The sequence below is a fragment of the Bacteroides sp. HMSC067B03 genome (assembly GCF_001811315.1).
Lineage (GTDB): Bacteria > Bacteroidota > Bacteroidia > Bacteroidales > Bacteroidaceae > Bacteroides > Bacteroides faecis.
The window spans coordinates 113,210-170,880 of sequence record NZ_KV804368.1 but is presented as its reverse complement, the minus strand read 5'-3'; the positions used below and the strand labels follow the sequence as shown (position 1 = coordinate 170,880).

34 protein-coding genes (2 of these 34 running past the window's edge) are annotated in these 57,671 nt (G+C 44.1%); 22 read left to right on the top strand and 12 right to left on the bottom strand.

Annotation, left to right across the window (positions count from 1 at the left end; genetic code table 11):
* The 3 genes from HMPREF2794_RS14595 to HMPREF2794_RS14585 all read left to right on the top strand — a co-directional run.
* Positions 1 to 282: the final stretch of a GH92 family glycosyl hydrolase gene (locus tag HMPREF2794_RS14595; protein ID WP_070751774.1), read on the top strand. Its footprint begins 1,974 nt before the window's first position; 282 of the gene's 2,256 nt are visible here — the last part of the coding sequence; its start codon lies off the left edge, out of view; it ends in the stop codon at positions 280 to 282.
* A gap of 46 nt (positions 283 to 328) precedes the next feature.
* On the top strand, positions 329 to 3,769 hold the full coding sequence (locus HMPREF2794_RS14590) for a PA14 domain-containing protein (protein WP_083312088.1): 3,441 nt from the start codon (positions 329 to 331) through the stop codon (positions 3,767 to 3,769).
* A gap of 186 nt (positions 3,770 to 3,955) precedes the next feature.
* Entirely contained in the window at positions 3,956 to 5,836 is a 1,881-nt protein-coding gene (locus tag HMPREF2794_RS14585; protein WP_070751773.1) for a glycoside hydrolase family 32 protein, read from the top strand.
* Positions 5,837 to 6,010: 174 nt separating this feature from the next.
* Here HMPREF2794_RS14585 and HMPREF2794_RS14580 read toward each other — a convergent pair whose 3' ends face one another.
* Positions 6,011 to 6,883: an aldose 1-epimerase family protein gene (locus HMPREF2794_RS14580; RefSeq protein WP_070751772.1), complete on the bottom strand. Its 873-nt coding sequence runs from the start codon at positions 6,881 to 6,883 to the stop codon at positions 6,011 to 6,013.
* A gap of 359 nt (positions 6,884 to 7,242) precedes the next feature.
* On the opposite strand from HMPREF2794_RS14580, the gene HMPREF2794_RS14575 reads away from it, so the two are divergent.
* From HMPREF2794_RS14575 to HMPREF2794_RS14545, 7 genes are all read left to right on the top strand, one after another.
* Positions 7,243 to 10,317: a SusC/RagA family TonB-linked outer membrane protein gene (locus HMPREF2794_RS14575; protein ID WP_229099404.1), complete on the top strand. Its 3,075-nt coding sequence runs from the start codon at positions 7,243 to 7,245 to the stop codon at positions 10,315 to 10,317.
* A 19-nt stretch (positions 10,318 to 10,336) separates the two neighbouring features.
* Complete coding sequence (locus tag HMPREF2794_RS14570; RefSeq protein WP_010538982.1) at positions 10,337 to 12,073, top strand: RagB/SusD family nutrient uptake outer membrane protein; 1,737 nt, start codon at positions 10,337 to 10,339, stop codon at positions 12,071 to 12,073.
* 173 nt (positions 12,074 to 12,246) lie between these two features.
* A complete protein-coding gene (locus HMPREF2794_RS14565) occupies positions 12,247 to 14,079 on the top strand; it encodes a glycoside hydrolase family 32 protein (RefSeq protein ID WP_055270223.1) in 1,833 nt (610 codons plus the stop codon).
* 280 nt (positions 14,080 to 14,359) lie between these two features.
* Complete coding sequence (locus HMPREF2794_RS14560) at positions 14,360 to 15,529, top strand: MFS transporter (RefSeq protein ID WP_010538980.1); 1,170 nt, start codon at positions 14,360 to 14,362, stop codon at positions 15,527 to 15,529.
* 34 nt (positions 15,530 to 15,563) lie between these two features.
* A complete protein-coding gene (locus HMPREF2794_RS14555) occupies positions 15,564 to 16,451 on the top strand; it encodes a carbohydrate kinase family protein (RefSeq protein WP_010538979.1) in 888 nt (295 codons plus the stop codon).
* Between the two features lie 856 nt (positions 16,452 to 17,307).
* On the top strand, positions 17,308 to 20,052 hold the full coding sequence (locus HMPREF2794_RS14550) for a substrate-binding domain-containing protein (protein ID WP_055270233.1): 2,745 nt from the start codon (positions 17,308 to 17,310) through the stop codon (positions 20,050 to 20,052).
* 25 nt (positions 20,053 to 20,077) lie between these two features.
* A complete protein-coding gene (locus HMPREF2794_RS14545) occupies positions 20,078 to 20,410 on the top strand; it encodes an MGMT family protein (RefSeq protein ID WP_010538977.1) in 333 nt (110 codons plus the stop codon).
* Here HMPREF2794_RS14545 and HMPREF2794_RS14540 read toward each other — a convergent pair.
* Entirely contained in the window at positions 20,373 to 21,527 is a 1,155-nt protein-coding gene (locus HMPREF2794_RS14540; protein ID WP_070751770.1) for a glycosyltransferase family 87 protein, read from the bottom strand. The two genes, HMPREF2794_RS14545 and HMPREF2794_RS14540, sit on opposite strands and share 38 nt — an antisense overlap.
* 608 nt (positions 21,528 to 22,135) lie before the next feature.
* Here HMPREF2794_RS14540 and HMPREF2794_RS14535 point away from each other — a divergent pair.
* Genes HMPREF2794_RS14535 through HMPREF2794_RS14525 form a run of 3 tightly spaced genes read left to right on the top strand, consistent with a single transcriptional unit; the run spans position 22,136 to position 25,089 of the window.
* Positions 22,136 to 23,362 (top strand): quaternary amine ABC transporter ATP-binding protein, encoded by a 1,227-nt coding sequence (locus HMPREF2794_RS14535; protein WP_070751769.1) that lies wholly within the window; start codon positions 22,136 to 22,138, stop codon positions 23,360 to 23,362.
* The gene (locus HMPREF2794_RS14530; RefSeq protein ID WP_070751768.1) at positions 23,359 to 24,189 is read left to right on the top strand and encodes an ABC transporter permease; all 831 of its coding nucleotides are present in this window, start codon (positions 23,359 to 23,361) and stop codon (positions 24,187 to 24,189) included. The genes HMPREF2794_RS14535 and HMPREF2794_RS14530 overlap by 4 nt, the downstream gene beginning before the upstream one ends.
* A gap of 54 nt (positions 24,190 to 24,243) precedes the next feature.
* Positions 24,244 to 25,089, top strand: coding sequence for a glycine betaine ABC transporter substrate-binding protein (locus tag HMPREF2794_RS14525; RefSeq protein WP_074759489.1), 846 nt, complete (start codon positions 24,244 to 24,246; stop codon positions 25,087 to 25,089).
* Positions 25,090 to 25,101: 12 nt separating this feature from the next.
* On the opposite strand, the gene HMPREF2794_RS14520 is transcribed toward HMPREF2794_RS14525, so the two are convergent.
* The 3 genes from HMPREF2794_RS14520 to HMPREF2794_RS14510 all read right to left on the bottom strand — a co-directional run bounded on the left by HMPREF2794_RS14520 (position 25,102) and on the right by HMPREF2794_RS14510 (position 30,175).
* On the bottom strand, positions 25,102 to 25,290 hold the full coding sequence (locus HMPREF2794_RS14520) for a hypothetical protein (protein ID WP_055270219.1): 189 nt from the start codon (positions 25,288 to 25,290) through the stop codon (positions 25,102 to 25,104).
* A gap of 124 nt (positions 25,291 to 25,414) precedes the next feature.
* Positions 25,415 to 28,963: a pyruvate:ferredoxin (flavodoxin) oxidoreductase gene (gene nifJ / locus HMPREF2794_RS14515; protein ID WP_070751767.1), complete on the bottom strand. Its 3,549-nt coding sequence runs from the start codon at positions 28,961 to 28,963 to the stop codon at positions 25,415 to 25,417.
* A 33-nt stretch (positions 28,964 to 28,996) separates the two neighbouring features.
* Positions 28,997 to 30,175, bottom strand: a complete 1,179-nt coding sequence (locus HMPREF2794_RS14510; RefSeq protein ID WP_010538969.1) for an ATP-binding protein — start codon at positions 30,173 to 30,175, stop codon at positions 28,997 to 28,999.
* 164 nt (positions 30,176 to 30,339) lie between these two features.
* Here HMPREF2794_RS14510 and HMPREF2794_RS14505 point away from each other — a divergent pair, with 164 nt between their 5' ends.
* Entirely contained in the window at positions 30,340 to 31,527 is a 1,188-nt protein-coding gene (locus HMPREF2794_RS14505) for a hypothetical protein (RefSeq protein WP_070751766.1), read from the top strand.
* On the opposite strand, the gene HMPREF2794_RS14500 is transcribed toward HMPREF2794_RS14505, so the two are convergent.
* Both HMPREF2794_RS14500 and HMPREF2794_RS14495 read right to left on the bottom strand, forming a co-directional pair.
* The gene (locus HMPREF2794_RS14500) at positions 31,515 to 34,076 is read right to left on the bottom strand and encodes a hypothetical protein (protein WP_070751765.1); all 2,562 of its coding nucleotides are present in this window, start codon (positions 34,074 to 34,076) and stop codon (positions 31,515 to 31,517) included. The genes HMPREF2794_RS14505 and HMPREF2794_RS14500 overlap by 13 nt on opposite strands.
* A 936-nt stretch (positions 34,077 to 35,012) precedes the next feature.
* Entirely contained in the window at positions 35,013 to 36,467 is a 1,455-nt protein-coding gene (locus tag HMPREF2794_RS14495; RefSeq protein WP_010538966.1) for a glycoside hydrolase family 10-like protein, read from the bottom strand.
* Between the two features lie 187 nt (positions 36,468 to 36,654).
* Here HMPREF2794_RS14495 and HMPREF2794_RS14490 point away from each other — a divergent pair, with 187 nt between their 5' ends.
* The 4 genes from HMPREF2794_RS14490 to HMPREF2794_RS14475 all read left to right on the top strand — a co-directional run bounded on the left by HMPREF2794_RS14490 (position 36,655) and on the right by HMPREF2794_RS14475 (position 40,529).
* Positions 36,655 to 38,178 carry a GDSL-type esterase/lipase family protein gene (locus HMPREF2794_RS14490; RefSeq protein ID WP_070751764.1) on the top strand — a complete coding sequence of 508 codons (1,524 nt, stop codon included), beginning with the start codon at positions 36,655 to 36,657 and terminating at the stop codon, positions 38,176 to 38,178.
* A 176-nt stretch (positions 38,179 to 38,354) separates the two neighbouring features.
* On the top strand, positions 38,355 to 39,785 hold the full coding sequence (locus tag HMPREF2794_RS14485; RefSeq protein WP_010538964.1) for a carbon starvation CstA family protein: 1,431 nt from the start codon (positions 38,355 to 38,357) through the stop codon (positions 39,783 to 39,785).
* A complete protein-coding gene (locus HMPREF2794_RS14480) occupies positions 39,782 to 40,039 on the top strand; it encodes a hypothetical protein (RefSeq protein ID WP_010538963.1) in 258 nt (85 codons plus the stop codon). Before HMPREF2794_RS14485 ends, HMPREF2794_RS14480 begins: the two co-directional genes overlap by 4 nt.
* 4 nt (positions 40,040 to 40,043) lie before the next feature.
* Positions 40,044 to 40,529, top strand: a complete 486-nt coding sequence (locus HMPREF2794_RS14475; protein WP_070751763.1) for an outer membrane beta-barrel protein — start codon at positions 40,044 to 40,046, stop codon at positions 40,527 to 40,529.
* 97 nt (positions 40,530 to 40,626) lie between these two features.
* Here HMPREF2794_RS14475 and uvrA read toward each other — a convergent pair whose 3' ends face one another.
* Positions 40,627 to 43,398 (bottom strand): excinuclease ABC subunit UvrA, encoded by a 2,772-nt coding sequence (uvrA, locus tag HMPREF2794_RS14470; RefSeq protein WP_022301139.1) that lies wholly within the window; start codon positions 43,396 to 43,398, stop codon positions 40,627 to 40,629.
* Positions 43,399 to 43,595: 197 nt separating this feature from the next.
* Here uvrA and HMPREF2794_RS14465 point away from each other — a divergent pair, with 197 nt between their 5' ends.
* Complete coding sequence (locus tag HMPREF2794_RS14465; protein WP_083312086.1) at positions 43,596 to 45,515, top strand: sensor histidine kinase; 1,920 nt, start codon at positions 43,596 to 43,598, stop codon at positions 45,513 to 45,515.
* A gap of 64 nt (positions 45,516 to 45,579) precedes the next feature.
* Positions 45,580 to 47,088, top strand: a complete 1,509-nt coding sequence (locus HMPREF2794_RS14460; RefSeq protein WP_010538959.1) for a glycoside hydrolase family 10-like protein — start codon at positions 45,580 to 45,582, stop codon at positions 47,086 to 47,088.
* Between the two features lie 87 nt (positions 47,089 to 47,175).
* Here HMPREF2794_RS14460 and HMPREF2794_RS14455 read toward each other — a convergent pair whose 3' ends face one another.
* From HMPREF2794_RS14455 to purL, 4 genes are all read right to left on the bottom strand, one after another.
* The gene (locus tag HMPREF2794_RS14455) at positions 47,176 to 47,724 is read right to left on the bottom strand and encodes a chromate transporter (RefSeq protein ID WP_010538958.1); all 549 of its coding nucleotides are present in this window, start codon (positions 47,722 to 47,724) and stop codon (positions 47,176 to 47,178) included.
* Positions 47,721 to 48,278, bottom strand: a complete 558-nt coding sequence (locus HMPREF2794_RS14450; protein ID WP_010538957.1) for a chromate transporter — start codon at positions 48,276 to 48,278, stop codon at positions 47,721 to 47,723. Before HMPREF2794_RS14450 ends, HMPREF2794_RS14455 begins: the two co-directional genes overlap by 4 nt.
* A complete protein-coding gene (locus tag HMPREF2794_RS14445) occupies positions 48,275 to 52,318 on the bottom strand; it encodes a hybrid sensor histidine kinase/response regulator transcription factor (protein ID WP_022301140.1) in 4,044 nt (1,347 codons plus the stop codon). The genes HMPREF2794_RS14450 and HMPREF2794_RS14445 overlap by 4 nt, the downstream gene beginning before the upstream one ends.
* Before the next feature lie 271 nt (positions 52,319 to 52,589).
* Positions 52,590 to 56,294 (bottom strand): phosphoribosylformylglycinamidine synthase, encoded by a 3,705-nt coding sequence (gene purL, locus HMPREF2794_RS14440; RefSeq protein WP_070751761.1) that lies wholly within the window; start codon positions 56,292 to 56,294, stop codon positions 52,590 to 52,592.
* A gap of 212 nt (positions 56,295 to 56,506) precedes the next feature.
* On the opposite strand from purL, the gene HMPREF2794_RS14435 reads away from it, so the two are divergent.
* Both HMPREF2794_RS14435 and HMPREF2794_RS14430 read left to right on the top strand, forming a co-directional pair.
* Entirely contained in the window at positions 56,507 to 57,160 is a 654-nt protein-coding gene (locus HMPREF2794_RS14435) for a LysE family translocator (RefSeq protein WP_008767802.1), read from the top strand.
* 10 nt (positions 57,161 to 57,170) lie between these two features.
* On the top strand, positions 57,171 to 57,671 hold the 5' portion of the coding sequence (locus HMPREF2794_RS14430; RefSeq protein ID WP_070751760.1) for a DUF4924 family protein. The gene runs 45 nt beyond the window's last position; 501 of the gene's 546 nt are visible here — the first part of the coding sequence; the start codon lies at positions 57,171 to 57,173; its stop codon lies beyond the right edge, outside the window.

Below are 57,671 nucleotides of genomic sequence, written 5' to 3'. Positions count from 1 at the left end.
ACTCCGGGATTGCCGGTCTACAATATCGGAAGTCCGCTCTTTACAAATGCCAAAGTAACACTTAGCAATGGTGCTGTATTCGAGATTGAAGCTCAGAACACTTCTGCAGATAACAAATATATCCAGTCTGCTACATTGAATGGCAAGGAGTGGAATAAATCCTGGTTCAGTCATGAAGACTTGAAGGATGGTGGCAAACTGGTATTGGTAATGGGCAGCAAACCCAATAAAGCATGGGGTAGCGGAGCCGGTGATGTTCCTCCTTCATTGGAAATGAAGTGATGGGTATGCGGTTGGCCTGTGGTCATCTCTTAAAATGATATATACTATGAAAATACAGAAATATCGATTTTCCATTCTGTTGGCTTTGTGTGGAGTGATGTTGGCTTTTGTTTCTCCGGTAAAGGCACAGAAATATGATAGTAACGGGAAAGAAGGACGGTTTACGCTTTCTTTGTCCGGTGACGGATGGTTCTTGTGGCAGGATAAGCAGGCGGAATGGAAACAGGACAGGCTTTTCTTGCCGGAAGAAATAACAGGCCTTTCCCGCCTTCCGGTGAATCCTCCGACAGGAGGATGGGAACGGTTACAACCCCGGCATGCCAGGGCGGTGCAGGTACCCGGTACGGTAGAAGAGTATCTTACAACTTCCGATTATCCCCGTCCGGAAGACGGAGTAGGAGTTAGCTGGTGGTTCCGCACTCTGAAGCTTCCGGCTGATTTGAAAGGGAAACGCTTTCTGATTCATTTTGAGTCGGTGCGTCTGCGTGCGGAAGTTTATCTGGATAGAAAGTTGGTAGCCTATGATATAATAGGCGAATCACCTTTCGATGCGGATATCACAGAAGCGGTGCAACCCGGTAAAGAACAATGCCTGGCAGTTCGTGTGACGAATCCCGGCGGTAACTTCCACTGGCAGGACTTCAACGAAATGTATTGGGGAAAGTATCAGATTCCTCCGGGCAGATCGTTTGGCGGTATCATCGGACGGGTACGTCTGGATGCGGTTTCTCCTGTCTATGTATCTGACATCTACATGCAGAACCAGCCGGAGCGGACGAAGGTGAAAGCGATTCTTACCGTAAACAATACCTCGGCAAAAACAGAGAAACAGGATATTTACTTTTCTGTGTACGAGAAGGAGAATCCCGGCAAGGTGATATTGGAAAAGAAACTGCCCCGTGTTGCTTTGAAGCAGGGAACGAATGTGGTGACGATGGAACTTCATTGTCCGGAGGCCCGTATCTGGGATTTGGATACTCCTTATTTGTATGTATGTGGCGTCGATGTGAAATCGGGGAAGAAGTTATCCGATCGGGCTGTTCAGACATTCGGCTTCCGTTGGTTTGAGCCGGTAGGAATCGGAAAGGATGCGATGTTGAGGCTGAATGGAAGGCGTGTCATGCTTCGTACAGCCATCAGTTGGGGGTACTGGCCTGCCACCGGACTTTATGCTACTCCCGAAATGGCGGAGAAGCAAGTATCGGTAGCTAAAAGTATGGGACTGAATATGCTTAACTTCCATCGCTCCATCGGTTCTCCGGTCGTTCTGGAAAAGGCGGACGAGCTGGGATTGCTCTATTATGAAGAGCCGGGAGCTTTCCATTCGGCAGGTCACGACCCGTTTATCCGGGCAATGGTCAATACCAAACTGCACCGTATGATATTGCGGGACAGGAGTCATCCGAGTCTGGTTATTTACAATCTGATTAACGAGTTCGGCGGCCCCCGTTCTAAGGATAAAGAACTGGTTGCCAAACGGATGGAGGATATGAAGAAGGCACATGCACTCGATCCGAGCCGCGTGATGACGTTTACTTCGGGATGGGCTTCCAGAGAATCTGCAGAAGAAGATTCCAAAGCAAATATGTTGCCTTTCGATACTGTTCTGCATAAGAAAGGTTGGTTCGACAATCACCGTGCCGGCGGACCTGCCACTTGGGAAGAAGGATACTACCGGGGACCGAAGGATAACCTGATGTACACGGACAATCGGACGGAAGTATATATGCGGGGAGAAGAAGGAGCTATTTCCGCTCCGCCACGTGTGGCTGAAATAGTAAAAGAGATAGACTGCACAGGGCTGACCGGATGGGACGGATTATTCTGGAAGAAACAATATGAATCTTTCGGGCAGTTTATGCAGAAAAAGAATCTGTATCCTTACTTCGGCTCTGTAGATTCGTTGACACGGGCGATGGGAGATGTCTCTTTTGATCATCAGGGACGTCGTATTCAGGGGATGCGTATGCAGAATCTGGGGGATGCCTATGCAATCAACGGTTGGGAGGCGATGCCTTATGACAATCATTCCGGTGTGGTGGACATCTATCGGAACCCGAAAGGCAATCTTGCTGCGTTGATGTATTACACACAACCTTTATACATCGCTGTTTCTTCCCGTTCGCAGTTTGCCCGCCTGCCGGGAAAAGTGGGTGTTGACTTTTACATAGTCAATGAGAAGAATCTTTCCGGCAATCATCGTCTGGAGATTTCTGTCCGTACGCCGGATGGGAAAGAGCAGAAGGTGACAGAGAAGGAAGTGAGTATTTCGGGAGGTGACTGCTTCGGACAGTTATTGCTTGAAAACAGTGAACTGAAGCTGTCCGGTACTCCCGGAATGTATCAGGTAAAAGCCCGTTTGGTAGATGCTTCCGGACGCGTGTGTGCGGGAGGGAAGGATGAAGTGCTGGGTGTTTCCTGGAAGAAAGAACAGTTGGTTGGTAAAGGTGCATTGTATGGCACAGCTGATGATCCGGTGACAACCTTCTACCAGAAAGCTACAGGCACTGCATTGCCGTCGTTCCGACCGGATATGGAAAAACTGGATTGGATTGTCGTCACACGTCCTTCACTGGATATGCCGCAACCTGTTTTGCCGGAATTCTTTAAACAGCAGGACGGTAAGGCTGCTTTTGAGGTTTCTTTCTATAAAGACGATGATTTGCGTGCCCTTGCAGGCGTGACCGGTGATACTAAGATAGACCGCACATTTGCGGAAGGTGCCCAGCCGGACGCGCTATTGCCGGCCAATCAGGCTTTCTCCGCTATATGGAAGGGAAAACTGATTGCTCCCCAGACGGGACTGTATATGATTGGAGCAACAACGGATAGGGGAGTACGCTTGTCAGTCAATAATCAACGGATTATTGACGAGTGGGGAAATGGAAAAGAAATCACACTGACACGTCCTTTCCAGCTGAAAGAAGGGGAAGAGGTTGAGATTACGTTGGAATACCGTCAGCAGAAGACATCAGGAAGTGTGCAGTTAGTCTGGGCGCGTTCGGGCAATGCGGCAATTGCTCCGCAGGAACTATTGGACCGCGTGAAGAAAGACGGTACATCATTGCTCTTGCTGAAATCGGCAGAATCGTGGATGGATATTGTGAGCGAGAATACAGGTTCTGCTTATGATGGCTATTATTCGGTCGGAAGGAACTGGATAGGCGGATTACATTTTGTGAAGGACCATCCGCTTTTTGAAGAGCTGCCGGTGAACTGTGCAATGGGGTGGCCCTATCAGGAACTGGTGCGCGACGGAGACCGTCGGTTGGGTATGTATATGGATCATGAAGAGATGGTCGTAGGTTCGTATCGGAGCACTCCTTTCCATTTGGGGACAGCTGTAGGGATCGTTCCCTGCGGAAAGGGAAAAATCTACTATTCCACTCTGGATCTGATAGACCACTTGAATGAGCCTTCGGAATCATCCGAAGTCGCCAGAAAACTATTCTGTAATTTTATAGAAGTTGCTGCGAATAGGAAATAGGGAATCTGGCCAGTACTTTCCTTATAGCAGGCTGGTCGGATAAAATCTTCCATATGCTTTTCTTTGATCGTGTATCAAAAATATTACTCTTTGAAACAAAGTTTATAGACGAAGGTGAAGATATCCCCTATCTTTGCCTTCGTCATTTTTGATTAACTACTTGTGCAAACTGAATACTCTGTTACCATGAATACAACCCCTTGGATAAAGCTATGTAAAGGTGCTGCGCTTGCGCTGGCAGTTTCCTGTGGACTGACCTATTGCTATATACCCAAAAGTACATTCACCCTGGAACAGAAAGGTGATAGCCTGACTGTGATCCATATTACAAACCCTACCCGCTATCTGCTGCTTCCGATAGAGGAAGAAAGTACGGAAAGCCAGGTTCGCCTGAGCACAGGAGACGCTGCCGATACTGATATGGATATCCGTCTGGCACAGAATAAAGTCGATTATTTTGTCCCGTTTTCTCTGCCTGCCAATGCCAAAACAGCCACCGTGCATATCCGTAATAAGTCAAAAGATGCACTTTGCTGGAAAGAAATCAGACTGTCCGATACATTCGATACAACCAATACGGATAAGTTTCGTCCTGTTTACCACCATACTCCCCTCTATGGTTGGATGAACGATGCTAACGGACTGGTTTATAAAGATGGAGAATATCATTTGTATTATCAGTATAACCCTTACGGTTCCAAATGGGGAAATATGCATTGGGGACATTCTGTCAGCAAAGACCTGATGCACTGGGAACATCTGGCTCCTGCCATTGCCCGTGACACATTGGGGCATATCTTCTCCGGGAGTTCCATTGTCGATCAGGAGAATATGGCCGGTTATGGAGCAGGTTCTATTCTGGCTTTCTATACTTCGGCCAGCGATAAGAACGGACAGATCCAATGTCTTGCTTACAGTGATGACAATGGTCGTACCTTTACGAAATATGAGAATAATCCTGTCCTGCGCCCTTCGGACGGTTTGAGAGATTTTCGCGACCCGAAAGTTTTTTGGTATGCTCCGGAGAGTAAATGGGTGATGATTGTTTCCGCTGATAAAGAAATGCGTTTCTATGATTCACGGAATCTGAAAGACTGGAACTATCTGAGTAGTTTTGGCGAAGGCTACGGAGTGCAACCTTCTCAGTTTGAATGTCCGGACATGGTAGAACTTCCCGTAGACGGTAATAGCAATGATAAAAAATGGGCATTGATAGTGAACGTTAATCCGGGATGTTACTTTGGGGGTAGTGGTACCCAATATTTTATAGGAGACTTTGACGGTACGAAATTTATTTGTGACAATCGGCCTGATGTCACAAAATGGTTGGACTGGGGAAAAGATCACTATGCCACCGTTTGTTTTTCGAATACCGGTGACCGTGTGATTGCCGTGCCCTGGATGAGCAACTGGCAATATTGTAATATCGTTCCGACCAGGCAATTCCGCAGTGCCAATGCCTTACCGCGTGAACTGGGACTTTATACACAGGAGGGGGATATCTATCTTTCTGTCGCCCCGGTGGCGGAGTCCGGAAATTTGCGGAAAGAGTGCAGGGAGATTCCTTCGTTTACCGTAGACAAGGATTATCATATCGAATCTTTATTGTCTGATAATGAAGGAGCCTATGAACTTTCACTGAATATCACGGACGGAAAAGCGGAAATCATGGGCTTCAGCCTGTTCAATGATAAAGGAGAGAAGGTGGATATTTACTTTAATCTTCCGGAGAAGAGACTGGTGATGGACCGTACGAAAAGTGGTATCGTAGATTTCGGAAAGAACAGTTCCCCGCACGAGATAGAAGCACATGACCGTCGGAAAACAACTTCTATCAATTATATCGATGATTTTGCGCTGGCTACATGGGCACCCATTCAAAAGAACCATACGTATGAACTGGATATTTTTGTAGATAAATGCTCCGTAGAGATATTCCTGAACGGGGGGAAGATAGCTATGACCAATCTTGTTTTCCCGACGGAACCATACAACCGCATGTGCTTTTATGGTAAAGGGGGTATATTCAGGGTAAATTCATTCAACGTTTACAAATTAGGTTTATAGGTCGTAATTCAATAGGTATTTTATAAGTGAAATTTATGAGTTAGTTTTAAGTTAGGTTTTGTAGATTTAGGTGTTTGCAGCTGCCAACCGTGAGGTTTGGCAGCTGTTTTGGCTTTTGACAGGAATTGTTCATCCTTTTGATAATAGAGGTGGTTGGCTATAAGCCGTGCCGGATTACTCCTCAATCTCAATCGTATATCCTCCTTTGAATGTCTTATCCGGGTGTAGATGTTGCATCCAGTCTTTGTCTTTATATTCGCCTGTATAATGCGCCCGGTCACATCGTCCATACCAGGGCTCGATGCAGACAAAAGGTGCATTCTTGGCGGGAGGAGACCAAAGGCCGACTACCGGAGTATGAAAGTGCAGACTTAGACAAGCCTTTTTTTCTTTGGTGTATAAAGTCACTTTATGAACTTGTTCGTTCTCCAGTATGAAAGCATCCTTATCAAAAGTATGTATATCCAGAGGCAGGAGCCCGTCAGCCAATTCTAAAGAATACTCGGCAGAAGGGTCTGCACAACCTTTTTCCGAAATAAGGATATACTTCACATCTTCTTTCTTATCGAATCCGAAGAAGCCACGTTCTTGCGTGGAAGCATCAAAGTCGGGCCAATAGAAAGCGGGGTGTGCACCGATTTGGAAATGCATTTCTTTATCGCCGGTATTCTTCACTTCCCAGATTACCTCGATCTGTTTTCCCTGTATACGGTAGCCTATTTCCAGGCAGAAGGGGAATGGATACTTTTTCAATGTCTCTTCATTGCTCATCAGCTGGTAACGTACTTCATCTTCTTTCTCTGAAACAAGAGTGAATTCCATATCACGGGCAAAGCCATGCTGGCTCAGTGTATAAGTGATGCCTTCATTCCGATATTCATTCTCCCATACGCTTCCTACAATCGGGAAAAGTACGGGTGAATGCCGCTTCCAGAATGCTGGATCGGCTTGCCACAGATATTCTTTGCCATTAGCAAAAATGCTGCAAAGTTCGGCTCCGTGCGGAGAGACCTGAATCGTAAGTTGTTCATTGGAGATTGTTTTCATATCATTACTTATTTTATGGGAGTATTTGTTGATTCTTCCATTCATTATTTGCATTCACAAACCGTAACAGGTCGTCACGATTTGTGCAAAGATAATGTTTTCTCTACTCGTGCAGGAATATAATTCAATTTTATTTGTATGCTAAAAAGAGGAATGTATAAAACCCGCTGAAATGGTGTTTAATGCAACATATATTACAGGATTTGAAACATATTTTTCAGCCAGTTGATTTAAATCAACCGTAATTTGCATCATCGAAAAGAGATAATTCGTACTTTTAAATTAATAACATTAAACTAATGCCTAGTGTCATGAAGAACAAAAAACTTCTTTGCAGCGTTTGTTTCCTGTTTGCTTTCATGTCAGCCCTCTGGGGGCAAAACATAACAGTGAAGGGAAATGTCACTTCCAAAACGGACGGGCAACCGATTATCGGTGCGTCTGTTGTTGAAACAACTTCTACAACTAATGGAACCATTACTGATCTGGATGGTAATTTTACACTGACAGTGAAACAGGGTTCCGAACTAATGATTTCGTACGTTGGTTTTAAATCTGCCAGAGTAGGAGCGAAAGCTTTGTTAAATGTAATTTTGGAGGAAGACTCTGAAATGTTGGATGAGGTCGTTGTGACTGGTTATTCTACTCAAAAGAAAGCTGACTTGACAGGTTCGGTGGCAGTCGTTTCCACCAAAACCTTGAAGACAACTTCGGATGCCGATCCGATGCGAGCTTTGCAAGGTAAGGTACCGGGCATGACGATTACTTCCAATGGTTCACCTAGTGGTACCGGTACGGTTCGTATACGTGGTATCGGTTCTTTCAACTCTTCGCAAGACCCGTTGTATGTAGTCGATGGAGTACCTACTACCCGTGCTTTAAATTCTTTGAATACAAATGATATTGAGAGCATGCAAGTATTGAAAGATGCCGCTTCTGCTTCTATCTACGGTTCGCGCGCATCAAATGGTGTAATTATCATTACGACAAAGAAAGGCAAGAAAGCCGAGAAGGTGAAAGTAGATTTCTCTGCCAATCTGACTGCACAGTTTTATACTCCTCAATCTTTAATGAAACTTTCCAATACATCGGAATATGCAACTGCTATGGCGCAGGCTGCTTTGAATGATGGCTTAGATCCGGTTGCTTATGCCAGTAACTATGGGTTGAATCTGAATGCTGCAACGGGTACTCCGATCTCTGTGTGGAATCCTGCAACCGGGAGTTATGTGGATTATACGGTCAATGGCTTGTATGACGGCTATATCAACCAGAAAAAGACAATGAAATATTCCGATACCGACTGGCTGGATGAAATTTCCCGTACAGGATTCTCTCAGAATTATGACTTGTCTCTCTCACATGCCAATGAAAAGCATTCTACCATGTTTTCTCTTGGATATAAAAAGAATAATGGTATTTTGAAATATACGGATTTTGAGAATATATCAGCCCGCATGAACTCTTCATACAATGTAAATAAGTATCTGACTGTTGGTGAGAATTTCACTGTGACTTATACGAGTCAGGTGGACTGTGCTCCTATGGAGAATGCTCTGAAAATGGCACCTACTGTTCCTGTATATGAGGAAGACGGGACAACATTTGCAGGTCCTGTCGGTGGTATGAGCGACCGTCAGAATCCATTGCGCGAATCGTACGATAACCGTGATAATCATTTGGATTATTGGCGTTTGTTTGGTAATGGATATGTAGAACTGAAACCGATTAAAGGACTGTCACTTCGATCTAACTTTGGTATCGACCATTATTCTTCTTTCATTAATTCAATGACGAATACGTATCATTCGGATATTGTCAATAATGATATTGCAAAGACAACATTGTCTCATAATAATGAAACAAACTGGACATGGTCCAACACGGCCAACTACAATTTCCTGCTTGCAGATAAACATGATTTTACTGTATTACTGGGTACTGAAATGTCCAAGCAGTCAGTGATTGATTTCTCTGCTTATTCGGAAGAGTATGCATTGGAAGATAAAGACTATATGTGGCCGAATGCAGCAACAGGAACAACGAGAAATTCCGGTGCCAAAGTAGGGTATAGACTGGTTTCTTTCTTTGGAAAGGTGGATTATAACTATGATGATTTTATTCTGGCATCGTTTACTATTCGCCGTGACGGCTCTTCACGTTTTGGCAAGGACAATCGTTGGGGAACTTTTCCTGCCGCCACGCTGGGACTACGTTTGTCGAAACTGCTCCGGAAGGATTGGATGGATGACTGGAAACTGCGTTTTTCATGGGGACAGACCGGTAATCAGGCTATTGATAACAATGCGCAGTTTGGTTTGTATGTAGCCGATTATGGACTGGACCGGGTAACTTCTACGGCTTATGACTTGTTTTTGCAATATTCAGGAACTTTCCCGTCAGGCTATCGTGCTACCCAACTTGCCAATCCTAATCTGAAATGGGAATCTGCAGAACAATTTAATATAGGTACGGACTTCACCCTTTTTAAGGGTAGTTTGTATGGATCTGTCGATGGTTTCGTCAAGGATGTAGACGATATGTTGATTAATCCTGCTTATCTGGGGGCTTTGGGCGAAGGTGGCGCTTCATGGGCTAATGGTCCTTCCTTGCGCAACTGGGGTATGGAATTTGCACTGGGATATCGTAAAAACTTAGCTTGTGGACTTGGTCTTGATGTCACTGCTAATCTGGACTTCTTCCGTAATAAGGTCACTTACCTTCCGGAAACGTCAACAGGGTCTTATGCTCATACGACAACTGAAAATCTGGTTGAATCCGGTCGGCCTTATGGTTCCATCGTAGGGTATGTAGTAGAAGGAATTTTCCAGAATCAGGCAGAAGTCGATGCTTCCGGTCAGCCAAATGCGCGTGTCGGTGGTCTGAAGTATGCTGACCTCGATGGTAAAAATGGCATAACAGCTGATGACCAGACTTGGATTTACAATCCTGTTCCGGCTTTTTCTTACGGTTTGAATATTGCACTGAATTATAAAGGATTTGATTTAAGCATGTTCTGGCAAGGTGTATATGATAAAGATGTGTACAATAACCAGAAATTCCAGACAGACTTCTGGAGTATAACGGATGCTGGCTCAAACAAGGGAAATCGTTTGTTGGGTGCATGGAATACAAACAATACAGGTTCCACTATCCCTGCATTGACTACTAACAATACAGCTGATGAAGGACGTTCCTCAACCTATTTCGTAGAAAATGGTTCTTATTTGAAACTTCGTAATCTGCAATTAGGATATAATTTGCCTGCATCGTTCTTGTCTAAATTCAAAATGAGCAGTGCACGTGTTTATTTGTCAGGACAAAACTTGCTGACTATCAAGAGTAAAAGTCTGACTTGCTCTGATCCGGAGAATCCTGATTGGAATTATCCGTTGGCTACTTCTATTTCATTTGGTTTACAACTTGGTTTTTAATATTTAAAAAGGAAGAATTATGAAGAAGATATATATGTTAGTGACAGCTTGCCTGATGAGCTTGACCTTGACAAACTGTGATGATTTTCTGGACTATAGTCCAACAGCGGTTATTGATGAGGATAAAGCTTTTTCAGATCCTGAAAAGATGGTAAACGCTGCTTATGCCATGTTGGGAGACTGTTGGTATTCATATCCGTTCAACTTATTTCCTTACGGTGACATTACTTCTGATGACTGTCTGAAAGGAGGATCGGGAACGACGGATACAGGATATCACCCTCTGGAAATTTGGTCGACGTTGACAGCTACTACTCCAAATGAAATGGATGAACTTTGGTATCGTTTATATTGTGCTGTCTCCCGTTGCAATCGGGCATTGGTTGCTTTAGACAGAAACGGAGACAGGGTCTTGGGAGAAAATGTAAAAGAACAACGTGTTGCTGAGGTGAAATTCCTTCGTGCACATTTCTATTATAAGCTATTGGTATTATTCCGCCAGGTTCCTTGGATTGATGAAATAGCGTATACCAATAATAGTATAGAGCAAATCCGTAATGATGAGTTTTCTTATGAAGAACTGTTTGGTAAGGTGATTGCGGATTTTGAGACTGCTTATAATGTATTGCCTGCTGAACAGACTGACGGAGGACGGGTTAATAAGATTGCCGCCGCCTCTTATCTGGCCAAATGTTATTTGAACTTGGCATGGGGAGACGGTTATGAGGCTACGACAGGTGAGAGCCACATAAACGAAGACTATATGCAGAAGGTGGTAACTTATACGAATGAGGTGACAGCTTCAGGTTATGATTATCTGGAAGATTATGGAGATATCTTTTTGCCGGATTACAAGAACAGTAAAGAATCCATCTTTGCAGTACAATGTTCCGACTATCAGGATGATAATACAAGTTATGGACGGGCTAACTGGTCGAACACTTTGAATGGATGCTGGGGAATGTGGTCTTGTGGATGGGACTTTCATAAGCCGTCACAAAACCTGGTTAATGCATTCAAAACTAAAGATGGTTTACCCATGTTTGATGATTATAATGAGGAAATAGATTATCCGGTCAATGGTGAGGTGGATGAACAGAAGTGGGACCCACGTTTATTCCATACGGTAGGTATGCCGACATATCCGTATAAATATGAAGCTGAATATACGATGACCAAGAATAATTCCCGTACACCGAATACGTATGGATATTATACTTCTTTGAAAGAAGTTCCACAGCGTTCTAAAGGAGAAACATACAATGGGTCTTGGCAAGCTTTTGCTATGAATGACTATGTATTCCGTTATACGGATGTGATGCTCATGCGTGCTGAAGCATTGGTAGAACTGGGTGAACTGGGTGAAGCACGTATTATTATTAATGATATTCGCGAGAGAGCCGCCAATTCAGTAAACAAACATATTGCTTATGCCAAAGACCAATGCGAGATCGCTCTTTATCCCGAGTCTTATTTTCAGGATAAAGAAACAGCACGTAAATGTCTGCGTTGGGAACGTCGTTTGGAAATGGCTATGGAAAATGGACGTTATTTTGACTTACGTCGTTGGGGAATTGCTTCCGAAACGTTGAATGCTTACTTTGCAAGTGAACAGAATAATGTATATGACGGACAAACTTATGCTCAATATTATAAAGACGCCCATTATGAGCCGAATAAGAATGAGTTTTTCCCGATACCTTATAATCAGCTGTATTATATTCCCGGATTATATACTCAAAATAAGAATTATTGATTCATAGGATGACTGTATCAGACGTTAAGTAAAGCACTTATTAATAAAAAGTATACTGAGAGGTAACATCTTTTACAGCGTTTGCAACAAAAGTGATAGGCGCTTCCTTCCGGAGCGCCTATCTTTGCACTGTAACAACTATCAAAAGTATAACAACTTTAATACCATAGAACATGAATTTATTTTTTTCTGTCAAACGACTTCAGACTGCTCTGATTTGTTTTATTCTCATGACTATTTCTGTTTCAACCCGAGCGGCAGGTTCTCCTTTGCAGATTAGAAATCTGGGAGAAGGTCATTGCCTTGTACGCGTCAATACTTCCCAGAAGTATCTGCTTCTGCCCGTAGAAGATGCTTCCCCCGATGTACGTATCAGTATGATCGTTAATAATAAAGAGGTAAAGAACTTCGATGTGCGCCTCGCTGTCAATAAGGTAGATTATTTTGTTCCGGTAGACCTTTCCGATTATTCCGGCAAGACAATCTCTTTTAAATTTAAAATGAACTCAAACGACCCTGTTCGTGTCAACCTTTCACCGGACAATACTGCTTGCTGCAAAGAAATGAGATTGTCCGATACTTTCGATACCGGTAACCGGGAGAAGTTCCGTCCCACCTACCATTTCTCTCCGCTTTACGGATGGATGAACGACCCGAACGGAATGGTATATAAAGATGGCGAATACCACCTCTTCTATCAGTATAATCCTTACGGCTCCAAATGGGGAAACATGAACTGGGGACATGCGATCAGCAAAGACCTGATTAACTGGGAACACCGCCCCGTCGCCATAACTCCCGATGCACTCGGCACTATTTTCAGCGGTTCGGCTGTAGTAGACCATCATAATACTGCCGGCTTCGGTGCAGGCGCCATCGTCGCTATCTATACTCAAAACAGTGACCGCCAAGTACAAAGCATCGCTTATAGCACCGATAACGGACGTACTTTTACCAAATATGAAAACAATCCTGTATTGGTGTCCGAAGCACGTGATTTCCGTGACCCGAAAGTCTTCTGGTACGAAGGAACACAGCGCTGGATCATGGTGCTGGCAGTAGGACAGGAGATGCAAATCTTCTCTTCACCTGATCTGAAAGACTGGACCTTTGAAAGCAGCTTCGGCGAAGGATACGGCGCTCATGGCAATGTGTGGGAATGTCCTGACCTGTTTGAACTTCCGGTAGAAGGAACCGGTGAAAAGAAATGGGTACTGCTCTGCAGTCTTGGTGACGGGCCTTTCGGAGATTCCGCAACTCAATATTTTGTCGGCAGTTTCGACGGTAAGAAGTTTATTTGTGACAATCAGCCAAATGTCACGAAATGGATGGACTGGGGAAAAGACCATTATGCTACTGTAACTTGGAGCGATGCTCCCGATAACCGCCGTATTGCTATCGCATGGATGAGCAACTGGCAATATGCCAATGATGTGCCGACCTCTCAATACCGTAGTCCGAACTCTGTTCCCCGTGACCTGAGTCTGTTTGCTGTAGGAGATGGCATCTATCTTCAATCTGCTCCTTCTCCCGAATTGCTGAAGTTGCGTGATATTTCTAAGAAGCGTTCATTCAGAGTGAACGGAACCCGTACGGTAAAAGAACTGGTTCCCGGTAACGAAGGTGCTTATGAAATAGAGCTGGCTATCAGAAATCAGCATGCAGATGTCATCGGCTTCCGTCTCTACAACGATAAAGGAGAAGAAGTAGACATGCAGTACGACATGAAAGAAAAGAAATTTTCGATGGATCGCCGCAAGAGTGGTGATGTAGGTTTCAATGAGAACTTTCCGATGTTGACCTGGACCGCGATTGAAGACGGCAAAGAGGAATTGAAACTTCGTCTGTATGTGGATAAGTCGAGTGTGGAAGCTTTCGGTGATGGCGGACGATTTGCTATGACGAATCAGGTATTTCCTTCGGAACCTTATAATCACATAGACTTTTATAGTAAAGGAGGAGCTTACAAAGTAGACTCTTTCGTAACCTATAAACTGAAGAAATAAAACAGCCCTTTCTTGCCGCGTTCTTTAATGGTTTACCTTTTAGGAAGGCATCATCTATGAGCTAACATGCCTTTATCTTTCCTTTATGTATGGGAGATGGCTATCGTCTCACCCGGGTGAAACGAGCACATCATTGTAGTGAAACGGTCTGCTCACTCCTGTGATACGTTCTTATCACGACTGTGGAACATAAGGGATATAAGGAGAAAAAATAAGAAGAGCCTGTTGAGAAAGAAACAGAATAACTGTGCTAATATACGAAATTATAATAGATAAAACAATGGAAAATACTAAAAACGCTTCTCTTTCTAAGCTTATCCCTGTGATGCTTTGTTTCTTCGCGATGGGATTTGTTGACTTGGTGGGCATTGCCTCCAACTATGTAAAGGCAGACTTAGGTCTGACGGATTCACAGGCAAACATCTTCCCTTCACTGGTGTTCTTCTGGTTCCTTATTTTCTCTGTACCTACCGGCATGCTGATGAGTCGTGTCGGTCAGAAGAAAACAGTATTGCTCAGTCTGATTGTGACATTTGCTTCTTTGCTGTTGCCTGTTTTCGGAGACAGTTATGCACTGATGCTCATCTCTTTCTCTCTGCTGGGAATAGGAAATGCTTTGATGCAGACTTCACTGAACCCGCTTCTTTCCAACATTGTCCGTGGCGACCGCTTGGCAAGCAGCCTCACTTTCGGACAATTTGTGAAAGCAATAGCCTCTTTCCTCGCTCCATATATCGCTATGTGGGGAGCTACGCAGGCTATTCCTTCTTTCGGCCTCGGCTGGCGTGTACTCTTCCCGATTTACATGATAGTGGCCATCATTGCTATATTCCTGCTCAACGCCACGCAGATTGAGGAAGAGAAAGAAGAAGGCAGACCTTCCACTTTCGGTCAGTGTCTGGCATTGCTTGGCAAACCGTTTATCCTGCTTTGCTTTATCGGAATCATGTGTCATGTGGGTATCGATGTCGGTACAAATACCACTGCTCCAAAGATTCTGATGGAACGTATTGGCATGACGCTTGATGAGGCCGCTTTTGCTACGAGTCTTTATTTTATCTTCCGTACGGCAGGTTGCTTCCTGGGTTCTTTCATTCTGCGCAAGATGTCCCCGAAATCTTTCTTCGGTATCAGCGTGGTTATGATGCTGGTTGCGATGGCCGGTTTGTTTATCTTCCACGAACAGGCTGTTATTTATGCTTGCATTGCTCTGATCGGTTTTGGAAATTCAAATGTATTCTCTGTTATCTTCTCACAGGCGTTGCTTTATCTTCCGGGCAAGAAAAATGAAGTATCCGGTTTGATGATTATGGGACTTTTCGGCGGAACGGTATTCCCGTTGGCTATGGGCGTTGCATCAGATACCTCGATGGGACAGAACGGTGCGATAGCTGTCATGACAGTCGGCGTACTTTATCTGCTGTATTATACGTTCCGTATTAAAAAATAACTTTATATTTGGAAAACAATTAAATCCGTAGATCATGAATAATATAATCGTAGGAATGGGCGAAGCATTATGGGATGTATTGCCCGAGGGAAAGAAAATAGGCGGAGCTCCGGCAAACTTCGCTTATCATGTATCACAGTTCGGTTTCGACAGCCGCGTGGTTAGTGCGGTAGGCAGAGATGAACTGGGCGACGAAATTCTGAAAGTATTCAAAGAAAAGAATCTGAAGACACAGATCGAACAGGTTGATTATCCTACCGGTACGGTACAGGTGACACTGGATGGTGAAGGCGTTCCCTGTTATGAGATTAAAGAAGGTGTGGCGTGGGACAATATTCCTTTCACGGACGAATTGAAACGTCTTGCTTTGAATACACGTGCTGTTTGTTTCGGTTCTCTGGCGCAGCGCAATGAAGTAAGCCGTGCTACGATCAACCGTTTCCTCGATACGATGCCTGATATAGATGGGCAGTTGAAGATATTCGATATCAATCTTCGTCAGGACTTTTATACGAAAGAAGTATTGCGTGAATCTTTTAAACGCTGCAACATCCTGAAAATAAATGATGAAGAACTGATAACTATCAGCCGTATGTTCGGTTATCCCGGTATCGACTTACAGGACAAGTGCTGGATTCTGCTGGCAAAATACAATCTGAAAATGCTGATTCTGACTTGTGGTATCAATGGCAGCTATGTATTTACTCCGGGAGTTGTCTCTTTCCAGGAAACTCCGAAAGTTCCGGTAGCTGATACGGTAGGGGCGGGTGACTCCTTTACCGCTGCTTTCTGTGCTTCCATTCTGAATGGCAAGTCGGTTCCCGAAGCGCACAAACTGGCTGTTGAAGTTTCCGCTTACGTTTGTACGCAGAGCGGGGCGATGCCTGAGCTTCCTGCAGTCTTGAAAGAACGGTTGAGGTAATCTTTCTTTTGAATATAAGGGCAAGGGCAGATCTTTTAAACAGAGACCTGCCCTTGTCTTTTGAGGTAATTATCCCCCTCCCCGAAATTTGCCGGAAGTGGTGAATACAAGAACGGATATCGGACAGGGTGTTGGAAATGTTACACTATTGATGGGAAGCCGGAGAAGGAGTGGGAAAAAACAGATCAGTCCGAAAATCCGGTTTAAGCTCCATACTGTACCGAAATGATGAATAATGAATGAAGAATTGGCTGCACTATCATGCTGCAAAGTAATTCTTCATTCTTCATTCAAAACCGATTCGAAATGAACTAAATTATTAGGCACGGATTACACGGATTAACACGGTTTTAGTGCTATGATTACGTAAAACAACCGTGTTAATCCGTGTAATCCGTGCCTAAATATATTCTTTTCCGATTCGAAAGAAACAAACAGAAAACAACCGGGGGCGGATTGATCCAGGAAAACGTATGATCTAGGTGAGGTACGGACATAAAAAAGGAGCAACGCCTTGCTCCAACCTTTGTTAACCTTAAATCTAATACTATGAAAAACACATTGCAAAGATACGGGCTTCTGTGAAATTAGCAAATAATCCAAATAAATAAGCCTGTTTTATAACATAGATTAAGTGTTTGGTTTACCCTTTATACTTTTCTTAATAAATGCTGAAGGAGTAAATCTCGTTTTTCTTCACTTTTATAAGTGAATAATTTAGTGATAGTTAGTGGACTTCACAGTTTTATTTTTTATTTTTGTTCTCCATCAGCTTGTTTGGTTTTCAGAGGTGAGGTAGTAAATCTCTGTATACTGATGGAAAGAATAGTTGGATGACAGAAAAGAATACGAAAAGATGAAATACAGTAAATGGATACCTCTATTATTTTGTTTGGTTTGGTTGACAGCGTGTCGACAAGATGCTCCTCATTTCCGTATTGGTGTAGCACAATGCAGCGACGATTCCTGGCGACATAAAATGAATGATGAGATTCTTCGGGAAGCGATGTTTTATGAAGGTGTTTCGGTAGAGATCCGTTCGGCGGGAGACGATAACAGTAAGCAGGCGGAAGATGTCCATTATTTTATGGATGAGGGAGTCGATCTGCTGATTATTTCCGCTAACGAAGCAGCTCCTATGACTCCGATTGTAGAAGAAGCCTATCAGAGAGGTATCCCCGTTATCCTTGTGGACCGTAAGATTCTTTCGGATAAATATACTGCTTATATTGGTGCCGATAATTATGAAATCGGTCGTTCGGTAGGAAACTATATTGCCTCCCGCCTCGAAGGGAAAGGAAATGTGGTGGAACTTACCGGATTGAGCGGTTCGACTCCCGCGATGGAACGGCATCAGGGATTTATGGCTGCTATCAGTAAATTTCCGGATATCAAACTGATTGATAAAGCCGATGCTGCATGGGAACGTGGTCCGGCAGAAATAGAAATGGACAGCATGCTCCGGCACCATCCCAAGATTGATGCCGTGTATGCTCATAATGACCGTATTGCTCCGGGAGCCTATCAGGCAGCCAAGAAAGCGGGCCGGGAAAAAGAAATGATTTTTGTGGGTATAGACGCCTTGCCGGGCAAAGGAAATGGGCTGGAACTGGTACTCGACAGTGTGCTGGATGCTACTTTTATCTATCCTACCAATGGCGATAAGGTGATGCAACTGGCCATGAATATTCTTGAAAAGAGACCCTATCCCAAAGAAACGGTGATGAATACCGCCGTTGTCGACCGTACCAACGCACATGTCATGCAGTTGCAGACTACACATATCTCTGAACTCGACAATAAAATTGAAACACTCAACGGACGTATCGGCGGTTATCTTTCCCGCGTAGCTACGCAACAAGTCGTCATGTATGGCAGTTTGGTTATTCTGTTGCTGGTGGCAGGGCTATTGTTGGTCGTTTATAAATCACTTCGCTCCAAGAACCGTCTGAATAAGGAACTCTTCCAACAGAAGCAGCAGTTGGAAGAGCAGCGTGACAAACTGGAAGAGCAGCGTGACCAATTGATACAGCTTTCTCACCAGCTGGAAGAAGCGACCCATGCCAAACTGGTGTTTTTTACAAATATATCTCATGATTTTCGTACTCCGCTGACATTGGTTGCCGATCCGGTAGAGCATTTATTGGCGGATAAGACTTTGAGTGGCGACCAGCACCGGATGCTCATGCTGATTCAGCGGAATGTGAATATCCTGCTGCGTCTGGTTAATCAGATTCTGGATTTCCGTAAATATGAGAACGGGAAGATGGAATTTACTCCGGTTTCTGTGGATATCCTTTCTTCTTTCGAAGGGTGGAATGAATCTTTTCAGGCGGCAGCCCGTAAGAAGCATATTCATTTCTCTTTTGATTCTATGCCGGAGACAGATTATCATACATTGGCAGATATGGAAAAGCTGGAACGTATTTATTTCAATCTCCTGTCCAATGCCTTTAAGTTTACACCGGAAAACGGAAAGATCGCTGTCCGCCTCTCCTCACTTAATAAAGAAGACAAGCGATGGATACGTTTTACAGTGGCAAATACCGGTTCTATGATTTCCGCTGAACATATCCGCAATGTTTTCGACCGTTTCTATAAGATCGATATGCACCATGCCGGTTCTGGAATCGGATTGGCATTGGTGAAAGCTTTCGTAGAAATGCATGGAGGAACAATCGCTGTGGAGAGTGATGAAAAGCTGGGCACGATTTTTACAGTTGAATTACCTGTACAGTCTTGTGAGACGGTTGCCACCGAACCGGATGATATCCTTGTTTCTCCGGACTCCCGCACAACGGATATTTTGTTGACCGAAGAGGAAGAACTGGTAAAAGGATATGATTCTTCCAAACCGTCCGTGCTGGTCATTGACGATAATGAGGATATCCGTTCGTATGTTCATACGCTGTTGCACACAGATTATACGGTGATTGAAGCGGCAGACGGTTCCGAAGGTATCCGCAAGGCTATGAAGTATGTTCCCGACCTGATCATTTCCGATGTGATGATGCCGGGTATTGATGGTATTGAATGTTGCCGCCGACTGAAAAGTGAGTTACAGACTTGTCATATTCCGGTTATTCTGCTGACTGCCTGTTCGCTGGACGAACAACGTATTCAGGGATATGACGGTGGTGCGGATTCTTATATATCCAAACCGTTCAGTTCGCAGTTACTGATGGCACGTGTCCGCAATCTGATCGATTCTCATCGTCGTCTGAAGCAGTTCTTTGGTGACGGGCAGACGTTGGCGAAGGAAGATGTCTGTGACATGGACAAGGATTTTGTAGAGAGATTCAAGTCGTTGATTGAGGAGAAGATGGGAGATTCCGGTCTGAATGTGGAGGATTTGGGTAAAGAGATGGGGCTCAGCCGTGTACAGCTTTACCGCAAGATTAAATCGTTGACTAATTATTCTCCGAACGAATTGCTCCGAATTGCCCGTTTAAAGAAAGCGGCTTCTTTACTCGCCTCTTCGGACATGACTGTGGCGGAGATTGGTTATGAAGTAGGTTTCAGTTCGCCTTCTTATTTTACCAAATGCTATAAAGAGCAGTTCGGAGAGAGTCCGACGGATTTCCTGAAAAGGAAAGGATAGTTTGATGAACAGGATACAAAGAAATATGAAAGATTATAAAGTAGATAAAGAGAGCTTTTCCGACTCTTTTCGGAAGGAAGTGTACGAAGTTATCTCCCAGATACCTGTGGGAAAAGTATCTACTTATGGAGGTATTGCCTTGCTTTTGGGGGTACCTCAATGTTCGCGGATGGTAGGACGCGCTCTAAAAGAAGTACCGGATGGGTTGCTGGTTCCCTGCCATAGAGTTGTCAATTCCGCCGGAAGGCTGGTGCCCGGATGGGTGGAACAAAAACAACTCTTGCTGGCAGAAGGAATTGCTTTCAAGGCTAACGGATGTGTTAATCTGAAAGAGCATCTGTGGCAGGCGGATGAATGAGAGATACCATGAAGGTGAGCCATATCATCCGTATCCATACTATAAAGAATACCCATACATGAAGCCATAAGGTTCTGGTGATGAATGTTCTGACGGGAACAGGAACAAACAGGTCGATAGGTACGACACATAACAGTGCAAAGCATGACCAGAACAGAATCTTGTCTGTCATTGTGCGTGTTGTCCTGCTCCAATACCACAGCATGAAACCTGCCAATGCTATGATGTAGGTATGCTTTTCGGCAGAGTCACTCAGCAATACCACCCATCCCATGAGGATACCCAAAGCCTGGGTGCGGAATGTAAAGGATGGCCATTTGCGGAAATTCCCCAAAAAGAGAAGAGTCAGCAGACCGAGCATTCCTAGCTGAAGTGTACGGAAATGGGGTAATGTCCACGCTGCAATGGGGCGGGCATAGAAAAATGAATCATACGCTCCGGTGGACTGATGGACAGCAAGACTATGACACCATTCTTCATAATAAGGAAACAAATCTATAGGAGCTATTTTGATTAAAGGTAACGCAAGCAATACGATGCCTGTTCCGACGGCATAACCTAAGTTACGCCAAAAGTGAGGATAACATAGCAGCAGTGCCAGTTCGAAAATACCATATACTTTGGTACATCCTGAAATCATGATTAAAAGAACAGCCAGAAAACCCCGGTCTTTCTCCAGCAATGTATAGGCAAATAAGAACATGCAGGCTACCGTTATATTATACTGGAATGAAAGCAGGCTTTGTCCCAGAATCAGTAACAGAAAAAGGAACATACGGCATTTTTGCTGATGGGTAAATTGTCTGGGAAGAGTGAAGATCGCCAGAAAGAACAGTGAATAATTGAATAGATTCCATGCGAAAGGTCCCAGCCATGCAGGCAGGTACGCAAACGGAGCGAACAGTACCGTGAAAACAGGAGAATAAAGAAAGAAGCGTCCGTGAAATTCTACAAAATCGGTAGTGTAAGGACTGATTCCTTGCCAGAAGAACTGAGTCGCATCGGAAAAGACCATAAAGTTTTGATGCCTTCCTCGCATAAATTCGAGCAGAGTCACTATAAAAGCGAGCAGGAAACCTATCAGATAGAGATTCCGCCGATGATAGAAAAACGGCATTTTTTGGGGTGTTTTACTAAAGTACTGAACTTGGCTTTTGCCGTCTAGTGTAGCAGAACCTGTTTGTTTTTCTTTTGTTGTGTAATGACAATTATCCTTCCCCAGGAAAATTGTAGTAAACCTGTTGAACATATAGAATCTAGTTTAGTTATCGGTGTCAAATATACGGTGTTTAAGTGAAATATTCAAACTTATTTTATATTAATCTGCCTGTTTGCTTTATTGTGTTGAGTGATAGGGAGATAGGATTCGGATGTCTTTTCGTATCATTACAAATAAAGCTTTTGATACGACCTTGCTCCTGAATAAAATTTGCATGTTTAATCCGTTTTTCGTATCTTTGTGCCAGCAAGATACTAGAACAGACTGTTTTTGTACTTACGAAATGCTATTTTTTTGCTATTCATTGAAAGGATTATCTTATCAAATTCTATTCCTTTTTTAATTACTCAGTCTGTCAATAATCATTTTATTAATTATTTCGGGAGTCATTGTAATTTGCCCCGTATTCAAATCAGAACTTTATACGATATAAAGAAAGATTTCTGTTATCGTTTGTTCTTATTTTGCTGTGTATATTATTTTAATAACCTAAACCATTTTATTGTATGAGTAAAATAGAAATTAAAGATCTTTATCTGGTTTTTGGTAATGAGAAGCAGAAAGCTTTGAAGATGCTGAAAGAAGGTAAAACTAAAAGTGAAATATTGAAAGCGACCGGGTGTACGGTTGCGGTGAAAGATGCGAATCTTTCCATTAATGAAGGCGAAATATTCGTCATTATGGGGCTTTCCGGTAGTGGAAAGTCCACTTTGCTTCGCTGCATCAACCGCTTGATTCGTCCCACCTCCGGTGAAGTGATTATCAATGGAACAGACATAGCCAAGGTGTCGGATAAAGAACTGTTGCAGATTCGTCGAAAAGAGTTGGCGATGGTCTTCCAGAACTTCGGTCTGCTTCCTCATCGCTCCGTTTTGCACAATATTGCTTTCGGGCTCGAGTTGCAGGGAGTGAAAAAAGGAGAGCGGGAAAAGAAGGCGATGGAAAGCATGCAGTTGGTGGGACTGAAAGGTTACGAAAATCAGATGGTAAGCGAACTGTCGGGAGGGATGCAGCAACGTGTGGGTTTGGCACGTGCTTTAGCCAATAACCCCGAAGTGCTGTTGATGGATGAGGCTTTCTCCGCGCTCGATCCTTTGATTCGTGTGCAGATGCAGGATGAATTGCTGACTTTACAATCGAAGATGAAGAAAACGATTGTCTTTATCACTCATGACCTGAGCGAAGCGATTAAATTGGGTGACCGGATTGCCATCATGAAGGATGGGGAAATTGTACAAATCGGTACGTCGGAAGAAATTCTGACCGAACCGGCTGACGCTTATGTGGAACGATTTGTAGAAAACGTAGATCGAAGCAAGATTATTACAGCTTCCTCCATTATGGTAGATAAACCCATAGTGGCACGTTTGAAGAAAGAAGGTCCGGAGGTACTGATCCGTAAGATGCGTGAACGTAACCTGACTGTTCTTCCGGTTGTCGATTCCAATGATATACTGATAGGAGAGGTGCGGTTGAATGACTTGCTGAAACTGCGAAAGGAGCAAGTCCGCTCCATCGATTCCGTAGTAAGGCATGAAGTGCATTCGGTATTGGGTGACACGGTTCTGGAAGATATTCTGCCATTGATGACAAAAACAAATTCGCCTATCTGGGTGGTGAATGAGAACCGGGAATTTGAAGGCGTCGTGCCTCTTTCGTCACTGATCATCGAAGTAACGGGAAAAGATAAAGAAGAAATTAATGAAATCATTCAAAACGCAATAGAATTATGATAAATATCGGACAATATATAGAGATGGCCATAAATTGGCTGACAGAACATTTTGCTTCATTCTTTGATGCTCTCAGTATGGGGATCGGAGGATTTATAGATGGATTCCAGCATGTGCTGTTCGGAATACCTTTTTATATTACAATCGCAGTATTGGCTGCGCTTGCCTGGTTCAAGTCGGGTAAAGGAACGGCCCTCTTTACTCTTTTGGGCTTATTATTAATCTATGGTATGGGCTTTTGGGAAGAAACGATGCAGACACTGGCATTAGTGCTTTCTTCCACCTGTCTGGCATTGCTTTTAGGGGTGCCGTTGGGGATCTGGACTGCCAACAGTGACCGTTGTAGCAAGATAATGCGCCCTATCCTCGACTTTATGCAGACAATGCCTGCTTTTGTCTATCTGATTCCTGCTGTCCTGTTTTTCGGATTGGGTACTGTGCCGGGAGCTTTCGCTACCATCATCTTTGCGATGCCTCCTGTGGTTCGTCTCACCGGTCTGGGTATCCGTCAGGTGCCTAAAAATGTGGTAGAGGCTTCCCGTTCTTTTGGTGCCACCCCTTGGCAGTTGCTTTATAAAGTACAGTTGCCCTTGGCGTTGCCTACCATCCTGACAGGAATAAATCAGACGATCATGATGTCACTCTCAATGGTAGTGATTGCTGCCATGATTTCTGCCGGAGGATTGGGAGAAATCGTACTGAAAGGTATCACTCAAATGAAAATCGGGCTCGGATTTGAAGGAGGTATTGCAGTCGTAATATTAGCGATTGTACTGGACCGGATTACTCAGGGAATGGCAGACAACAGAAAGAATAAAAAGAAATAAGAACGCATAAAAGAAAGGAATATATCAATGAATAAGATAAAAACGATAGCGGCTATGTTTATTGCCGCTCTGCTGTTCACCGTAGTTTCCTGCGGCGATAGTGGAAAGAATAAGAAGATAAGTATCGCCTATGCCAACTGGGCGGAAGGTATCGCTATAACAAACCTTGCTAAAGCAATTTTTGAGGATCAGGGATATGATGTGAAGTTATTGAATGCAGACCTTGCACCTATATTTACTTCTATCTCCCGTAAGAAAGCCGACATATTCATGGACGTCTGGATGCCTGTCACTATGGAAGATTATATGAAACAATATGGAGACAAACTCGAAACGATCGGTGATATTTATGATAGCGCCCGTATCGGACTTGTTGTTCCGGATTACGTTACTATCAACTCGATAGAAGAACTGAATGCAGAAAAAGAACGTTTCTCCGGTCAGATTGTCGGCATCGATGCAGGAGCCGGTATTATGAAAGCTACTGATCAGGCCATCAAAGATTATGGACTGGACTATAAACTGCTGACTTCGAGCGGACCTGCCATGACTGCCTCACTAAAGAAGGCGATTGATAGAAACGACTGGATTGTTGTAACAGGATGGACGCCTCACTGGATGTTCGACCGTTTTAAACTGAAGGTGCTCCAAGACCCTAAACATATATATGGCAATGCGGAGTCCATTCATACTGTAGCATGGAAAGGTTTTAGCGAGAAAGACCCTTTTGCTGCCAGACTTCTGAGAAATATCCGCCTGACAGACGCGGAGATCAGTTCTTTAATGACTGCTCTGGAAGAAGCCCGGACAACGGAAAGACAGGCTGCCCGTAAATGGATGGAGGAACATAAAGAATTAGTTGACAGTTGGATTCCTGAGAAGAATCCGGCTATGAACTAAATGGATGAAGTTTTACTTCAACCATCCCCCCATTCTTTCTTTTCCGTAGAAGTAGTAGAAAAGTAATCCCACCCAACTGGTCAGGACGATTAACACGATAGCTATGAGTCTTTTCTCTATAGCTGCATTGATGTTCCAAATTTCTATAGCGGCTCTGAAAGTCAGTATCAAACCGACAATCCAAATAATAAATCCAATCATATCTTTTGAGTTTTAGTGATTATCTTCGTGAGAAGTAGTCGTTACTTCTAAGATATAAACAAAAAAGGCAGGAATCTGTTTTCAAGATTCCTGCCTTTTATATAGATTGGAGTATTTCTACTTATTATTCAGCACCCCAGTTTTCTCTGGCAAGACGTTTGTAGCTGTTGTAACGCCATTTAGCATTTTCTTCAGCAGCTTTGAACAATTCTTCAGCTTCAGCAGGATATTGTTTCATTACAGAAGCATAACGAACTTCACCCTTCAAGAAACCTTGGAAGTCTTCCCAATTCGGTTCTTTGCTGTCCAATTGGAACGGATTCTTTCCTTCTTCTTCCAAAGCAGGATTGTAACGCCACAAGTGCCAGTAACCGCACTTAACAGCCTTTTCTTCCTCTTCCTGACTCTTACCCATACCGGCTTTCAAACCGTGGTTGATACATGGAGCGTAAGCGATGATCAATGATGGTCCCGGATATGCTTCAGCTTCACGGATAGCTTTCAGAGTCTGAGCTTGGTCAGCACCCATAGCGATCTGAGCAACATATACATAACCGTAAGTAGTAGCCATCAGACCGAGGTCTTTCTTACGTACACGCTTACCTGCAGCAGCAAACTTAGCGATAGCACCCATCGGAGTAGCTTTAGAAGACTGACCACCAGTGTTAGAGTAAACCTCAGTATCGAGTACAAGGATGTTAACGTCCTTACCTGAAGCGATTACATGGTCAAGACCACCATAACCGATATCGTAAGAAGCACCGTCACCACCGATGATCCACTGGCTGCGTTTAACAAGATATTGTTGCAGTTCAGCGATTTGCTTGCAGTGGTTGCATTTATCCTTGGCAGCTTCAACCATCGGAATGATCTTTTCAGCCAGTTCCTTAGTCTTTTCTGCATCCAGCATATTGTTGATCCATTCAGCGAATACCTCTTTGTACTCGGCAGGACAGCAGTCAGAAGCGATGGCTTCGTTCATAACTTTCACCAGACGGGCACGCATCTTTTCGTTAGCCAATTCCATACCCAGACCGAATTCGCAGAAGTCTTCGAACAGTGAGTTAGCCCAAGCAGGACCATGACCCTTTTCGTTCGTAGTATACGGAGTAGAAGGTACTGAACCGGAATAGATAGAAGAACATCCTGTAGCGTTAGCAACCATTTCGCGGTCACCGAACAACTGAGAAATCAGTTTCACGTACGGAGTTTCACCACAACCGGAGCAAGCGCCGGAGAACTCAAACAACGGAGTTGCGAACTGAGAGTTCTTCACGTTAGCCTTGATGTCAACCAGATGTTGTTTGCTCTTCACATTTTCAGCGCAGTAAGTCCAGTTTTCAGCTTCAGCCAACTGGCTTTCGAGGTGTTTCATGGTCAATGCCTTGCCACCCTTCTTCGGATTACCCGGACAGATGTCGGCACAGTTACCGCAACCCAGACAGTCGAGAACGTCTACCTGAATACGGAATGTCATACCATCGAATGCTTTACCTACAGCTTTCAGTTGTTCGAACTTAGCACCCTTCTGCTCTTCAGCATCGAGTACGAACGGACGGATAGAAGCGTGAGGACAAACATATGCACACTTGTTACACTGGATACAGTTTTCAGCATTCCATTCGGGAACAAATGCGGCAACACCACGTTTTTCGTATTTAGAAGTACCTTGATGCCAAGTACCGTCTTCGATACCCTTGAATGCAGATACCGGCAGCAAGTCACCGTCTTGTGCATTGATCGGGCGAACTACTTCGTTGATGAATGCAGGATCGTTGTTTTCTGTTTTTGCATCATCCGGCAGGTTAGCCCAAGCTGGATCGACAGTCAGAGTCTTGTATTCACCACCGCGGTCTACAGCAGCGTAGTTCTTGTTAACAACGTCTTCACCCTTCTTGCCGTAAGACTTAACGATGAATTTCTTCATCTGCTCAACAGCTTGATCTACAGGAATAACGCCTGTGATACGGAAGAATGCAGACTGAAGGATTGTATTGGTACGGTTACCCAAACCGATTTCCATTGCAATCTGAGTTGCATTGATATAGTATACAGAGATATTGTTCTGTGCAAAGTACTTCTTCACCTTGTTAGGCAGGTTCTTAGCCAGTTCTTCACCTTCCCAGATTGTGTTCAGCAAGAAAGAACCGTTTTTACGCAAACCGCGTGTTACGTCGTACATGTGCAGGTAAGCCTGAACGTGACAAGCAACGAAGTTCGGCGTATTTACCAAGTAAGTAGAGCGGATCGGAGTATCACCGAAACGCAGGTGAGAACAAGTGAAACCACCTGACTTCTTAGAGTCGTAAGAGAAGTAAGCCTGACAGTGTTTGTCGGTGTTGTCACCGATAATCTTAACAGAGTTCTTGTTGGCACCTACCGTACCGTCAGCACCCAGACCGTAGAATTTAGCTTCGAACATACCTTCGCCGCCCAGAGCGATTTCTTCTTTTTGAGGAAGGGAAGTGAACGTAACGTCGTCTACGATACCGATAGTGAAATGGTTCTTCGGCATTGGCATAGCCAAGTTTTCGAATACAGAGATGATCTGTGCCGGAGTTGTATCTTTTGAACCCAGACCGTAGCGACCGCCAACGATAACAGGAGCATTTTCTGCGCCATAGAAGCAGTCTTTAACGTCAAGGTAAAGAGGTTCACCGTTAGCACCCGGTTCTTTGGTACGGTCAAGCACTGCGATGCTCTTTGCAGTCTTGGGTACAGCAGCCAGGAAGTGTTTAGCAGAGAACGGACGATACAAGTGTACGGCAACCATACCTACTTTTTCGCCGTTTGCTACCAAGTGGTCGATAGCTTCGCGGGCAGCTTCAGTTACAGAACCCATTGCGATAATTACGCGTTCTGCATCTTCTGCGCCGTAATAGTCGAACAAACCGTATTTGCGGCCTGTGATCTTGGAAATTTCGTTCATGTATTCTTCTACGATAGCAGGAACTGCTTCATAGTAGTTATTGCATGATTCACGATGTTGGAAGAAGTGGTCGGGGTTTTCAGCCATACCACGGGCAACCGGCTTCATCGGATTCAGTGCACGGGCACGGAATTCAGCCAAAGCTTCCTGGTCGATCAGCGGAGCGAGATCGTCGTTTTCCAACATTTCGATCTTCTGGATTTCGTGAGAAGTACGGAAGCCATCGAAGAAGTTCATGAACGGAACGCGTGATTTGATAGTAGCCAGATGAGCAACACCTGCCAAATCCATAACTTCCTGTACAGAACCTTCTGCCAACATGGCGAAGCCGGTTTGACGAGCTGACATTACGTCCTGATGGTCACCGAAGATACACAATGCGTGAGAAGCCAGTGTACGGGCAGATACATGGAATACGCAAGGCAAGAATTCACCGGCAATTTTGTACATGTTAGGGATCATCAAAAGAAGACCCTGAGAAGCAGTGTAAGTAGTAGTCAGCGCACCAGCCTGAAGAGAACCGTGAACTGCACCGGCAGCACCACCTTCAGATTGCATTTCCTGTACCAATACTGTTTCGCCGAAGATGTTCTTACGTCCTGCGGCAGCCCATTCGTCTACGTACTCAGCCATAGTCGAAGAAGGAGTGATGGGGTAGATAGCTGCTACTTCAGAGAACATATACGAGATATGTGCTGCAGCTTGGTTACCATCACATGTGATGAATTTCTTCTGTTTAGTCATAACTAAATTAAATATTTAAGTAAATAAATCTTTTTAGTATAAGAATCCGAACATCCAGAGAGGTATTTGGTTGCCGCGGCCTATTTCGGCCTTTTGCAACGCATACGTCACGTCCGGGTTATTCTTTATTTTTGCACCTTCCGCGCAAATTTTGAACGGCATCACTTCGTCTACCATAAAAGAGACGTTTTTATCTCCTTTATGTACTTTATGGTCTTTCCATAATGTGTTAACGAAGAAAGTGTCGAGTACATCCTGTTCTTCCACTTTCACCGGATAAATGGAGTACATCAGGTTCGAGTTGTGCATCATAATCTTTGACGGCTTTTTAGGGAATTCTTCTCCCTTCGGGTAAACCAGATTAATGAGACGCGCGTCTGCCAGATACTTGATATAGTTCATTATCGTAGCGCGGGATGTCTGTATATCACTTGCCAGTTGGCTCACGTTAGGAGCTTTCGGGCCGTCCACAGCCAACAAATATAGTAATTTTTTTATCTTTGAAAGATATTTCAGCTCAATTTGTTTGATCAGCAGGATGTCTACTTCTACCATCATGTTCATTGTTTTCAGCAGATTCTCCGAGAAATTGCGTTTTTCAAGGAAGAAAGGATAGAAGCCATGATGCAGGTAATCCTGAAAATAGTCCAGCGGACGCACTTTGGAAAGTACTCCTTTGGCTATCTGTTCGTGTGTGCTGAGGATTTCTTCGAGGCTATACGCCCGGAATTTCATTCCTGTCTGTAAGTTCAGAAACTCGCGGAATGAAAAACCACGCAGGTTATAACTTTTTGCGATGTCGCGCAATTCAAGATTTTCTTCTTTCAGCCTCATAACGGAAGAACCGGTGAAGACAATCTTCAGGCTGGGGAAACGGTCATAGCACATTCGTAACTCTCTGCTCCATTCCGGGTGCTTGAACACTTGGTCGATCAGCAGCACTTTTCCGCCACGTTTCTGAAACTCGTTGGCGAAGTCAACGAGGCTGTGTCCGGAGAAATAGAAGTTGTTCATGTTAATGAACAGGCAGGAACGGTCCGTTCCGAATTTCTCTTTGGCGTACTGTAGGAGGAAAGTGGTTTTTCCTACGCCACGTGTCCCTTTGATACCAATCAGGCGGTCGCTCCAGTCGATCTCATCCATAAGATCACGGCGAACGGGGGCATTGGTGTGCTCAACGAGGTAGGCGTGTGTGCGATAGAATGATTCCATTTCTTTTCTTTGTTTTTCGGCTGGCAAATATAGTGCTTTTTTTAGGATTTGCAAAGTAGAGATAGCAAAAATGTGCTTTAATTTATAAGTTTCTCTTTATTGTGTAAGTTCCTGATTATTTCCTGTATATATTTGCAGAATAATGTGTTGAATCCATCTTTGACATGACGAAAAGACCTGTTTATATATTCAATCCGGAGCATGATATGGCGTTGGCAAGCGGTGAGACGAACTATATGGCGCCGGCTTCCGCCCGCCAGATGGCGAGTGATCTGGCGTTGCTTCCTATGTGGTATGCCGATGCGGGAAGTGCGGTGTTGGCACCGTCTGCTTATAATGCGGACTTCCTGAAAACAAAGAGTGAACTATTGAGCATGGATGTGGCATTGTTGACAGAACCGGAAGTGGCTGACGGGAAGGACCGGAAGTTCTCTCCGTGGGGTTGGGACCCTGCTTTGCGGAAGCGTTTGATGACATTGGGAGCAGATCAGGCGGAGCTACCTTCTGCGGATTATATGAATATTCTGAGAGAACACTCACATCGTCTGCAGGCGGTAAAGTTGTTGCCGGGGTTGCGGTTGAATGAATACTTCTGTGGAGAATCTTTTTATTTGAATACTTTGGCGGAGTGCAGTGCGTTCGTCGAAGGTCGGGAAGTGTGTTTGTTAAAAGCTCCGCTTTCCGGAAGCGGGAAAGGATTGAATTGGTGTAAAGGCATATTTACAACTTTTATTTCCGGTTGGTGTGCCCGTGTCGCTGCTTCTCAGGGTGGGGTGGTAGGCGAACCTATATATAACAAGGTGGAAGATTTCGCTATGGAGTTTTATGCCGATGGGAGAGGACGGGTTGTTTTTGCCGGATATTCGGTCTTCCACACGGGTGGGAGTGGGATGTATGCGGGAAATGACTTGCTGTCTGACGAGAAGATTCTGCAGAAACTATCGGCTTATGTGCCACAAGAAGAATTTATCAGGCTGCGGACTCGTCTGGAAGAAGAATTATCAGCTTTGTTCGGTAGCTTTTATCATGGATACTTGGGAGTGGATATGATGATTTGTCATTTTCCGGGTGAAGCGCCTGTTTACCGGATTCATCCTTGTGTCGAAATTAATCTGCGAATGAATATGGGGGTGGTGGCACGGTTCTTGACGGATCGTTATTTGGCTGCGGATGCGGAAGGAGTCTTTCGGATTGATTATTATCCTTTAGCCGGTCAGGCTTTGGAGGAACATCGGCAGATGTCGGCTTCGTTCCCTTTGTCCGTAGAGAATAATCGGGTGTGTGACGGGTATTTGCCGTTAGTGCCGGTGACGTCTCAAAGCCGGTATCGTGCGTTTCTTTATTGTAAATGATCTGTTTTTGGTTCATCTAATCCTATAGAATGTATATTCAAGCTAGCCGGTTGCCCATCGTGTATCGTTTCAGCACTGATAGTGAGAAAGGTGGATTTGCTTGCATTAAAGCAGTGAATTGTAGCCTCTCCGTTTTCATCTGTTTCTATATTTGGATTCCAGTAGAGGGTGCGTCGTCTGTCATTTGAGGGAAGTGGCTGGCTGGGTAAATATTGGGGGGAATAAAATTCTAGCGGATGTGTGTACCCTTTTATGGTGGTGTAGCGTATACCTCGTGTATAGTCATACCTTAGATGTGGATTCCAACCATCTTTGGTGATGATGTTGCAGATAACTCCCCAACGACCATATTCACTGTGTGGTTGCTCTGTCCAATCCCGATCATTATATTTGTAATTGTCAAGCATGTGGCTATATCCCGTTTCAAAATTCTTGTCTTGCAACATGTTGTGTACACCGACTCCTTTGCAAAAGATGATGTATTTTACGGCGTTGATACTTTCATCTTTCCATGTGATGTCGTGTTTGCCGTTCACAAATTCCTCTATGCCTCCATATTTCTTGATAATACCGGAATTGATATCTTTTAAAAAGTCACTTATGGTAATGTAATCTTTTCCCTTATCCCGTTCTTCTTCGAGCAGTTGCTCTACATCGTAGAAGGCAAACACACTCTGTTCAAAGCGGATTGTGTTAAGGTCTTGTTGACGTTTTTTGGCTTTAATGGTCACTTCGCTGATCCAATGACTGTCTGATCCGAATACAGAATCTTGGTAGACAGAGTCATTAAATCTTGCCAGCCACTCCAGTTTGTTTGAGTTGTTCCATAACGGATTCAGTTCGTTGTAGGTTAAAATCCTCAAGCTTGGCTGGAAATTGCGGAAAAGCTTGACAAGGCACATACGGTTTCGAGGCTTTCCCGGTTTATGTGTCTGGAAAATAGCTTCCATCGTTTCTTCGAAAGGCATTACGGGGAGGTTAAAATAACCTGTTGAATCGGTATAAGTGATTCCCGCTGCAAACAAACTATCTGTACGTGTCAGAATGCTGACTTCCATATCTGGCTGAGCTTTTTTCAATATGATAGAGAGTACTTGGCCATGCAGAGTTAATTCCTTCTCCGGTTGATAGCGTGGCGTAAATTCTTTAATGCCCATTGCTGTGGGCATGTCATATTTTCGCCAGCCGTGTATGAGTAGCAATAAGTCAAGTTTTCTGAGCCGTTGGGGTGAAGTGTCTGCAAAGTAATAGCCGGGCTGGTGGATATACCCTTTCAAATCTGATGTGAGCAGTAGATCTGTGAAGAGGGTGTTGTCATATTCCATATAATCGGAAGCTTCCCAGTCACGGATAGCGACTGATATTTTTCCTTTTACGGGATTTCCCGTTGAGTCTTTCAGTGAGAGATGGCAAGCGATGGGAGCGTAGGGAGTGTACAAAATAGTATTACTGCGAACTTTCAGTTGTAATGGATTCTTTTGAGGCATTACATAGCAGAATCGTTCGCATAATGTTTCGCACCGACTGTTGATGAGCGAAACTTGCATAATTCCCGTTGGAAGTGTTTCTGTCGGTAGCAGAAAACGGTTGGTATTCTTATTTTCCCATTTTACTATGTGATAAGTAATTGGGCGACCTTGGTGGCTGAAGAACACGGCAACTGTATCTTCCCTGCTTGTTTGTTCGTTGCGCATGACGCATATTTCGTATTGATTGCCCCGCTTTTCTACACGGAGAACATATCCTGCCGGCAGTGCTTTCGGTAGTTTGAAACTATATTTTTTATCATTCCAAATGACGTGTGCGGTGGAAGGCTCGGCTGTAGGCGTATACATAAAATAGCCCATGCCTTCGTGAAGTGTTTCGAAAGAGGTGACATTCGTGTTTTGCTGAATTTCTCCAGACAGGCAGACATTGATTGTATCTTTGCTTTCTGCTTTGAAAGCCACTACAGACGTGATCCCCTGTACTAATTGTCCCCCTTCAGGAAAAAAATGGAGAGAAAGTTTATTCTTTTTCTCTCTGGGACGTAGCCGGAAAGAAGGGTCCCAGTTGTACATGGCTATGCTTCGGTCTTTTTGGTGATTATCGCTGAGCCAGCGATAGATGGGGAAAGTTCGTGAGAAATATTGTGTTTCGTTAAAGGCAAGCATCCACTTGGTATATGCCCGCACTTCGTAGTATCCTGACAGCACGTATTCTGTTAGTGGAATTTGTCCGTATCCTTCTCCATTCTCCAGTTTTATGATTTGCTTATTTGTAGTGTATCCCATCTGGTCTATTAATTCTACGTAAAGTGGGGTGCTGATGGTACTTGGCTGGTTGTTCTCTGCCGTCACTACATACGCTTTAAACCAAATGGTGTCGCCTGCATAATAGCTTGTGTTGTCAAAATGCAGGTGTACTTTCTCGCGAGGGTAGGCGTCGGCAAAGGTTTGCGCATGGTTGAAGTAATGCGCAAATAGGCTGTCGATTCCTGCTGCTTTTGTAGCGAACGGATGCATGGTCAGGTAGCCTAGGAGAAAGAGAATAAAGTGGATGTGGCTCATATATATTCTTAATTGTATACAGTTACATCAATGTTGATAATTTTTATAGATGTAAATTTTGTAGCATCTTCTTGTATGTAAAAACTTTCGGATGCTGAGCGGAGCTACAATTGTTAATGTTATTATTTTGTATATTAAGTTTCTTTTGTTTCAGTAGCATACCTCAAATGTAAGTAATATAAATGATTTAGAGGTATCTTTTACTGCCAATTTTAAAGTTTGTCACAGTTCCTTACTCTTTTAGGCAGAGAGATTTACAATTATACTTCTTTTGACATGATTCTGTTCTATTTTGCTCGTTTTTGTTTATTGTTTTAGCTTACTGATTAATAGCCATAACTTCTCTAGCCATCCGTTTTCTCTCTCAGTGAATTTAATATGAGTTTTGCTCTCATGCTCTAACTGTTCGTCTGTATCCCTTTATTCATCGATGTTTTAGCAGTTAGAGATCCAATGGTAGCAGAGTGAGAGCAAGTCCTTGCTCTCACTCTGCATCTTCCCGATAAACAAGACTTTTATGTTGTTAAGTATTGATTTATAGGATGTTAATATCTGATTTCTCAACTGTTAACGTTTGATTTCTCAGACATTAATAATTGAGAAATCAAGTATTAAGGACTGAGAATTTATGTATTATTGACTGATATATGATTTAATGTTTTCTGAGAGAGCAGAATTGTTGAAGTAGCTGATGCGTTCAATGTGATTGGAACATACGGTTAAGTCAATCAAATCAACAGTAGTTTCAGATAGTTTCGAGCGTTTGGAACTAAAGTTTCAAGCGTATGAAACTCTAGTTTCTCACTGATGGAACTGCAGTTTCACGCTGATGGAACTCTAGTTTCAAGCAATGGGAACTCTTTGAAGATACTGCTAAATTGGAATTGGTGAATATCGGAAAAGTCGCATTGTGGTAATTGCTGTCTGAAATTCCTACTAATCTCCATATACGGGTGCACTTTCATTTCCGCAACGGTCGATTGCTGTTACTGCAAAATACTTTTTAGCATTCCAAGGCTGGATGGGTGCATAAATATAACTTGTTTCACGAATACTTTGTGCGACAATATTTTCCGCTTTCTTTGTATCTACCGGATATTCATTGGAAGCATAAATCACGTACATCGGTTTATTCCGTTGATCATTATCCGTCGCTGCCTGCCAGTTCAGTTCGGTATATCCGTTGTCGATGGACGTAACTTTGAGTGTTGAGGGGGCAGATGGCGGAACGTTGTCCAGCCATGTCATCGGAGGCTGTAATGCCGGGTAGGCATAGAAATTCTCGATCAATTCGTCATAAATTCCCTGTGTGTTGTCCATCAGATACTTGACACGGTAATGCCCTTCCCCTGCCATTTTCTGATTGCGTATGAAGTTAATCTGACGATCCACTTCATCGCGTGTCCATTTTCCTTCATCGGGATGGAGGAAATAGATGCCGAGTCCCGGGATAACCTGTCGTCCGTTGCTCTGTTCCTGCCAGTCGAGCGCAAAAGGATAGAAACTGTTTCCCTGAAAATACATCATAGGATATATCTGATCCTGAATGCCTTCGCCGAGCCACCCTTGCGGATCTTGATAAACCGTATAAAACGCGTTCCAACCACGGGAAGAATAGCGGGAAGTATCCCTGTATTTGCCTACGGGACAAGTACTTACCTTTACCCATGGCTTCATGGCTTTTACACCTTTATATATGTACCGGACGATTTCGGAAATATTGTCCCGGCGCCATTGATCCAAAGTACGTCCTTTGCCGTAACGGCGAAAATCGTATTTGTCGGGGAATAAAGGCGCATTCTCCGGATAGCGCAGGTAGTCGAAATGTACTCCGTCTATATCATAACGGTCTACCACTTCCCGAACGAGTCTCATGAGATATTCTTTCGTAGCCGGATGTCCCGGATTAAGAAAATATTCGTTTTTATAAGGCACACAGATATCTTTCACCCGCTTGGTGACAGATTGACTACCGAGAGAAGCGACATGTTTTTTATTGCCTAACGGAATCGTCACCATCCATGCATGACACTCCATTCCCCGCTTGTGGCATTCCTCAATTGCAAAAGCCAACGGATCGTATCCCGGATTACCTCCGACCTTTCCGGTCAGAATCGAATTGAACGGTTCGATAGAAGAAGGATACAACACATCCCCCCGCGTGCGTGTCTGAAACAGAACGGTATTGAAATTGGCAGCTTTCAATTTGTCGAGGATATCCACCAGTTCTTCCTTCTGCTTACGAATGGTCTGAGGGGTAGTAGCACGTGTGCGAGGCCAGTCCAGCCCATATACAGCTGTGATCCATGCTGCACGAACCTCGTACTTGGGCTGCGCTTTTACCGGAAGGATAAGAAGTAAAAGTGAAAGAATGAGAATCGTTCGGCACATATTCTTTGTTTTTTGTTTTAAACCTTGCAAAGCTAGCAAAAATGTCTGTAAATTGATTATTCCTCTTTTATTTAATACTCTTTAGAAGAAATTTACCGGTTCTGTATTAGTGGTATCTGCATTCTTGGACGTCTTTAAATAAGGTGCGAAAATGAAAATAATATGAATATAACAAGATAATAAAAGAATGAAAAAGCTACTATCTGTGTCGCTCTGTCTTTTGTTTGCAGCAAGTATGGCTGCCCAGACAGGAAAGATTAGAGTTGCCACTGTTGGAAACAGTATCACCGGAGGAACGAATGATTATGGTTATTACGCGATGCCTCTGGCTGAAATGCTCGGTGATGATTACGAAGTCACCAAATTTGGTAAAGGCTCTTCCGCGGTATTTATAAAACTAAGAGAAGACGCGACTACCCCTGAAAATCCTAATGAATATCAATTCGCTTACATTAATTCTGAGCAATGCGCGGCAGCACTGGAGTATAAGCCTAATATTGTCATTATTAAGTTTGGTGCAAACGATGCCAACAAGAAGAACTTCGAAAAATATGGTAAGGAAACATTTAAGGCAGACTATAAAAAACTGATAGCTAAATTCCAAGCCTTGTCTACCAAACCGGATATTTATATTTGTACGCCTCCTCCGATGTATTACGGTGATGGGGGATTTCTTGGTTCATTTGATGACAATGTAGCAAAGAATTATATTCAGCCTGCCGTAAGAGAGATTGCGGAGGAACTTAATCTGGTCTGTGTAGATCTGTATAATCCTTTGAAGGGACATCCGGAATTTATGCCGGGCGGCAACGATTGGGTGCATCCCGATCATAGAGGACATTATATTATAGCGAAGGAAGTGTATAAAGCGATAACGGGTGAATTCGTTATGAACCCCGGTGGGATAACGGTGGCTGCTTCGGATATTTCTCTTTCGGGTTCGAAGGCGAAGATAAAGAATGGTGCTATTGAAAAAGCGAAGAACGGTACGAGATTGTCATTCGATGTACATTTCGGCTCGATGCCTACTTATGAGAAAGTAGAGGCTGAAGTGCAATTGAATAAAACTAAGTCGGGATACTTGGACTTCTATCTGGATACCGAAACGATTCCTTTTACTTCAATTGATGTTTCGGGTGCCAACACAAAGAACTTCACTACGCAGTCCGCTCTTTTTGACCGTCGGATAAAAGGCAAACATAAAGTGACTGTACAATGGAGAGGACAGGATGCCAAACTGAAATCGGTAACTATCAAGGAAAAATACATGCCTTATGTAACCGATAATGTATCTCAGGTCTATTTGGTCAATAAAGCGACCGGTATGGTACTGGATTGTAATCCGGATTCGAAAGTGATTTCTGCCGCAAAATATGATTCGGAGAAGAAGTCACAGTTGTTTTGCATCGAAAATTTGACGTATCATATCCTCCGTGTCAGAAATATAGCGACCAACCTTCATGTAATGAATAATGGAGATAAAGTGATTGTGGGCAAGCCCGGAGACGACTGGAGAGTGCATGATCCTAAATATGCATTGTTCCTGACCCCTACGGATGATGAAGGTTATTATTCATTGGAACTGTTCCCTGAAGCAAGAATAGGTTTGTCTTCTGCCAACAGCACGGAGGTGGTAGGCAATAAAGGCGGCCAGATTAAAGACTTGGATAAATGGAAAATCGTAACTGTTGATGAGATGAAAGAACCGTAATTCAGTCTTTCCTTATTTGTAATAACGTCTAATAGCAGGATCATTTGCTTTATCAGCAGATGAAAATCCTGCTATTTTTTGTTTTAAATACCTGTAAAGTTAGCAAAAGTGTCGGTATTGTTGTGTTGTTTCGTGGGATTATGCTACATTTGCGTCAGTTAAAAAAACAACACGCCATGATTACATTTACCCTGTGCCTGCTGGCGTTGATAGCAGGCTATTTCACGTATGGGCGCTTGATGGAGCGCGTCTTTGGTCCGGACGACCGTAAAACCCCGGCTCTTACCAAAGCCGATGGAGTAGACTATATCCCGCTGCCTACCTGGAAAATATTCATGATTCAATTCCTTAATATTGCCGGACTGGGTCCGATATTCGGTGCTATTATGGGAGCAAAGTTTGGCAGTTCCTCTTATCTGTGGATTGTATTGGGAAGTATTTTTGCAGGCGCTGTTCACGATTATTTTGCCGGAATGCTTTCTTTGCGTCATGGAGGGGAGAGTCTTCCCGAAATCATAGGTCGTTATCTGGGACTGACTACCAAGCAGATCATGCGTGGATTTACCGTCCTTCTGATGATTCTGGTCGGCTCTGTTTTCGTAGCCGGACCTGCCGGGCTGCTGGCAAAGCTGACTCCGGAAAGTCTGGATGCTACCTTTTGGATTGTTGTTGTCTTCCTTTATTATATTCTGGCTACACTACTTCCGGTTGATAAGATAATCGGCAAAATATATCCGTTATTTGCAGTTGCCTTGCTGTTTATGGCAGTCGGTATTCTGGTGATGTTATATGTTAATCATCCTGCTCTGCCCGAACTTTGGGACGGATTGCAGAATACCAATCCGGATGCGAGTGAACTGCCTATTTTCCCGATTATGTTTGTGAGTATCGCTTGTGGTGCCATATCCGGTTTCCATGCTACGCAAAGTCCTTTAATGGCCCGATGTATGACTTCGGAACGTCATGGACGTCCTGTTTTTTATGGAGCAATGATCACCGAGGGCATCGTAGCCTTGATCTGGGCAGCAGCAGCCACTTATTTCTTCCATGAAAATGGAATGGAAGAGAACAATGCTTCTGTAATAGTAGATGCCATCACAAAAGACTGGCTGGGTGCTGTGGGTGGAGTGCTTGCCATCTTAGGAGTAATTGCAGCTCCGATTACTTCGGGAGATACCGCTTTCCGTTCTGCCCGCTTGATTGTTGCGGACTTTCTGGGACTGGAACAAAAGAGCATGCGTCGCCGTTTATACATCTGTATCCCGATGTTTGCGGTAGCTATCGGCTTGCTTCTTTATAGCTTGCGTGATGCAGACGGATTTAATATGATCTGGCGTTATTTTGCCTGGGCCAATCAGACATTGGCGGTGTTCACCCTGTGGGCTATAACAGTCTACCTTGTGGTAGCTAAAAAGCCTTACTGGATCACTCTGATACCCGCCTTATTTATGACAAGTGTTTGTTCTACTTATATATGTATTGCTCCCGAAGGTCTGGGACTTTCGCATATAGTTTCCTACTGTATCGGTATAGGATGCGTAGTGGTAGCTATTGCTTGGTTCTTTATCTGGTTGGGAAAACAAAAAATTAGAAAACTATCAGAATGAAGAAAATAAAGAAATCGACAGGAGTTGCTATTGCATTCCTTATTTATGTATCAGTAACGGCGGCCTATTTGTTACCTCGTAACACGGAAGTCAGTCAGACAGAGAAGATTCTTACAGTGGTAGGCTCTTATGCTATCGTTCTCTTGCTTTGGCTGGTGCTTCGGAAGAAGGAACAAATGCGTGAACGCCGTAAAGAGGAGCAAATGAACGAAAGTCGTAAAAAAGACGAACAATCTATTCACTTAAAAAAGTAAATTTATGAAGAAATTAGCTTTAGCTATTTGTCTGCTGGTGGTATCGATAGCTGCCCAAGCTCAGTTTGAGAAAGGAAAAATGATTCTTAATCCTTCTGTAACAGGATTAGATTTCTCGTATAATAAGAATGATAAAGCAACGTTTGGTATTGGTGCGCAAGCCGGTACATTTCTTGCCGATGGTATTGCCTTGATGGTAAATCTCGGTGCCGACTGGTCCAAACCTGTAGACGAATACACATTAGGTACAGGCATGCGTTTTTACTTTAACTCCACAGGTGTTTATCTGGGTGGTGGTCTCGACTGGAACCGCTTCCGTTACGACGGTGGATCTCATCGTACCGATTGGGGACTGGGTATCGAAGCCGGATACGCCTATTTCCTCTCTCGCACCGTAACCATCGAACCTGTCGTATATTACAAATGGCGCTTTAACGATAGCGACATGTCACGCTTCGGCATTAAGATCGGATTCGGATTCTACTTTTAAATGAAGAACTAAGAATGAAGAATGAAGAATTCCTATGCAGCTTGATAGCGCAGCAGAATTCTTCATTTTTCATTCTTCATTATTTTAGTTTTTCATTTTATGAAAGTTTCTCTTTCAAGAACTGCCCGGTATAGCTTGCTTCGCAAGCGGCTACTTCTTCTGGTGTACCTACTGCAACGATATTTCCGCCTTTGTCTCCGCCTTCCGGTCCGAGGTCTATAACGTAATCGGCACATTTGATAACATCCATGTTATGCTCGATGATGACGATGCTGTGTCCTCGTCGGATGAGTGCGTCGAAAGCATCCAGCAGTTTGCGGATGTCATGGAAATGTAACCCCGTAGTCGGTTCGTCAAAGATGAATAAGGTTGGATCGGCTTTCTCCTGACTCAGATAAAACGCGAGTTTCACACGCTGATTTTCACCACCGGACAGGGTAGAGGAGGACTGGCCTAGTTTGATATACCCCAACCCGACATCCTGCAGTGGAAGCAGTCTTTTTACAATCTTCTTCTGACCATGTTCGGTGAAGAATTCAACAGCTTGGTTTACTGTCATTTCCAGTACATCATAGATGTTCTTATCATGAAATTTCACTTCCAGTGTATCCGCTTTAAAACGTTTACCGTGACAGGATTCGCATTCTAGTACCAAGTCTGCCATAAACTGCATTTCTACCGTGATGGTTCCTTCACCTTTACATTCTTCGCAACGTCCGCCTTCACTGTTGAAACTGAAATGTCCGGCTGTGTATCCCATCTGTTTCGCCAGTGGTTGCTCCGACCATAACTTACGGATTTCGTCATAAGCCTTGATGTAAGTCACCGGATTGGAGCGGGATGATTTGCCGATCGGGTTCTGATCGACAAACTCAATATTTCTCAAGTCACGAAGACTTCCCCCGATAGAAGAAAATTCTCCCGGTCGGTCACTGCATTCATCCAGTTCACGCTTTAGCGCCCGATAGAAAATATCCCGCACCAGCGTACTCTTGCCCGAACCGGAAACACCTGTGACCACTGTCATCACATTGAGAGGGAAGCGTACATTCACCCCTTTCAGATTGTTTTCGCGGGCACCTGTCAGTTCGATATAATTATTCCACGGACGGCGATGTTCGGGAACGGGAATTTCCTCTTCTCCCAACAGATAACGTACCGTATAGCTATTGCTGCCTTTCCGGAGATCTTTCATGTCACCTTGATAAACGACTTCTCCTCCCAGACGACCGGCATTGGGGCCGATATCTATGATATAATCGGCAGCACGGATTATTTCTTCATCGTGCTCTACCACTACTACTGTATTTCCGAGCTCCTGCAATTGGCGCAGTACACGGATTAAACGGTCGGTATCACGACTGTGCAAACCGATACTCGGTTCATCCAGAATGTAGAGACTGCCGACAAGACTGCTTCCGAGTGAAGTCGCGAGGTTGATACGCTGGCTTTCTCCACCCGACAGTGAGTTACTGAGGCGGTTTAGAGTCAGATACCCCAATCCTACATCAATCAGGAAGCGGATACGGCTGTTGATTTCAGTCAGGATCCTTCGGGCTACCTGTGTGTCATGCTCGTTTAAGTCCAAATGATCGAAAAACTGTTTCAATTCCGTGATGGGTAAATCCACCAGTTCAGAAATACTTTTTCCGTTCACCCGTACATATCCTGCTTCCGGTTTTAGGCGTGTGCCGTGACATTTCGGGCAGATCGTTTTACCCCGGTAACGTGCTAACATCACCCTATACTGTATCTTATATTGGTTCTCTTCCAGCATCTTGAAGAAATCGTTGATGCCGTGGAAGTATTGGTTTCCTTCCCACAGTGTGCGGCGCTGCTCGTCTGTCAGTTCGTAGTAAGGAGTGAAAATCGGAAAATCGAATTTATCCGCATTGTGAATCAACTCTTCCTTCCATTCTCCCATCTTTTCACCACGCCAGCAGACGATGGCCCCTTCGTATACGGATAACGAACGGTTGGGCACTACCAGGTGCTCGTCAATACCGATCACTTTGCCGAACCCTTCGCATACGGGGCAGGCACCGATCGGAGAGTTGAACGAGAACATCTGATCATTCGGTTCTTCGAAAGTGATGCCGTCCGCTTCGAATTTCGTGCTGAAACTATATAGTTTGGTTGTTCCGTCCGGCAGATAAAAGCGTAGCATACACATGCCGTCCCCTTCATACATAGCGGTTTCGGCAGAGTCCGTCAGTCGGCTGATGGCATCTTTGCTGTTTGCCACTGCCATGCGGTCTACCAACAGATAAACCTCGTCACCCGGAACCGGCTTGTATTCATCGATACGTTTCATTTCACCGTTCACTTCCACCCGGTTGAAACCTTGTTTCAGGTCTATTTCCAGTTGCTGTTGCAGTGTACGGTCTTCACGCAGGCGGATAGAGGTCAATACCGTATATCTTGTCCCTTCCGGATACGAAAGCATACAGTTGACGATATCCTCTGTCGAATGTTTCTTGACTTCTTCTCCGCTGACAGGGCTGTATGTACGTCCTACCCGCGCATAAAGCAAGCGCAGATATTCGTAAATCTCAGTTGAAGTTCCTACGGTAGATCTCGGATTGCGGCTGTTCACTTTCTGTTCGATGGCAATTGCCGGAGGGATTCCTTTGATAAAATCACATTCAGGTTTGCTCATTCGTCCCAAAAACTGGCGTGCATAGCTGCTGAGGCTTTCTACATAACGACGTTGTCCTTCTGCATAGAGAGTATCAAAAGCGAGCGACGATTTCCCCGATCCGGATAATCCGGTGATAACAACAAGCTTGTTGCGTGGAATATCTACATCGATGTTTTTCAGGTTGTTAACCCGCGCTCCTTTGATTGAAATATGTTTGTTTTCTGACATAAAATACTCCTTTTTTATGATAGTCGGCAAAGTTAGCGATTTTATTGGTAGAAGAAAGGTTTTTGACCGGGTTAAGATATGTTATAATTAGTAATAAAAAGAAATTGCTTCCGGATAAATGGCGTATCTTAGTCCGGATTTTACAACAAACATTTCAAAATAATAACAAATTGACTTGAATCGTGAGAAACATCCGGATGGTTATTAGCTTATTCATTCTGTGTTTTGCATCTACTTTCGCCTTTAGTAGCACAAACAAAGAAAAACGGTTGGAAGCCCTTTCCGACAGTATCTCGAATAAAATAGGTCAGAAGGATTTTATGCCTTTCTATCAGGAATATATGAGTCTGGCAAGGCAGCAGAACGATACGGTCAATATTGATAATGCCTATTCTCAGATTGCTTCCCATTATTATCGGTTGAGGAATACAGATAGCCTGAAAGTAGTCGCTTATGAATATATGGACTGGTGTTTGAAATGCGGTCATGTCAACAATCGTTATACGCAGTGGCGCCAATATATTCAGTTGCTGACTGAAAAGGGGTTGCAAGATGAGGCTATGCGTGAAACGGAACTTCTCCAGAAGGATGCGGATGCGGCTAAAAGTGCTTTCGGAATGGCTTGCGGTGAAATGTGTATCGGATATAACCATCGGATGTTCAGCAATAATGTCAAGCTTTGTCTCGAATATTATTCTTCCGCATTAAAGCATTTTGTTGAGGCCGGCTTTTATGAAGACGCTTACGTGGTATCGTTGAATATCATTCAGACTAATCTGGCAAGAGGAGAGTATGCCAATGCGATAGAATATCTGGGCCGTATGCCGGGGCTGATTGAAAAAATGAAGCGTAAGAATATGCCTGTCCGACCGGAACTTACCATGCGTTATTATCAGTTTCAGGTGATTGCCACGCTGGCATTGAAAGGGAAAAAAGCAGCGGAACCGTTTATTGCCCAAGCGGATAAGTTTTATCACGAAAATATGAATACTTTTCCCCGCGAGGGATGGTTGGGATATAAGATACTTTGTGCCCGGACATTGAATGACCACAAAATGGCACTGACTTATCTCGATTCATTGATGGACTATCATCATTCGGTGGGTAGTTGTTATCCTGCCAATCATTTGCTGAAGGCTCAGTTCATGGAACAGATGGGGCGCTTTGAAGATGCCTGCGAAGTATATAAATCCTATGCCCATATTAATGATTCCATTCGTTCGGCAGAGCTGGATGAACAGCTGAGCAAGTATACCGTGCAGTTTGAAGTAGACAAACTGGAACATGATAAACTCGAATTGCGGGCGGAAGTAAATCGCAATCTTTTCATAACTTCCCTGATTGTGGGGGGATTGATACTGGCCTTACTGCTCGTTATCACTTTCTACTATATGCGTTCTTTATCGCTGAACCGGAAGCTGGACGCGGCCAATAAGGCAGTCGTCAAAGCCAGCCACATGAAAAGCTCCTTTATCCAGCATATTACACATGAAATCCGGACTCCGCTCAATTCGATTATCGGTTTTTCATCATTGATGGCTGCCGGCGGGTTGACACAGGAAGAAATAGAAGAATACGCCCGTCAGATGGAAAGCAGCAACGCGTATTTGCTGGATTTGGTGAACAATGTGATTGATATAGCCGATATGGACTCCCAGACGGATGATATGCCGAAGAAACAGGTCAATGTGGATGCATGTTGCCGGGAATGTATGGAGGCGGTTCGTCAGAATCTGAAAGATGGAATAGAGCTGCAATATGCGCCTTCTTCCGCTTTGGTAACATTGTGTACGGTAGAGGTTTGGATAAAACGGGTACTTCTCGGCTTGCTGAACAACGCCAATAAATTTACAGAATCCGGATTTATACGTCTCAGCTATGCGGAAGACAAACCGAATCATCTGGTACGCTTTATCATTGAAGATTCCGGTCCCGGAATTGATGAGAACTATCGGGATGCTATCTTCGAACGCTTTGCGAAGATTGACGCTTTCACTCAGGGCACCGGACTGGGATTGTCTATCATCCGTCAGATCATGGAATTAGTGGATGGAAATGTCCGTCTGGACACCAGCTACGCGGGTGGTGCAAGATTTGTAGTCGAATGGCCTCAATAATAGTTGGAGATAGTGTCTGCTTCTATTATCTTTGCACCACATTATTTTATGACTCAAGAACATTATGAATCTGAAAAACTATCTTTTCTTATTGGTTTTGCTTCTGGCGGCAGGAGCAAGAGCGCAAGTGCCATCGGGCAATGCATATCCCAAACGTGAGTTTCGTGCTGCATGGATACAAGCTGTCAACGGACAGTTCCGCGGTGTACCGACAGAGAAGCTGAAACAGACATTGGTCGGTCAGCTGAACTCTCTTCAGGGAGCGGGCATCAATGCGATTATCTTTCAGGTGCGTCCCGAAGCGGATGCTTTGTATGCTTCACAATATGAACCGTGGAGTCGTTTCCTGACAGGAACACAAGGACAGATACCTTCTCCGATGTGGGACCCGATGCAATTCATGATCGAAGAATGCCATAAACGGAATATGGAATTCCATGCATGGATTAATCCTTACCGTGTAAAGACTTCATTGAAAAATCAACTCGCTCCGACACATATTTATCATGAACATCCGGAATGGTTTGTCACTTATGGCGATCAGATTTATTTCGATCCGGCGCTTCCCGAAAGCCGTGAGCATATCTGCAAGATTGTTTCCGATATTGTATCCCGCTACGATGTAGATGCTATCCACATGGACGACTATTTTTATCCTTATCCTATCAAGGGAGTCGATTTTCCGGATAATGCGAGCTTTGCCCGTTACGGAGGCGGTTTCAACAACAAGGCAGACTGGCGTCGTGGCAATGTAAACATTCTGATAAAGAAACTTCATGAAACCATTCGGGGCATAAAGCCGTGGGTGAAGTTCGGTATCAGTCCTTTCGGTATTTACCGTAATCAGAAAACAGATCCGTTGGGCAGCAATACAAATGGATTGCAGAACTATGATGATCTCTATGCCGACGTACTGCTTTGGGCACGTGAAGGATGGATTGACTATAATATTCCTCAGATTTATTGGGAAATAGGCCATAAGGCTGCCGATTATGCCACATTGGTTGACTGGTGGGCAAAGCATTCGGAAAACCGTCCGTTATTTATCGGCCAGGCAGTCATGAATACTGTTCAGCATGCCGATCCGAAGAATCCTTCTATCAACCAGCTTCCACGTAAAATGGCTTTGCAACGTTCTTATCAGACAATCGGTGGAAGTTGCCAATGGTATGCGGCAGCCGTAGTTGAGAACGCGGGAAAATATCGTGATGCCTTAGTACAGGAATACCATAAATATCCGGCTTTGATTCCGGTATTCGATTTTATGGACGATAAGGCTCCGGACAAAGTGCGCAAGATGAAAAAAGTATGGACAGAAGATGGCTATATACTTTTCTGGACTGCTCCAAAAGCGGATACTGAAATGGACAAAGCCGTCCAGTATGTAGTATACCGTTTCGGTTCCAAAGAAAAAGTGAATCTTGATGATCCGTCACGTATCGTGGCTATCACCCGAAATCCTTTCTACAAACTTCCGTATGAAACCGGTAAAACAAAATACCGTTATGTGGTAACAGCTCTCGACCGTATTCATAATGAGTCAAAATCGGTAAGTAAGAAGGTTAAACTATAAAAACTAAATGATGAATGAAGAATGAAGAATTACTATGCAGCGAAACAGCGCAGCAAAATTCTTCATTCTTCATTCTTCATTCATCATTTAATAAAATAATAGACCTGCAATTCCGCAGGCAATTATCATTAATATCGGATTGGTCTTGTATTTTCTGGTGCCGATAAAGGTTACCAGGAAGATGATGATGCTGATGATAAAAGAGTAGGTGTCTTCTTTGGGTGAACAGAAATTTTCCGTATTCATCAATACCAGTGCGGCGGAAGCCAATAATCCGACAACTGCCGGACGCAGTCCTGCAAAAATAGATTCTACTACGGGATGTTTCTGATATTTCAGAAAGAATTTGCTGATTGTCAGCATCAGTATGAAAGAAGGAAAAACAACTGCAAATGTAGCTACAATCGATCCCCATACACTGCCTGTAGATGTGAAACCTACATAAGTGGCCGCATTGATGCCGATAGGTCCCGGGGTCATCTGGCTGATGGCGACAATGTCTGTAAACTCTTGCGAAGTTACCCACCCATACCGGGTTACTACTTCGCCCTGTATCATCGAAAGCATGGCGTATCCTCCGCCAAAGCCGAAAAGTCCGATTTTAAAGAATGTATAAAATAACTGAAGATAAATCATTGCTTTTTAGTTTTGAGAGGTGAATTTTTAAGTTTTCCCCATAAGAAGCCTCCTACGCCGGCGGCAATGATAATCCAGATCGGGGAGAATCCCAACAACCAGATTAATGAGGCCGATACAACAGGAATCCATAAATTGTATCGGTTGATTTTAGCCGATCGGCCCATAGTGAAAGTCGGTGCGGCAATCAGTGCGACTACTGCGGGACGTATTCCTTTGAATATACGTTCTACGATCGGGTTGTCTTTGAAAGTATGGAAAAAGAGGGCGATGGCTAAAATGATAATAAACGAGGGCAGTATAGTCCCCAGTGCCGTGACAATACTTCCACGGATACCGCGCAACTTATATCCTATAAAGATTGAAATATTCACCGCCAGGATACCCGGAGCGGACTGAGAGATAGCAAGCAGGTCGATAAAATCCTCCTGTGCTATCCACTTCCGTTTGGTTACGATTTCATTCTCAATAAGTGGCACCATTGCATAACCTCCACCAATGGTGAAAGCACCTATTTTAAAAAAGATTCCAAATGATTCGAGATAAATGTTCATTCTTCTTTTTCTCCTCCTTCCTTATCGGACTTGTTTTCTTTTCCAGCCTTGCTGCCTTCCTTGTGGGGCTTCCCTTCTTTTCCGTATTGGCTGGGACTTACATTGAAGTGCTTCTTGAATACTTCACGGAAGTACTTTGCATCACTAAATCCTGTCATTTCTGCAATTTCTGTTATACTGTGTGTACCTTCTTTCAGTAATTTCACCGAACGTTTCAGACGGATCAGGCGAATGTAATCGCCCGGAGCCTGATCGGTCAATGCTCTGAGTTTATTGTAGAAACTGGTACGACTCATTCCCATCAGGTTGCAAAGCACGTCTACAGTGAGAGCCGGATTATCTATATTATCTTCTATATTTTTCCGGACATTGGCGATAAACTTCCAGTCGATATCCTGTGAGCAGTTGATGCATTCGTCTTCGTGATCATCCTCATCATCCATATCCAGACTGCCGTATTTGCTTCGCAGAAGGGCACGGTTCGTCAACAGATTGGAGATGTTAGCCTTCAGGATACCAATATTGAATGGCTTCACAATGTATTCGTCGGCACCAATTTCAAGGCCGGACAGAATATCCTTGTCATTATTCAGGGCTGTCAGCAAGATAACAGGAATATGCGATGTCTCAATATTGTTTTTGAGGGCCTTGCACAATTCGTCTCCTCTCATTTCCGGCATCATGATGTCCGAGATAACCAGTTCCGGTTTGTATTCCGGTATGATGGTCATAGCTTCCTTTCCGTTGCAGCAGTTCTGCACCGTATATTCTTCCGCCAGTGTTTGCGACAGATAGTTGCGCAGCTCATCGTTATCTTCTACGATCAGAATTCGCTGATGATTGGGATTCTGTTCTTTATGAACATTCTCGTAGATGCTGGCAGGCACGTTGGTGGTACTTGTTATCTCTTGCCGGCGCTTGCTTGGTGCTGCGAGATGTGCTTTATGGAAACGTTTGCTGTCTTTAGGGAACGATATCTTAATCACCGATCCCTGATTTTCCACACTCGACAGATTAATCTTGCCTTTATGCAACCGGACAAGTTTCCATACCAGCATCAGTCCGATACCACTTCCCGTCACTTTGGAGTTGATGGCATTGCTGCCACGGAAATGAAGTTTGAACAACTTCTTTTGTTCGCTGGCAGGAATACCAATTCCCGTATCCTTCACTTCTACACTCCACGAATCATTGCTTTCGGAAACGAAAATCTGTACGTTACCGTTTTCCGGTGTGTATTTTAATGCGTTCGAAATTATATTTTTCAGGATAGATTCCATCTTTTCCTTATCAAACCACACATTCATATACCGGAAATTGCTTTCATATGTAAAGTTGATATGCTTGATATTGGCGTAAGGCTGGAATGCGTTGAATATCTCAGTCATGAAGGTATTCAGTTCGTGTTCCGAAATATACAACTCCGAAGAGTATACATCCGCTCTTTCGAAATTGATCAGATTCGTCGTCAGGCGTAACAAGGCATTGACATTTCGTAGAGCGGTATTCATGTTGGCTATGCCTTCCTTGCTCAAAGCCTCTTTTTCACGCAAGTCTTCCAGAGGAGCTTTGATCAGTGTCAACGGAGTACGGATGTCATGTGCCGTATTGATGAAGAAGTGAATCTTCTCATCGGAAACTTTCCGTTGCTTTTTCATAATAAGAACGCGCAGTATGATGACAGCGATAAGAGAAATCAGAATGGCATACAGTACCATTGCCCAGGCGGTCAGCCAGAAAGGTTGGGCGATGATAATATCAATGCTCCTTTCTTCGAGCATGATTCGCTGGTCTTCATTCGAGATGGCCCGTACCCGCAAAACATATTTTCCCGGAGCAAGGTTGGTATAGCGAATCGTACTTTCATTGCCGGGCTTGCTCCATTCCTCGTAGAATCCTTCCAGTTTCCAGGAATAAAGGATGTTTGAAGGATAGTCGTAGTTGATAGAAGAAACCAGCAGTGAAAAGATATTCTGGTTATATTTTAATCTGAGCTCTTTGGTTTCGTTGATGTCCTTCTCTAGCGGTGAATTCTCGTCTCCCGGATATACCGTCTGATAGAACAGTTTGAAGTCACTGAAAATCATCTTAGAGGAGTAGGTTCTGGGCAGTTTCATGTCTTTGTTGAACTCTATGGCCCCGTCCGAACTACCGAAGATAAAGTTGTTGTTTTTGCGTAAAGTGCCGGACAGCGCATTGAAGTGCGTAGTCATCAGTCCCATTTCCTTAGTCCAGTTATAGAAGGTCTTTTGCTTGGGGTAGTAACTGGTCAGTCCGCTTTCCGTACTTAGCAGGATTTCGTTGTCTTCATCCGATAATATGGTGTAGATATTGTTGGATATCATGGCGCAGTTTCCTGTATAGTAATGGGTAAACAGTTTTGTCTGCGGATCATAAATCAAAACTCCCGATCCACTGGTGCCTATATACAGTGATCCCTTCTTTGTCTGATATAAGGAATAGATATAGGTCGATTCTACAGGTAGCTGGATACGTTCGAACTTTCCGGATTCTTTATCCAGAAGATGCAGTCCTGTTGCCGTACCTATCCACATGCTTTTGTCATCCTTTTCGATGATGGCAGTCACGGAGTGCAGTCCGTGATAGAGCCGGATGTCTTTGGTTTGTACATTGATGCGCTTCAGGTTATAATATCCCCCGGTCCATATGTAGCCATGAGAGTCTTTCCGGATATCGCGTATGTATTTATCCGGACGTATATCCTCACGGGCATACAAAGCCGGTGTAAAATAAGTTGTCTTTGATGTACGTTTGTCTATCTGATAAATCCCCGAGAAATATCCGCCTGCCCAGATGATGCCGGGAGATACTTCGCATAAGGTCGTAAATATATGGTTTTTACTATTCTGTACATTCTCAAACGTGCTGAGGTATGAATGCCATTTACCGGTTTTTGACTTCTGCAAGCTTATTCCGTTGTTGGTGCCGTACCATAAATCCCCTTCACTGTCTTCTATGATGGAGTTTACTTGGTCATTGATCAGGGATTGCTTGTTGCCGACAGAATGTTTGATCCATTTGTAGCTTGGATAACGATTGTTCTGCACGGTAATTCCAATCGGATAGTTTGCCATCCATATCCGGCCCTCTTCGTCTATATAGATATCATTGATACTGTTTCCGTTCATGCCATTGTAGCTGTTGTAGTCTGCTACAATAAATGGCTCGGTCTGATAAGTCTCAACGTTCATTTTATAGATACCTCCGCCATCGGTGGCGATCAGTAGTTCTTTGGCATTCAAGGGCTTAATTCGTGATATGCTGACGTCTTTCAGGCTGACTTCCGGTTGTGTGACCATTTTCGTTTTCATGTCGTAAACCATGATCCCCCGTTGAAAGGCACCGATGAACAACTTACGTATCTTGGGATCGAAGTGCAAGTCGTTGACTTGGATATTCACATTGTCCAGTTTGTCACAAGGAAGAAGTTGCAGTGTGTTGTCTTTCAGTTGCGCATGGTGAATTCCCACCTCCGTCCCAATGAAAAAATGGGATTCGTCGATTTGCTCAATGTCATTGATTGCTTCGCTGAGACTATTTTTAACTTGAGTGACCTGTCCCGTACAGGTATTGTAGAGAAAGATCGTTTCTTCGTTACACAGCCAGATATGATTGTTCCGGTCAATCCAACTGAAGCTGATCGGAGCCGGCAAATCCCGGAAATCCTCTATCGGCAATCTGTAAACGAGTTCGAAAGTGTCATGAATATGGTCATATCGGAAAATCTTGCCTTTCTTCCCGATTTCCCACAACGTTCCTTCCGGATCGATATATAACCAATTCAGATTTAACAGCGAATTCAGTTCTTTATCGCCGTCCATTAATTTATACCGTTTAAACTCTTTGCCGTTGTACCGGTCGATTCCTTCGTGTGTGAGGAACCACATATACCCAGCATTATCTTTCTGAATGTAATACACTCTCCGGTTGCTTAACCCGTCTTCTACTCCAAGATACTGATAGGTCTGGGCAATACAGGTCAGAGGAAACAATAATAATAGAAAAAGCCATTTTTTCATACAAATAGGACTTTTATAGGTTATTGAATCTTTAGTGAGGGGGAAAGTTTGACAAAATTAAGAAGATTTTTCGACACTACAAAATTTTGGGAGAAGATAACAACTCTCTCAAAGTGAAGTAAACAGGAGCTTTGGAGACTATTTGTATATCTTGTTTATTTCGGGAAATTAAGTTGTAAGATAAGGACTTTAGGTATGGAGAAGAAGGCAAAAATAAGAGGCTGTTACTTTATAATAATAACAGCCTCCGTTTTAATTATAGAAAGATTTTTTATTTAGTCTTTTCTTCTACCCATCTGCGTGCATTAACGAATGCTTCTATCCATGGAGTAATCTGATCGCTGTTCTTACGGTCAGCAGGATAGCAACCATTCTGCCACGGGAAGATAGCACGTTCGAGGTGAGGCATCATTGCCAGATGGCGACCGTCTGCGCTGGCAAGACCTGCGATAGAATAATCGGAGCCGTTCGGGTTGCCGGGGTATTCATCGTAGCTGTATTTTGCCACTACGTTATATTGGTCTTCATCGTAAGGCAGAGAGAACTTACCTTCTCCGTGAGCCACCCAGATACCCAGCTTGCTACCGCTCAATGAGCCGAACATTACACTGCGGTTGGTCGGGATTGTCAGGCCTACATAAGTCGATTCGAATTTATGTGAGTCGTTGTGCAGCATCTTACCTTTCTTTTCGTGTTCCGGATTGATGAGTCCCAGTTCCATCATCAACTGGCAACCGTTGCAGATACCCAGTGAAAGCGTATCTTCGCGTGCGTAGAATTTATCAAGTGCCTCTTTTGCTTTAGGATTGAACAAGAAACCTCCTGCCCATCCTTTGGCTGAACCGAGTACATCGGAGTTGGAGAATCCACCGCAGTAAACAATCATGTTTACATCTTCCAGTGTTTCGCGTCCGCTGATCAGGTCGGTCATTGTCACGTCTTTCACGTCAAAACCGGCAAGATAGAGTGAGTAAGCCATTTCACGTTCGCCGTTCGTGCCTTTTTCACGGATGATAGCGGCACGGATACCACTTGGAGTACGGCGATCCGGAGTAATGCCATATTGAGAGAGTTTACCTTTGAAGCCGGGCATGAAAGCGAATTCAACCGGTTGCATCTTATAGTTTTCGAAACGTTTCTTGGCGCAGCCGTTCATAGACTGTTTGCGGTCGAGCAGGTAAGAAGAAGAATACCATACATCACGCATATAGTCAACACCGAACTGATAAGTGGCGTCGCCCTTGGAAACCAGAATATGACGTTCGTCGGTCGGTTTACCCAATTTCACGAAGCCTACGCCGGCGTCTTCCAGAATCTTCTTCACTTCCTCTTTATGTTTGTCGCTGATCTGGATAACGATACCCGGATTTTCAGCAAACAGGATCTTGATGATATCCTGTTCCTTCATCTTGTCGAGGCTGATTTCCATACCGCCTTCAACGTTGGCGAAACACATTTCCAATAATGTGGTGATCAATCCACCTGCCGAGATATCATGTCCTGCCAGAATCAGTCCTTTGTTCACCAGTTCCTGTACGGCAAGGAAAGCATCGCGGAAGTATTCGGCATCCTGTACGCAAGGTACGTCGTCGCCTACCTTACCCAGAGATTGTGCAAAAGCGGAACCTCCGAGTTTCAGTTCGTCGAAGCTGAAATCGATGTGATAAAGAGTGGTCTTTTCGTTGTTCACCAATACCGGAGATACGACTTTCTTTACGTCGGATACTTCACCGCCGGCAGAAACAATCACTGTTCCCGGAGAAATCACTTTCTCGCCGTTCGGATATTTCTGTGTCATCGACAAAGAATCTTTTCCGGTAGGAACATTGATTTGCAGTGCGCAACAGAAGTCGCTCAATGCTTTTACGGCAGTGTAAAGACGGGCGTCTTCACCTTCCTGTGAGCGGCATGGCCACATCCAGTTGGCAGATAAAGAAATGCTGTCCATACCTTCTGCCATCGGAGCCCAGACAAGGTTGGTCAAAGCTTCGGATACGGAAAGGATAGAACCGGTAGCCGGATCAGCCAATGCAGCTTGCGGAGCATGACCGATAGAAGTAGCGATACCTTTTTCGCCACGATAGTCGAGTGCTACGACACCGCAGTCGCTCAATGGCAACTGAAGTTCGCCCTGGCATTGCTGGCGGGCTACTTTACCTGTTACCGAACGGTCTACCTTATTGGTCAGCCAGTCCTTACAAGCTACTGCTTCGAGTTGCAGCACATTGGTCAGGTATTCATGTAATTTCGACAATTCGTATTCCGGCATTTCATAATGGCGTTCTACGGTTTTGTCGATCATATAAGTCTTGGGAGACGAACCGAACATCTGCTCAACGGCAAGGTCGAACGGACGTACGCCGTCTGCCTGCTGGAAAGCAAAGCGATGGTCGCCGGTTGTCTCACCTACTACGTACATCGGAGCGCGTTCACGTTCGGCAATTTTGCGTACATGTTCGATGGCTTCTTCTTTGATCAGAAGTCCCATACGTTCCTGGCTTTCGTTGGCGATGATTTCTTTGGCGGACAATGTCTTGTCGCCGATCGGAAGTTTGCTCATGTCGATCAGACCACCACATTCTTCCACCAGTTCCGACAGACAGTTGACGTGACCTGCCGAACCGTGGTCATGGATAGAAACAACCGGATTCACATCTTCTTCGCAGAGTGCACGCACTACGTTGTTGGCACGTTTCTGCATTTCCGCGTTGGCACGTTGTACGGCATTCAATTCGATACCGCTGCTGTAACGACCGGTATCTACAGAAGATACGGAACCGCCCCCCAGTCCGATACGATAGTTGTCACCACCGATTACCACTACTTTATTTCCTGCTTCCGGAGTACCTTTGAGGCAGTCGCGTTGTGTGCCGTAACCTACACCGCCCGCAAGCATAATTACTTTGTCATAACCGTATACTTCCTTGTTTTCCGTATGCTCGAAAGTCAGCACTGAGCCGCAGATCAGCGGTTGGCCAAACTTGTTACCGAAGTCGGAAGCACCGTTGGATGCTTTGATCAGAATCTGTTCCGGAGTCTGGTACAGCCATTTGCGTACCGGAAGAATTTCCTCCCATTCGCGGCCTTCTTCTGTACGGGGATATGAGGTCATGTAGACAGCAGTACCTGCGATCGGCCATGAACCTTTACCACCACCCATACGGTCGCGGATTTCTCCACCTGTACCGGTAGATGCGCCGTTGAACGGTTCTACGGTGGTCGGGAAGTTATGAGTTTCCGCTTTCAGTGAGATAACGCTCTTGATATCTTTCACCTGGAAGAAGTCAGGTTTGGAATGATCTGCCGGGGCAAACTGTTCCACTACCGGACCTTCGGCGAAGGCTACGTTGTCTTTGTAAGCAGAGATGATTTTATTCGGGTTCTCCTGTGTGGTCTTTTTGATCATCTGGAACAGGGACGATTCCTGTTCTACGCCGTCGATGATGAAAGTTCCACCGAAGATTTTGTGGCGACAGTGTTCGGAGTTGATCTGTGCGAAACCGAAGACTTCAGAGTCAGTCAGTTTGCGTCCCAGGTCACTTTCTACCTTTTTCAGGTAGTCCATTTCTTCTTTCGAGAGAGCCAGACCTTCTTTTTCATTGTAGGCTTCGAGGTCTTCGATATAGATGATGGGTTCCGGTTGGCGGTTGGTGGTGAATACGTTTTGGTCGAGTCCTTTGTACATGCGTTGCAGCATCGGGTCGTAGTCGGCATTTTCATCTTTTACCGGGAAATATTCCTCGATGCGGAGAATGTCTTCAAGTCCCATGTTCTGGGTGATTTCTACTGCGTTTGTACTCCAAGGGGTAATCATTTCGCGGCGTGGACCAACGAAACAGCCTTTCAGGTTTTCTTCACTTTCCGTCACGGCTTCTCCAAAAAGCCAGCAGAGTTTATTACTTTCGTCCGGGGTGAGCTGATGGTTGCTCTCTACGGCAATCACGCTCTTGGAAGGGGTTCTGAAAAAAAGAATCATGTTTATTTTTTGATTTTACGATTTTTCTGTGGCGCAAAGATAAGCAATTTCGTTCGTCGCAGGAAAAAAATAGAGAATAAATTCCTTTATCTTATTTAATATGTTTGTTTTCCATCTGCGTTTTACTTGTTATCGCTATATATAGTGATTCTTGTGTGGAAAAAACGTTAATATCCTATCCTCGTCTCATAAAAAAGTGCGATATTTGCGGCATGATTCAGATTGAGACAATATTCGATATAATAGTTAAAGGCTTTATTATTGGCGTTGTTGTGTCCGCACCTCTCGGCCCGGTGGGAGTTCTCTGCATTCAGAGAACGCTGAATAAAGGTCGTTGGTATGGATTTGTGACAGGTTTGGGAGCCTCTTTAAGCGACATAGCATATGCTCTGTTGACAGGTTATGGTATGAGCTTTGTGTTTGATTATATTAACAAGAATATTTTCTATTTGCAGTTGCTGGGCAGCATAATGCTGCTTCTTTTCGGAATCTACACCTTTCGCAGCAATCCGGTGCAGTCCATTCGCCCGGCTTCGTCCAACAAAGGTTCTTATTTCCACAATTTCATCACCGCCTTTTTCGTTACGCTATCCAATCCCCTGATTATATTCCTTTTCATCGGTCTTTTTGCCCGTTTTGCCTTTGTGCAGCCGGGAGTCGTGGTGTTCGAGGAAATTACAGGGTATCTTGCCATCGCTTCCGGAGCGTTGGTGTGGTGGCTTGGAATCACTTATTTTGTGAATAAGGTACGTACAAAGTTCAATCTGCGGGGTATCTGGATATTGAACCGTGTCATCGGAAGCATTGTGATGCTGGTGTCCGTGGCAGGGCTGATCTATACGTTGCTGGGAGAATCACTTTATTAAGAAAAAAACTATGAATCAGATAGCACAAAAGCTTAAAGAGAAGAATATTGCCGAATACCTTATATATATGTGGCAAGAAGAAGACCTGATTCGCGCTAATCATTGTGAGATGGAAGAGATGGAGGCTAATGTAATTGCCCGCTATCCGGAAGACCAGCGTCCTGCCATGAGAGAATGGTACGGCAATCTGATCACGATGATGAGCGAGGAAGGGGTACGCGAAAAAGGCCATTTGCAGATCAATAAGAATATCATAATCAATCTGACGGAACTTCATAATTTACTGTCTTCTTCTCCTAAATTCCCTTTCTACAGTGCCGCTTATTTCAAGGCGTTGCCCTTTATAGTAGAATTGCGGAACAAAGGGGGTAAAAAAGAGGAACCGGAACTGGAGACTTGCTTTGAGGCACTGTATGGTGTATTCCTGCTCCGTCTGCAAAAGAAAACGATCAGCGATGATACGCTGAAAGCGATTGAAGCGATCAGCAGCTTTCTTTCCATGCTGGCAAAC

What these genes read in the sequence shown, in the direction of transcription:
- HMPREF2794_RS14590 (WP_083312088.1), top strand. Translation starts at nt 329, where the DNA reads ATGAAAATACAGAAATATCGATTTTCCATTCTGTTGGCTTTGTGTGGA.
- HMPREF2794_RS14585 (WP_070751773.1), top strand. Translation starts at nt 3,956, where the DNA reads ATGAATACAACCCCTTGGATAAAGCTATGTAAAGGTGCTGCGCTTGCG.
- HMPREF2794_RS14580 (WP_070751772.1), bottom strand. Translation starts at nt 6,883, where the DNA reads ATGAAAACAATCTCCAATGAACAACTTACGATTCAGGTCTCTCCGCAC.
- HMPREF2794_RS14575 (WP_229099404.1), top strand. Translation starts at nt 7,243, where the DNA reads ATGTCAGCCCTCTGGGGGCAAAACATAACAGTGAAGGGAAATGTCACT.
- HMPREF2794_RS14570 (WP_010538982.1), top strand. Translation starts at nt 10,337, where the DNA reads ATGAAGAAGATATATATGTTAGTGACAGCTTGCCTGATGAGCTTGACC.
- HMPREF2794_RS14565 (WP_055270223.1), top strand. Translation starts at nt 12,247, where the DNA reads ATGAATTTATTTTTTTCTGTCAAACGACTTCAGACTGCTCTGATTTGT.
- HMPREF2794_RS14560 (WP_010538980.1), top strand. Translation starts at nt 14,360, where the DNA reads ATGGAAAATACTAAAAACGCTTCTCTTTCTAAGCTTATCCCTGTGATG.
- HMPREF2794_RS14555 (WP_010538979.1), top strand. Translation starts at nt 15,564, where the DNA reads ATGAATAATATAATCGTAGGAATGGGCGAAGCATTATGGGATGTATTG.
- HMPREF2794_RS14550 (WP_055270233.1), top strand. Translation starts at nt 17,308, where the DNA reads ATGAAATACAGTAAATGGATACCTCTATTATTTTGTTTGGTTTGGTTG.
- HMPREF2794_RS14545 (WP_010538977.1), top strand. Translation starts at nt 20,078, where the DNA reads ATGAAAGATTATAAAGTAGATAAAGAGAGCTTTTCCGACTCTTTTCGG.
- HMPREF2794_RS14540 (WP_070751770.1), bottom strand. Translation starts at nt 21,527, where the DNA reads ATGCCGTTTTTCTATCATCGGCGGAATCTCTATCTGATAGGTTTCCTG.
- HMPREF2794_RS14535 (WP_070751769.1), top strand. Translation starts at nt 22,136, where the DNA reads ATGAGTAAAATAGAAATTAAAGATCTTTATCTGGTTTTTGGTAATGAG.
- HMPREF2794_RS14530 (WP_070751768.1), top strand. Translation starts at nt 23,359, where the DNA reads ATGATAAATATCGGACAATATATAGAGATGGCCATAAATTGGCTGACA.
- HMPREF2794_RS14525 (WP_074759489.1), top strand. Translation starts at nt 24,244, where the DNA reads ATGTTTATTGCCGCTCTGCTGTTCACCGTAGTTTCCTGCGGCGATAGT.
- HMPREF2794_RS14520 (WP_055270219.1), bottom strand. Translation starts at nt 25,290, where the DNA reads ATGATTGGATTTATTATTTGGATTGTCGGTTTGATACTGACTTTCAGA.
- nifJ (WP_070751767.1), bottom strand. Translation starts at nt 28,963, where the DNA reads ATGACTAAACAGAAGAAATTCATCACATGTGATGGTAACCAAGCTGCA.
- HMPREF2794_RS14510 (WP_010538969.1), bottom strand. Translation starts at nt 30,175, where the DNA reads ATGGAATCATTCTATCGCACACACGCCTACCTCGTTGAGCACACCAAT.
- HMPREF2794_RS14505 (WP_070751766.1), top strand. Translation starts at nt 30,340, where the DNA reads ATGACGAAAAGACCTGTTTATATATTCAATCCGGAGCATGATATGGCG.
- HMPREF2794_RS14500 (WP_070751765.1), bottom strand. Translation starts at nt 34,076, where the DNA reads ATGAGCCACATCCACTTTATTCTCTTTCTCCTAGGCTACCTGACCATG.
- HMPREF2794_RS14495 (WP_010538966.1), bottom strand. Translation starts at nt 36,467, where the DNA reads ATGTGCCGAACGATTCTCATTCTTTCACTTTTACTTCTTATCCTTCCG.
- HMPREF2794_RS14490 (WP_070751764.1), top strand. Translation starts at nt 36,655, where the DNA reads ATGAAAAAGCTACTATCTGTGTCGCTCTGTCTTTTGTTTGCAGCAAGT.
- HMPREF2794_RS14485 (WP_010538964.1), top strand. Translation starts at nt 38,355, where the DNA reads ATGATTACATTTACCCTGTGCCTGCTGGCGTTGATAGCAGGCTATTTC.
- HMPREF2794_RS14480 (WP_010538963.1), top strand. Translation starts at nt 39,782, where the DNA reads ATGAAGAAAATAAAGAAATCGACAGGAGTTGCTATTGCATTCCTTATT.
- HMPREF2794_RS14475 (WP_070751763.1), top strand. Translation starts at nt 40,044, where the DNA reads ATGAAGAAATTAGCTTTAGCTATTTGTCTGCTGGTGGTATCGATAGCT.
- uvrA (WP_022301139.1), bottom strand. Translation starts at nt 43,398, where the DNA reads ATGTCAGAAAACAAACATATTTCAATCAAAGGAGCGCGGGTTAACAAC.
- HMPREF2794_RS14465 (WP_083312086.1), top strand. Translation starts at nt 43,596, where the DNA reads ATGGTTATTAGCTTATTCATTCTGTGTTTTGCATCTACTTTCGCCTTT.
- HMPREF2794_RS14460 (WP_010538959.1), top strand. Translation starts at nt 45,580, where the DNA reads ATGAATCTGAAAAACTATCTTTTCTTATTGGTTTTGCTTCTGGCGGCA.
- HMPREF2794_RS14455 (WP_010538958.1), bottom strand. Translation starts at nt 47,724, where the DNA reads ATGATTTATCTTCAGTTATTTTATACATTCTTTAAAATCGGACTTTTC.
- HMPREF2794_RS14450 (WP_010538957.1), bottom strand. Translation starts at nt 48,278, where the DNA reads ATGAACATTTATCTCGAATCATTTGGAATCTTTTTTAAAATAGGTGCT.
- HMPREF2794_RS14445 (WP_022301140.1), bottom strand. Translation starts at nt 52,318, where the DNA reads ATGAAAAAATGGCTTTTTCTATTATTATTGTTTCCTCTGACCTGTATT.
- purL (WP_070751761.1), bottom strand. Translation starts at nt 56,294, where the DNA reads ATGATTCTTTTTTTCAGAACCCCTTCCAAGAGCGTGATTGCCGTAGAG.
- HMPREF2794_RS14435 (WP_008767802.1), top strand. Translation starts at nt 56,507, where the DNA reads ATGATTCAGATTGAGACAATATTCGATATAATAGTTAAAGGCTTTATT.